The sequence below is a fragment of the Micromonospora sp. NPDC048986 genome, assembly GCF_040649335.1.
Classification (GTDB): Bacteria; Actinomycetota; Actinomycetes; order Mycobacteriales; family Micromonosporaceae; genus Micromonospora; species Micromonospora alfalfae.
This window is the reverse complement of record NZ_JBEZFJ010000004.1, coordinates 276,689-333,661: the sequence shown is the minus strand read 5'-3', so window position 1 is coordinate 333,661 and position 56,973 is coordinate 276,689. Positions and strand designations below refer to the sequence as shown.

Here is a 56,973-nt window from a genome sequence, read left to right as displayed (position 1 = left end):
GGGTACGGCAGCGCGTCGACGAAGTCGAGCGGGTCCGCCTCCGGCAGCCGGTCGGGCAGCAGGCGCAGCGAACCCGGGTCCACGAGTTGGCGCAGGCGTTCCGGCGCGCCGAGTCGGGCATGTTCCCCGCACTCCGGGCAGACGTCGAGGTTGCGGCGCAGCCGTTTGCGGTAGAGCAGGCTGGCGCAGCCGGCGCAGCGGGACCAGAGCTGCTCTTGGCGCGGCGCGGTGGCCGTCACGACCGCCGCCCGGCGTCCGGGGCGTCGAACCGGTAGAAGCACCGCGCCATGGCGTCGCGCGGCGAGCGCCAGGTCGACAGGTACGGCGACACGTACGGGCGTAGACGGTCACTGACCCGGATGAACTCGGGGTGGTCACGAGCCGCCTCCACCGCGCCCTCTGTCGGCTGCGCGGTTTCGAGCAGGTGCACATAGAGGTCGTGCAGTCGGTACAGCGAGCGGTGCCGGACACCGACCAGGCGCGGCAGCTCCGTCGCGTCCGACTCGGCGAAGATCTCGGCGACCCGCTCCTCGGCGGTCGGATCCACCTTCGCGACGATCAGCGATCGGTCCATATTGGGCCTCCCCCCACAGCGTCCGGCCGGCGACGGGTGGCCCCCGGACGCGCTGGACGACTGCCGACACGATGCGCCGATCCTCGTCACCGCGGCGTCACCGCGCCGGGTCGGCGAGCGACGAATGGTGGTGACGCTGCGTTGACGCAACCTGTGTATCAGCTATGTGCCCAACGCGCTCAACGCGCTAACGTTTATGCAGTTCAGAACCGATCTCGGGTTGACTGTCGACAATTGAAGGGTTGCGCTGACGTTGACGCAACGTGACCGTTATTGATAATCTTCAGCGTGGTCAGCCCAGCGGCCTCGGCGGGCGGGGCCGCGCCCGGCCACGCCGCGATCGGCGGGGTCGACAGTGGCGTCGAGGGCAACCGATCCGGAACACAGCAGACAGTCGGGACGAGCGTTCCGCAGGGGGTGCCGCCGTGGCCGCTGATCCGTCCGTGCCGACCGCCGGAGACCCGCCCGAGGAGGGCGTCTCGCTGCACCTGCTCGGAGGTTTCCGACTCCTGCGCGAGGCGGTGCCGGTGGTGGTGCCGCGCGGGCTGCAACGGGTGATCGCGCTGATCGGGCTCCGCCCCGGCGCCACCCGCAGCCAGCTCGCCGGGCTGCTCTGGCCCGACGCGTCGGAGGAACGGGCGCTGTCCTCCCTGCGTACCGCCCTGTGGCGGCTGCGACAGGACCCGTGCTGCCCGATGACAGTGGCCAGCGACACCGTCCGCCTCGGCCCGGCGGTTCGGCTCGACGTGGACGACCTCGTCGGCACCGCGGCCCGGGTCCGGGACGGCGACGACCCACGCACCGCGGCCGGGGCGCTCGCCGCCGGACGGCACGATCTCCTCCCCGGTTGGTACGACGACTGGGTGCTGCTGGACCGGGAACGCCTGCGCCAACTCCGCCTGCACATGCTGGAGCAGGTGGCCGGGCACCACCTGGCCGCGGGACGGCACGGCGAGGCCCTCGAAGCCGCGTTGGAGGCGATGGCCGCCGAGCCGTTACGGGAGACACCACACCGACTGGTGGTCCGCATCCACCTGGCCGAGGGCAACGCCTTCGAAGCCGTGCACGCGTTCTACGTCTACCGGGACCTGTTGCGCCGGGAGCTGCGGCTGGAGCCGAGCCCCGCGATGAGCGCCCTGCTCGACGACACCCTCGCCCCGATCCGCCAGGCCAGCCGCGAGGCCATCGCGGAGCGCACGTCACCCGCCGCCCGGCGTACGTGACGGCGGTGCCCGTCACCGCCCGGCCGGCGTACGTGACGGTGACGTGACAGGCACTGCGGCACGGTGGGCGCACAGAGCACGTGGCACCGGCCCCCGAGGGGTTGGGCAGGCCACCGGCGGAAGGGGTCCCATGAGTCGTCTACTGATCGTCAGCCGGATCATCCCGGGAGCGGAGGGGCGGGTCGCGCAGATATTCGCCGAGTCCGACGCCACCGAACTGCCCAGCCTGACCGGCGTCACGCACCGATCCCTGTACTGCCTGCACGACCTGTGCGTACACCTGCTGGAGACCTCGGACGACGTCGACCCGGACGCGCTCGCGGCGGCCCGCAACCACCCACTCTTCCGACAGGTCAACGAGCGGCTCTCCGCGCACACGTCGCCGTACCTGCCGACCTGGCGCTCCCCCCGGGACGCGATCGCCGGCTGCTTCTACCGGTGGGACGCGGCCGAGGCGCCCGCTGCGCGCCCGGCCGTCACCGAGGCGCCCGCCGCGCACCCGGCCGGCTGACATGTCCGCCGCGCCGCCGCACGTCCTGATCATCGGCGCGGGCACGGGCGGGCTGTGCCTGGCGCACGGCCTGCGCCGCGCCGGGATCAGCGTCGCCGTCTACGAACGGCACCGCGACCGCGCCGAAGGGCTGCTCGGCTACCGGGTCGGCATCGGCCCCACCGGTAGCCGGGCGCTGCGGGAGTGCCTGCCCCCGGAGCTGTTCGCCACCTTCCTGGCCACCTGCGCCCGGCCGCCGCACTACTTCAACGTCGTCACCCAGGGGCTCCGCCAGACCGCGTCGTTCGCGCTGCGGCCGAACGCCGACCCGGTACGCACCGAACACTCGGTGGCCCGGATGGTGCTGCGCCAGGTGCTGCTGACCGGCCTGGAGGACGTGGTGCACTTCGACAGGACCTTCACCCGGTACGAGCAGCGCGACGACGGCACTGTCACAGCGCATTTCGCCGACGGCACCAGCGCCACTGGCGACCTGCTGGTGGCTGCCGACGGCACCCACTCCGCCGTACGCCGCCAGTATCTGCCGCACGCCGTCACCCGCGACGCCGGGACGATCAACATCGCCACCCGGATCCCGCTGACCCCGCACACCCGCGGTCTCATTCCGGAGCGGGTCCAGCAGGGCATCTCACTGATCTTCGGCGTCGGCGGGATGATGGGCGTGCTGCACGTCATGGAGTTCAAGTGGGACGCCGAACGCAGGATCAAGCCCGGTGTCAGCGAGACCGACGCGGCAGTGCTCCGGGACTGGCCCGGCCTGGCCCACGACACCACCACCGACAACATCAACCTGATCATCTGGAGTGCGGCGAACCGGTTCCCGACCGACATCATGCAACGCCGCGGTGAGGACCTGGTGCAGGTCGCGCTGGACCTCACCGCGTACTGGCACCCACACCTACGGGAACTGCTCACCCACGCGGACCCGGCCAGCGCCCTACCGATCAAAGTGTCCACGTCCGAGCCGGTGCCGCCCTGGAAGAGCAGCACCGTCACCATGCTCGGCGACGCCATCCACACCATGACCCCCGGTCGGGGCGTGGGCGCGAACACCGCGCTGCGCGACGCCCGCCTGCTCTGCGCACAGCTCAGCCGCGCCACTGCCGGCGACAAGACGCTGCTCCAGGCGGTCGCCGACTACGAGGCCGTGATGGCGCCGTACGGCTTCGCCCGGGTCGCCGAATCGTTGAACCGCAGCGGCACCAGCGGCGACGACCGGATGTACCGGCCGGTGCTGGGTCGGCTCGCCCTGCTCGGCGCGCGCGGCTACTTCGGAGTGACCAGCCGGGTACCACGGCTCCGTCGCCGGTTCGTCGACGACTTCCACACCTATGAGGGCGACCGGGACTGAACCCGCATCGCCCGACCCGGGCTCGGCGTTCCGCGTCGGGCCCGGGTCGCATCATGTCCGGCGCGCTCATGTCCCGGCCGGGCCCGCCGAGGTCCGTTCCATGCCCGGCCTCGGTATCGTCGCGTCCGGGCCCTGCCGGGTCCCGGTCTTTCCGGTCCTCGTCTCGACGGGTCGGGTTCTGGTGCGATCGGGCGACGCTGTGTCACCCGACAGGCACCGGCTGACGTGGCCGGCCCGTCCGCAACGCTGTCGGCCGATCCTCTCTCTCGCCGGCAATACGCGTGTGCGAAGCTGCGGCGAGTTTTTCTCGTGACTTTTCCAACGAGCTGAGAGGGAGGTTCGCCGTGGCGTGGTCTTTCGGACACTCGCTGATACTGGTACTGGCACTGTTGCTGGGCCTGGCCGCCGGGTGGCTGCTGCGCGGCCGGCGGGGCGTACAGGGTAATTCGATTGTGGATGGTGACCCCGTCGCCGGCCTGGCCGTCATCGAATCGCCCACGCCGGCTGCCACCACCGACGAGGACCGGCCCGCGGCCGCCGTCGACCCGGCACCCACAGCCGTCGCCGACGAGCCGGTGCCGGTCGACACGGTCAGCGCGCCAGCCGCGGTGACCGGGCCGGACGGTCCCACGCCGGTGCCCGTGCCGGCGGACGCCCCGAGCACCGTCGACCCGGCGGACATGGCGCTGACCGAGGACCCGCCGCCGGTGCCGGTGACCGAGCAGTCCGACGCTGAGGAGCTGCGGCAGGAAGCGGCCCCCGAGCCGGTCATTGTCGACGAGCAGCCTGCCCCGGCGGCCGTGGTCGCTCCCCGCCAGCCCGCGGACGACCTCGCGAGCGCCGACGACGCGCCGGTCGCGGCCAGCACCGCCGACAGCACGCCGGCCGACACGACGCCGGCCTCCGTCGGCGCGGCCGACGATGCGGAGCCCAAGGCCACGACGGCCGACCCGGCAGCGGCACAGGCGATCGCCGACCCGTCGACCGCCGAGCCGGCGCAGGCCGACTCCGTGCACGCCGAGCCGGCGCAGGCCGACTCCGTGCACGCCGAGCCGGCGCAGGCCGACTCCGTGTACGCCGAGCCGGCGCAGGCCGAGTCCGCGGTCGACGCTGCCGAGGCCGAGCGGTCGGCGGTGGCCACGCCTCCGGTCCGGCCGGTCAGCACCGCGACCCCTCCGGTCCGATCAGCCGCCGACGCGACGATCAGCAGCGTCGACGCCGACCCGACGGGCCCGGCCGACGACTTCCGCCGGATTCAGGGAATCGGGCCGAAGATGGCGGCCGCGTTGCAGGAGGCCGGCGTGCGTACGTACGGCCAGCTCGGCGAGTTGGACGAGCCGGCGCTGCGCGACCTGATCCGGGCCGCCGGCCTGCGCGCCGCACCTGGGCTGGCCAGCTGGCCGCAGCAGGCGCGCGTGCTCGCCGGCGCCGGCGAGGAGATGGCGGCGGTGCTGCCGAACGGCAACCAGGCCTGACCGCCTGCGACCGAGCCCCCGGCTGCCGTCGTCACGACGGCGCGCCGGGGGCTCGGCCGTTGCTGTCGAGAATCCCCGACGCCACCCCGGTGATCGACTCGGCAGTCCGGAAACCGCGCCATCCATCCGACCCGGACACCCCGACTTGCAGGAACCCGAGTCGATCACGCCAGGCCGAGCGGCTGCGCCGCAGCGCTGACCCGTGAGTGGCGGGCAGCCTCAGGCGCGCAGCTCGGCCGCGAGGTCACCGATCGACGCCATCGCGTACCGCTGCATTGCTGGACCGAAGGTGATGCGTGTCGCGCCGTGGCGGCCCAGCTCGGCCACGGACTCCCGGTCCGGCCCGGCGGCCATGTTGATCGGCCCGGAGATGCCCTCCCGCAGCTGCGGGAGCACCTTCAGCGGCGCCAGGATCGGGTAGACGCAGTCGGCGCCGGCCGCCACGTATCGGCGGGCCCGTTCCACCGCGTCGGCCGGGTCACCCGTCCCGACCAGGAACGTGTCGACCCGGGCGTTGATGAAGAGCGCGTCGCCCGCCTCCGCGCGCACCTCAGCCAGCCAGTCCGCGTGCCGCTGCGGGTCCTTCAGGGTGGCGTGCCCCTCCGAGTCTTCCAGGTTGCAGCCGACCACGCCGGCCTCCACCAACCGCCCGACCAGCTCGCGCGGGGCGAGGCCGTAACCGCCCTCGACGTCCGCGGACACCGGGATGGAGACAGCGCGGACGATGCGCGCGACCGCCGCGAACATCTCGTCCGGCGGGGTCGCGCCGTCCTCGTAGCCGAGCGAGGCGGCGACACCCGCGCTCGGGGTCGCGAGCGCCGGGTAACCGGCGTCGGCCAGCACCCGGGCGCTGGCCGCGTCCCAGGGGCCCGGCAGGACGAGCGGGTCACCGGCGGGGCGGTCGTGGTGCAGGGCACGGAAGGTGGCGGCTGTCATCGTTGGTGTCTCCCGACGGGGCTGCGGAGGGGCGGGGTTCAGGCGGTGTATCCCCCGTTGGCGTCAAGCACGGCATCGGTGATGTGCGAGGCCGCGGGGTTGGCCAGGAACGCGAGGGCCGTGGCGGTCTCGGGTCGGGCCACGGCAGTTCGACGAGGAGCAGGTGATCCGCGCGGTCCGCGAGCGCGGTTATTTGATCTTGCGGGTGGACCGGACCACGATGCTCTCGTACTCCGGGTGCCTGACCACCCAGTCGGCGATGAACGGGCAGATCGGCACGACCGTCCGACCCTTGCTCCGCGCGTCGTCCAGCACGGCCCGCGCCAGCGTCGACCCCACGCCCTTGCCCTCGTACGCCGGATCCACCTCGGTGTGGGTGTAGGCGATGATCGAGCCGGTGAGCTGGTAGGTGACGAACCCGACCACCGCGCCGGCCTCGTCGCGCGCCTCGAAACGCTCCCGCGTCGGCGCGTCTGTCACTGTGAACTGCACCCGACCATCCAACCACCCGGCCGGCGGCGCTCGCCGCAAGGCCGGCAGGGGACGCGACCCACGCGCATTGTCTCGGCCGGAACGGGAAACGCAACGCCGCCGGGCACGCAGTGGGAGGAGACAGGCCACCATGACGAATCCATCGGCGGACGGCGGCTTCGCCGTCGTCGAGATGTTCACGTCCCAGGGCTGCAACAGTTGCCCTCCGGCCGAGGAGTTGCTGACCGAGATTGAGCGCGACGCACGGGCTCGGGGCCAGAACGTCTTCGCCCTCGGGTTCCACGTCGACTACTGGGACGACCTGGGCTGGCCCGACCAGTTCGCGGACGCGGCGTACACCGCGCGCCAGGAGGCGTACGCCCGCGCGTTCGGTACCAGAGGTCTCTACACCCCGCAGATGGTCGTCAACGGCACCGTCGAGTTCGTCGGTTCCGATCGCCGCCGGGCGGCCGCCGCGATCATGTCCGCCGTAGCCTCGGCCGCCGACACACCACTGGCGCTCTCCATCGGCAACCTGGGCAATGACCGGGTGATGGTGGATTACCGGACCGAACAGCCGCCGGAGCGCGCGGTGTTGCACGTCGCGGTCGTGGAACGGGACCTGACCAGCGACATCGCCCGGGGGGAGAACGCCGGGCGGACGCTGCGACAGGACAACGTCGTACGCGCCTTCAGGTCGGTGGGCCTGGACGCCGAGCGGGGGCAGGTGGAGTTGGCGACACCACCCGGTCTCGATCCGCGCAGCGCCAGTGTTGTCGGTTATGTCCAGGAGAACGGCGAACGGGCGATCGTCGGCGCCACCGCCATCGAACTGTCCACCGCGTAACCTCAGCGCATGCTCATGGTGCGCGGTGCGAGGGGGTTCGGTGGCTGACGCGGATGACGTACGCCGGGTGGCGCTGGCCCTGCCACACACTGTGGAGATCGCCAGTGCCGGCTTCGACTTCCGGGTGGCCGACAAGGGCTTCGTCTGGTCCTATCCGGAGCGGACGCCGGGCAAGCCTCGGGTGATCCGGCTCGACATCGCTGTGCTGTTCGTCGGCGACGAGGCCGAGAAGCAGGCTCTGCTGCTCGGGGAACCCGAGATCTTCTTCACCACGCCCGGCTACCAGGGCCTGCCCCTGGTGCTGGTGCGCCTGGCGGCGGTCGACCTGGACCGGTTGACCGAGCTGGTCACCGACGCGTGGCGGATGCGCGTGCCGGACGCGCTGTGGGGCGACAGCGAGGGCGAAGCGCTGGGCGACCGTGCGGGCGTCGGCAAATAGCGACATCAGCACGCAACGGGTTGGACACATTGACGGGGATCTCGGTACTCCATTACCGTGGCCGAGAGAGCGCTCTCTCACCTGACCTTCCCCCCAATTCAGACGCAAAGCGCTGGACCCGGCAAGGGCCGCACCCAGCGCGCGATGGAGGCACGATGAAACCTCCCGTCCCCCACCGCCGATGGGCCCTGGCCGCCGCCGCCGCGCTGGCCCTGGTCGTCGGCGGCCTCGCCATCCCCGTCACCCGCGCGGCCGAAGCCGCGTCCGTCGGCGCCGGCAGCTACACCACCACACCTGTCGGCCCACTCCCCAGCGGCTGCGGCGCGATGTCCAGCAACCCCCGGCAGTTTGCCACCGCCAACGCGCCCGCCGGGCCGATCCCCACCAACGACTGGTGGTCCTCACTGCTGTGGAAGCGCACCGACTGCACGTTCAGCGAGCCGCTGCACGCCCACCCGATCTCGTACGACACCTTCGGCGACGGCCTCGGGTTCTCCGCCAACTCCACGCCCGCCATCAGCGGCACCGCCACCGGTGTCGGTGAGTTCCACTACCCGTACGTGCAGGACATCCGGGTCGGTGTGGCCGGGCTCGCCGCTCCACTGGTGAAGGTCGACGGTTGGACCGACTGGACGGTCAGCCCGCACTGGAGCGACGGCACGCGCACCATGCGCGCGACCATCGGCCACGGTCTGCCCTTCGCGTACTTCCAGACCACCGGGGGCAACGCGCAGATCAGCACCGCCGGCACCCCCGACGTCTGGTCCAACAGCGGCGCCACCATCGGCTTCCGGGTCAACGGCCACGACTACGTCGGGTTCGCGCCCAGCGGCGCCAGCTGGAGCGTGGCGTCCGGGCGGATCTCGTCCACCCTTGCCGGCCGCGGTTACTTCTCCGTCGCCCTCCTGCCGCCCACGTCGAGCACCACCGAGCGCGCCAGCCTGGCCGCCACCTATGGCCAGTACGCGCACGCCCACGTGACCGGCACCCAGGTCTCGTACGCCTACAACCCGGCGACCAGCGGCCTGACCACCACCTACGCGTTCACCACCACCGCCCGGGAGGGCAGCGCCACGCAGACAGTGGTCAGCCTCTACCCGCACCAGTGGAAGTCGCTGAGCGGTTCCACAGCGATCACGCCGACCTACCCGTCGGCGCGGGGCCGGATGAAGGTGCTCACCGGCGTCAACCAGTTCCGCACCGCAATGAAGTTCCAGGGCATCCTGCCGGAGCTGCCGGCCGTCGGTGACGGCAGCGGTGGTGACCTGTCGACGCTCACCGGGCACCTGGCCGCCACCCGCGCCAACCCGATGGACCAACGCGGCAACGACACCTACTGGACCGGCAAGGGGCTCGGCCGGGCCGCGCGGATCGCGGAGATCGCCGACCAGGTGAACGACACCACGACGCGCGACAGCGCGCTGAACGCGATCCGCAGCACGCTCACCGACTGGTTCACCGCGTCCAGCGGCAAGACCAGCCGGGTCTTCTACTACGACAACAACTGGGGCACCCTGATCGGCTACCCGGCGTCGTACGGGTCCGACCAGGAGCTCAACGACCACCACTTCCACTACGGCTACTACATCGCCGCCGCCGCGACACTGGCGAAGTTCGACCCGGCCTGGGCGGCCACCAGCCGCTACGGCGGCATGGTCGACCTGCTGATCCGGGACGCCAACAACTACCGACGCGACGACACCCGCTTCCCGTACCTGCGGGACTTCGACATCTACGCCGGGCACGACTGGGCGTCCGGGCACGGCTCCTTCGGCTCCGGCAACAACCAGGAGTCCTCGTCGGAGGGGATGAACTTCGCGAGCGCTCTGATCCAGTGGGGGCAGACGACAGGCAACACGGCGGTCCGCGACGCGGGCGTCTTCCTCTACACCACGCAGGCCGCGGCGATCCAGGAGTACTGGTTCGACGTGAGCGACCAGAACTTCCCGAGCGCGTTCGGGCACTCCACTGTCGGCATGGTCTGGGGCGACGGCGGCGCGTACGCCACCTGGTTCAGCGGCGAACCGGAGATGATCCAGGGCATCAACCTGCTGCCGGTCACCGGCGGTCACCTCTACCTGGGCAACAGCCCGGCGTACGTGCGGACCAACTACGCCGAACTCGTCCGCAACAACGGCGGACAGCCGACTGTGTGGCAGGACATCCTCTGGCAGTTCCAGGCCCTCGGCGACCCCGACGCGGCGCTGGCGAACCTCCGTGCGAACCCGGGCTACACCCCGGAGGAGGGAGAGAGCCGGGCGCACACGTTCCACTGGATCCGCAACCTCGCCGCCCTCGGCAATGTCGACACGACGGTGACCGGCAACCATCCGTTGTCCGCTGTCTTCTCCCGCAACGGGACGCGGACCTACGTGGCGTCGAACCCGACGGCGACGCCGATCACTGTGACGTTCTCCAACGGCACCACGCTCGCCGTGGGCGCCGGCAAGACGGCCACCACCGGGGCGTACACCTGGAGTGGTGGCAACGCGGCCGGCGGTGTCCCCCCGACGACGCCGACCGATCCACCGCCGACGACCACCCCGCCGCCGACCACCCCGCCGCCGTCCACCGGCGGGCCAACGCGGTACCTGTTGCCCGGAGGTGGGTTGGGCGCCGCCGGTAGCGCGGCCACGACGACGGTCGCGGCGGCGAACGGGAACCACGACGGTACGCCCACCAACGCCCAGGTCTTCACGGCGACCGGCCTGAACCTCGCCTACGCCGGCGGGCAGACGGCGTTCGACCTGTTCGTGGACGCCGGGACGGCGGTCGGCAACGGCGTGCAGGTGCGGATCTCCTACGACCTCACCGGCAACGGCAGCTGGGAACGGGTGGAGACGCTGCGCTACTTCGCCACCGACCCGGTCACCGGCTACGAGCACTACACCCAGAACGCCGGCCTGTCCTCGTCCACCGGAACGTTGGGCGCGCTGAGCAACGGCACCGTCCGGGTGGAGGTCTGGTCGGCGATCGGCAACAACCCGACCACACTGGGCATCGGCAACCAGTCGGTGCTGCGGCTTCCGTACTCCTGATCGATCTGATCGTCGCGACACGACGTCGGCCGGTGTGCAGGACCAGGATCGGTCCCCCACACCGGCCGATGTGTGCCGGGTCAGTCAGTCGTGCTCAGGAGGCGGTGCAGGTGGGCGTGATGCCGGCCCCGCTGCCCGTGCCCTGGAAACCGAACTCGGTGACCTGGCCCGCGCCGAGGCGGCCGTTGTAGTCCACGTTGGCGAACCGCACACTGCCGGTCGAGCCACTGGCTGTCGCGCTCCAGGTGTTCGTGACACTCGCACCGCTCGCAAGGGTGACACCGACGTTCCACCCGCTCGTGCCGGCGGAGCCGGCGGTCACCTTCACGGTGGCCACGAACCCGCCGTTCCACGAGTTCAGTGACACCGACGCCGAGCAACCGGCCGTTCCCGGCGGCGGAGTGGTGGGCGGCGGGTCCGTCGGCGGGGGCGTCGTCGGCGGCGGGTCCGTGGGCGGCGGGGTGGTGGGGATGGCCGGGCCGGCGTTGAGGGCGTTCAGAACGCTCGTGTACGCGGCCTTCTTGTTGCCGTTGCAGTCGAACAGCAGCGCGTTGTCCGAACCACGCCACGAGTCGCAGTCGCGCACACCCCAGGTGGTGATGCCGGTGCAGCGGGAGACGTTCATGCAGGCGCGGGTGACGGCGCCGAAGATGTTGGCCTGGTTGCCGCCGGTCATCACGTCCAGCTCGGTGATCTGCACATCCACACCGAGGTCGGCGAACCGCTGCAGATTGGCCTGGTAGTCACCGGCCAACGAGGTGCCCAGGTGCGACTGGAAGCCCACGCAGTCGATCGGCACGCCACGGGACTTGAAGTCCCGCACCATGTTGTAGATCCCCGTCGACTTCGCGTTGACCCCGTCGGTGTTGTAGTCGTTGTAACACAACTTCGCACCCGGATCCGCCGCCCGCGCCGCCCGGAACGCCGCCTCGATCCAGTCGTTGCCGGTGCGCTGCAGGTTCGAGTCACGACGCCCACCACCACCACCGTCGGCGAACGCCTCGTTCACCACGTCCCAGGCATAGATCTTGCCCCGGAAGTGCGTCGCCACCTGGGTGACGTGGTTGATCATCGCGCTGCGCAGCGCGCTGCCCGACATGCCCTGCGCCCAACCTGGCTCCTGCTGGTGCCACAGCAACGCATGGCCCCGCACGCTCATGCCGTTGGCCTGCGCGTGACTGACCAACCGATCACCACCGGTGTAGCTGAACCGACCCTGCTGCGGCTCGGTGGCGTCCCACTTCATCTCGTTCTCAGCCACGACACTGTTGAACTCACGGTTCAGAATCGTCGTGTACGCGCTGGTGGACAGCTTGCCCGTCGCGACGGCCGCGCCGAAGTAACGGCCCTTCTCGGCCGCTGAGGCCCGGAGGGTCGTGCCGGCGCTGGCCGTGGAGGTCAGCGTCACCGTCATAGCGGCGGCGAGAGCGCCGGTGACTGCGATGGTCACCGCCGCTCGCAGGGCTCTTCTGTGATTCATGCGGATTCCTTCTCTGTGGTGGTGCAGCGATGGAGACGCACGCCCGAATCTGCTCCTGCGACAGGGAGACGTCAGCAACGGTCGCCGTCGCGGCAGCGGTGCGGGGAGTCCTGACCCGACGTCCGGCATGCCCTGGGCGGACGTCGCGGGTCGAGGTGCCACAGCAGGTTCGCCCGGTGAACCACTGGTGCGGCTATCCTCAAACATCGACTGTGAGCGATAACATGTCGTTCGTCAAGTCGTAACCAACCGGGTCAGGAAACGGGCCGCCCCGTCGCAGTGGTGGGGCACGTCGCCGTGCTGCCGGAGCCGCGCCGGGTGCGGCTCCGGCAGCAACCGTCACTGGAACGAGGCGTCGTCGACCAGGAGGCTGTCGGTGCCCTCGGCCGTCTCCACGTAGAAGGCGGCGTTGCTCAGCGTGCCGCTCCACGAAACGGTAGTGGTGCCGGTGAGCAGGGTCCAGCCGTTGACGTTCACTCCCACCGCCGGCGTCAGCTGGAGGTAGTTCGTCGTGCCGTTGGCTGTCAGCGACAGCGTCGCCTTCGCCGACGGGGTGCCGCTCTGCGCTCGTACCCAGACGTTCGTGGTGTAGCTCCTGCCGTTGGTGAGCTTGGCGGTCACGTCCTGACTGGGGCCGTTCCAGGCGCCGGTCCGGCCGGTGATCGACAACGATCCGCTGCCGCCGTGCGCGACAGTGGTGTTCCTGGCGAGGGTGCCGCTGCCGTGCACACCCCAGCCCGTCGTGCCGCTCTCCACGTCGCCGTTGGTGAGCAGGTTGGTGGCGCTGCCGCCGGTACCGCCGAACTGCCACCAGTTGATGTTGAACAGGTTGCCGCTGCCGCCGGCGAAGCGCAGGTAGAGATCACGGGTGCCGGTCGCTCCGCTGACCGCGCAGGTGGTGGTGCTCCAGGTCTGCCAGCCACCGGTGCCACCCACTGTGCAGGTGCCCACGGTCGGGCCGTTGGCACTGTCGAGGCGTACCTCGATCCGCCCGCCGCTGGTGGCCGACGCGACCCGGGCGCTGAACGAGGTCGCACCCGCCCCGAAGGCGACACCCTTGACCTTGATGTAGTCGCCGTTCTCGATCCAACCGACGTTCATCCCGCCCTCGCCGGACGCCTCGGTCTCGATCCCCGAGCCCCACGCGATCGTCTCGGCCTCCTGCCGCACGTACGGGTTCAGCGTGCCCACCTGCGGGGCACCGGTGTTCGTCATCGTGATCGTCGGGAACAGACCATTGCTGCCGTAACTGAACTTCTCCACGGCGACCGAGCGGGTGTAACCACCACCACCCGGCAACGCCCCGTTGTGATAGAAGAAATACGAACCGCCCTGGAAATCAATCACACCCGCGTGATTGGTGAAACTGGCGCCCTGCCGCGGCATGATCGTTCCCCGATACGTCCACGGCCCGGTCGGCCCGGTCGCGGTGGAGTACGCGATGAACTCCGAACAGCACTCCGCCGCGAACACGTTGTAGTACAACCCGTTGCGCTTGAACACCCACGGCCCCTCCTCATACAGCGTCGGCCGACTCGCATTGCCGTTACGGGTACCGAACCCCGCCGTCGTGAGTGGAATGCGTGTCGCGCTGCCGGAGAACGAGATCATGTCCGGATTCAACTTCACGTACCACAGACCCGGGTTACCCCAGTACAGATACGCCTGCCCGTCATCGTCGATGAACGCGTGCGGGTCGATTTCGTTATTGCCGACCAGTGGTCGACCGAGCGCGTCGCGGAACGGCCCGGTCGGGCTGTCCGCCACCCCGACGCCGATGACCATCTGCCCGTTGGAGCGCTGGCGCACCGGCACGTACCAGTAGAACTTGCCGTTACGCGCAACGACCTGCCCGGCCCACGCGTTGGCGTCCGCCCAGGCGAACGTCGCCAGGTTCATCGGCGAGCCGTGATCGGTCCAGTTCACCATGTCGGCGGACGAGTACACCCGCCACTCGCGCATTGTGAAATAGGTGGACCCGTCCTCGTCATGTCCGGTGTAGAGGTAGACCCGGCCGTTGTGCACCATCGGCGCCGGGTCGGCGGTGTAGATGTTCTGGACAATGGGGTTGTCGGCCCGGGCCGTACCCGGAATCAGTGCGAGCAGACAGGCCATGCTCGCCAGCCAGGCGATGACGCGCCTGGCCCGGCGGGTGGCCCGGGTTGTGGTTCGATCTGTCGCTTTCACTATTACTCCCACAGAGAGTGCGCCGTACGCGATGTCCGACTGGGCGAGCCACCGCTGTGCCGGCGGCCGCGCGAACGGGCTGTGCCTTCGCGCGCCGAGCAGCACGACCGGTGGCCGTGTTAGCGCTAACAGACTGTTCCTGAATGCCTCCTCCCCCATCTGACCTGGATTTTGTGAGGCGCGGGATGACCGTCGTAACCACATCGCAGCACCGATGTATCGACGTTGACATCGAAGATTTACGATGCACGGTACTGAGCGGCCGAACGGGCGTCAACGGACGGAGAGTCATCGGCATCCGTCACCCACGGTCACGCTCCGGTGATCGCAGGTCCGGTGGATGCCCGTCTCGGGCCATGATCGCCACCGGGGCCCGACGCCCCGAGCCAGGTCGCGCCGGGAATGGGTCGGCGAGGCGCCTCGGGGGTTGCGGGCGTGTTAACGACGAACTATGTTAGCGATCACATCGATGTGCCGCGATAAGCGCAGGGGTGGGCACCCGGCGTCCACGGCGACCCACGTTCCACCCACCCACACCGCACCCGTCGCCGGCCCCGTGCCGCCGACGATCCCCCGCCATCGATGGCGGCCCCGACGTACCCGGCCACCTGGAGGTTCCCCATGCCACCCCTGCCCCTCAGCCGCCGTCACCTGCTTCAGGCCGCCGGAGCCACAGCGGTGGTCTCCGCGACCGGCGTCGCCGTCTCCCCCGGGAACGCGTCCGCGGCCGTCGTGCCCCCGGTCCGCTCCGACATCGGCGTCTCGGCGTACGCGTTCGACCCGGGTCAGGTACGACTCACCGCCGGCCGTTGGATGGACAACCAGACACGGACGCTGAACTATCTGCGGTTCGTCGACGTCGACCGGATGCTCTACAACTTCCGCGCCAACCACCGGCTGTCCACCAACGGCGCCGCCACCAACGGGGGCTGGGACGCGCCGAACTTCCCGTTCCGGACCCACATGCAGGGCCACTTCCTGAGCGCCTGGGCGTACGCGTACGCGGTGCTCGGCGACACCACCTGCCGGGACAAGGCGAACTACATGGTCGCCGAACTGGCCAAGTGCCAGGCGAACAACGGTGCCGCCGGGTTCGGCGCGGGTTACCTCTCCGGTTTCCCGGAGTCCGACTTCACCGCGCTCGAGGCTCGGACGCTGTCCAACGGCAACGTGCCCTACTACTGCATCCACAAGACCCTCGCCGGCCTGCTCGACGTCTGGCGCTACATCGGCAACACGCAGGCCCGCACCGTGCTGCTGTCCCTCGCCGGCTGGGTCGACACCCGGACATCCCGGCTGAGTTCCAGCCAGATGCAGTCGATGCTGGGCACCGAGTTCGGGGGCATGAACGACGTGCTCGCCGACATCTACCAGCAGACCGGCGACAGCCGTTGGCTCGCCACCGCACAGCGGTTCGACCACAACTCCGTGTTCAACCCCCTGGCCTCCGGCCAGGACCAGCTCAACGGGCTGCACGCCAACACGCAGGTGCCCAAGTGGATCGGCGCCGCCCGGGAATACAAGGCCACCGGGACCACCCGTTACCGGGACATCGCCAGCAACGCGTGGCGAATCACCGTCGGCGCGCACACGTACGCCATCGGCGGCAACAGCCAGGCCGAGCACTTCCGGTCGCCGAACGCGATCGCCGGCTACCTCAGCAACGACACCTGCGAGCAGTGCAACACGTTCAACATGCTCAAGCTGACCCGGGAGTTGTGGCTGCTCGACCCGAACCGGGCGGACTACTTCGACTTCTACGAGCGCGCGCTGATCAACCACCTGATCGGCGGGCAGAACCCGGCCGACAGCCACGGTCACATCACCTACTTCACCCCGCTGCGGCCGGGCGGACGTCGCGGTGTCGGCCCGGCGTGGGGTGGCGGCACCTGGAGCACCGACTACAACTCGTTCTGGTGCTGCCAGGGCACCGGCCTGGAGATCAACACGAGGTTGATGGACTCCATCTACTTCTACAACGGCACCACACTGAGCGTGAACCTGTTCACGCCGTCGGTGCTGAACTGGACGCAGCGCGGCATCACTGTCACCCAGACCACCAGCTTCCCGGTCAGTGACACCACCACGCTGACCCTGTCCGGCTCGATGAGCGGGTCGTGGAGCATCCGGGTCCGGATCCCGTCCTGGACCAGCGGCGCGACGATCGCCGTCAACGGCACTGTGGAGAACGTCACCACCACACCGGGCAGTTACGCCACCGTCACGCGCACCTGGGCCGCGGGCGACACCATCACCGTGCGGCTGCCGATGCAGGTCGCCGTCAAGGCCGCCAACGACAACGCCAACGTCGGCGCGGTCACGTACGGCCCGGCGGTGCTGGCCGGCAACTACGGCAACACGGCCCTGAGCACCCTGCCCACCCTCACCGTCTCCTCGATCACCCGGACCAGCACCAGCTCGCTCGCGTTCACCGCCAGCGCCAACGGGTCCACCGTGAACCTCGCCCCGTTCTACGACGCCCACGGCTACAACTACACGGTCTACTGGAACACCAGCGGCAGCGGCGGCCCCACCGGCAGCTACCGCCTGGTCAACGTCGGCACCGGGCTGGTCCTCGGTGTCCAGAACATGTCCACCGCCGACGGTGGTCTGGCCGTGCAGTGGGGCGACAGCGGCACCGCGGACCACAACTGGGTGGTCATCACCGACGGCAACGCGGTCCGGTTCCGCAACGTCAACAGCGGCAAGGTCCTGGGCGTGGAGAACATGTCCACCGCCGACAACGCCCGGGTCCTGCAATGGGCCGACAACGGCACCGCCGATCACCGGTGGATCCTGGTGGACAACGGCGACGGCACCTACAAGATCCGCAACGTCAACAGCAACAAGCTGCTCGGGATCCTGAACGCGTCGACCGCCTGGGGAGCGCAGGCAGTGCAGGATCCGGACAACGGCAGCGCGGACAACCGGTGGAGGCTGGTCCGCAACGCCTGACCTCCGCCCCGCTCGACGGGCTCACCGGCGCGGTCACCCGAAGGCCGCGCCGGTGACGCCGGGCGGGCGCCCGCCAGCGGTCGTACAGTGGGGAGGGTCCTGGCCCCAGCGAACGTGGCGGACGTGTCGGCTCGTGCCGCTTCCGCCCGGAAGGAGCACAGTGAACCGCCCCCTCCGCACCACGCTCGGCGGCGCGTTGACCGCCGTCATGCTGGCCACCGTCGGCGTCGCGCCGGCACAGGCGCACCCGGCAGGGCCGCCGCCGGCCGTCCTCGCCCTCCCCGACGGGTTCCAGCCCGAGGGCATCGCCACGGCCGGCCGGTACGCCTACTTCGGCTCCCGCGCCACCGGTGCCATCCAGCGCGTCGACCTGGTCACCGGCCGGGGCACGACGATCGGCGCGGCCACCGGCACGCCGTCGCTCGGCCTCAAGGTCGACCCACGTGGCCGGCTCTTCGTCTCCGGGGGCACGGCCGGCGACGCGCGCGTGCTCGACACCCGCACCGGCGACGTGTTGGCCCGCTACCAGTTCGCCACCGCCCCGACGTTCGTCAACGACGTCGTGCTGACCCGAGACGCGGCGTACTTCACCGACTCGAACCGGCCGGTGCTCTACCGGCTGCCGCTCGGTCGCGGTGGGGCGCTGCCGCCCGCCGACGCCTTCACCACGATCACGCTGACCGGCGCGTACGAGCAGGTCGGCACGGGGGTGAACCTCAACGGCATCGCCACCACACCGGACGGCCGGGCGCTGATCGTCGTCCAGTCCACCACCGGCGCCCTGTACCGGGTCGACCCGGCGACCGGGGCGAGCACCGTCGTGGACGTGCCGGGCCACACCTTCACCAACGGCGACGGACTGCTCCTGCTCGGCCGCACCCTCTACGTCGTGCAGAACCGCCTCAACCAGATCGCTGTGGTCCGGCTGAACCATGCCGGCACCGCCGGAGCGCTCACCAGCACCATCACCGATCCGAACTTCGACGTACCCACCACAGTGGCCAGGGCGCTGGGCCGGCTCTACCTGCCCAACGCCCGATTCACCACACCGCCGACCCCCACCACGCCCTACACGGCCGTCGCGGTCCGCGCCCACTGAGCGACCCGAGGGGGTACGCGCCGCGCGCGGGTGCCCCCTCGGCCCACCCCTGTGGATCTCGATCGCCGATTCGGCCGCCGGTAGGATCACTGGCACCTCGGCGACGACTGTCGCCTCGTGCACCCCGGAGTTCGTGTGGCCGCCCGTCAGTACCGTTTCCTGCGCCGAACCCTGGCCGTGGGCTGCCTCCTCGCCGCCGCCGCACTGCCGGCCAACCGGCCGGACGCATCGCGTGCCGCGCCCACCGACGCCGCGCAGCCCACTGTTCTACGGATGCTCCAGCTGAACCTCTGCAACAGTGGCCGCGCCGGCTGCTACACCGGCCGAGCGATGGCCAGGGCCGCCGAGGTGATCACCGTCGAGGCACCCGATCTGGTCACCCTGAACGAAATCTGCGCCGGTGACGTGTCCGACCTGCGCGGCGTCTTTCAAACCGTGCACCCCGGGCGGACCGTCGTGGCCGCGTTCCAGGCCGCCGGCGACCGACCGAGCGGCGACGACACCCGCTGTCGCAACGGCCAACGGTTCGGCATCGGGCTGCTGGCCCACGTGCGGACGTCGGCCGCCCCGCCCACCGTGTACGCCGGGACCCACCCGACGCAGGACCTCGCGGACCCCGAGGAACGAGCCTGGCTCTGCGTCGACGTCGACGGCGACCTGCTCGCCTGCACCACGCACCTGTCGGCCACCGGCTACCGCGTGGCGCTCACCCAGTGCGACCACCTGCTCGACACCATCCTGCCGACGATCAGCCGCAACGCCGGGTACCAGCCCACCGTGCTCGGTGGCGACCTGAACCTGCGCGCCGGCCACGACCCCGACGTGCGGTCCTGCACCCCGCCGGGCCATCAGCGGGTCGACGACGGCCGACTGCAACACGTCACGGCGACCACCGACATCACCCTCTGCTGTCGCAGCCTGGTGCCCATGCACGGGGCGACCGACCACCCCGGGCTGCTGGTCACCCTCGCGATCGACGGCAGCCGGCGGCCGACCTGATCCGCCTCCTCGGCGGGCGCCGATGGCGGGCCGGCCGCACCGCGTCAGCGCGGCGGCGTGTCCCGGCGGGACGGGAACGGAGTGCCGGGCTGGCCGAGGGTGGAGCGGGCACGCAACCCCACCGGGTCGGGGGCAGCGGTGGGCGTCGCAGCCGCCGGCTCCGGCAGCCGCCGCCCGTCCAGGTACGCGGTGGCGGCCCGGTCGTCGTCGGTCGGAGCGGCCAGCAGCGCGTAGAGCAGACCGACGACCCCGAAGATCACCGCCAGCACGATCGGCACGAGCAGGGTGCTCACCCCGGCGCCGGTCACCTCACCAGCTCGTTCGTGACGGTGCACCGACAGGGCGCTCATGCCGGTGAAGTGCATCCCGTTGACGGCGATGCCCATCACCAGCGCGGAGGCGAAGATCGCCAACCCCCGCCGGACGGTCATCGCGAGCCACAGCGCGACGGTGGACGCCACCACGGCGATGACCACCGACAGCACGACCCGGACCGTGTCATAGCCGAGGCTGCCGTTGAGGCGCATGGCGGCCATCCCGGTGTAGTGCATGGAGGCCACGCCCGCGCCGGTGAAGATACCGCCGGCGATCAGGCGTACCGGATTCAGCCGGCCGGTGCCCACGATGGCCAGGCCGATACCGACCGCCCCCACGGCGATGGCCGTGCTGGCCGCGGTCAGCGGCACGTCGTAGCGGATCCGGGTGTTCTCCACGGCGAAGCCGAGCATGGCCATGAAGTGCATCGCCCAGATGGCGGTGCCACCCAGCGCCCAGGCCGACAGCAGACCCCACCACGCCCGCTGGCCGTTCGTCCGAGCCGTGCGGATGCGCCCGGCGCACACCAGACCGAGGATCGAGCCGAGCACGGACAGCGCGTAGCTCAGCGAGGGCGTGATCCACCCATACTCAAAGTGATTGATCTCCGCCACGGCGGCTTTCTCCCCATTCGTTACCGACGCGTCAACAAGACGCCTCGGCAATGATCAGGGGTGCTGTGATCAGGCGCAACAGTGCCCCCGGGGCTGTTCGAGGGGTGCCGTCGCGGTAACCGTCCGCTGCGTCGATTCACCGACGAAAAATGACTGAGCGTGATTGTCACGCTGACGTGTGGTACGCGAGAACGCCTCGATTGACTGCCGCTATAGCCTGTCGAGCCGTCGACCGCAGCTCCGTTGTGGCGCCGCCAGAGTCGGCAATCTGACCGAGCAGGTCGACCACCTGTCGGGCCCACCGGACGAAGTCACCGGCGGGCATTTCGCCATCGATCTCGTGACCGCTGCCGAGCACCTTCGCCAGCGCCTCGCCCCGGGCCCACCGGTAGACAGGCCAGGCGAAACCCAGATCCGGCTCCCGGGTCGCCGTCAGCCCCCGCGCCGCCTCGTCGGCCTCGATCTCCCCCCACAGCTTCAGCGTCTCGTCCACCGCGTCGGCAACCGGACCGCGCGGCAGCGACGCCCGCTCGTCGACATCGCGGCGCGCCTCGAACACCACCACTGACACCGCGGCGGCCAACTCGGCCGGGGACAACCCGTTCCACACCCCCCGGCGCAGACACTCGGCGACCAGCAGATCCGCCTCGGTCCAGATCCGGCCCAGCATCCGACCGGCGTCGGTGACCGCGCCGTCGCGGGCGAGGTAGCCACGCTCGGTCAGCAGCGCCACGATCCGGTCGAACGTTCGCGCGAGGGACCCCGTACGACCACTGACGCGCTCGCGCAGCTCCTCGGTGTCGCGCTCCAGCCGCCGACGCCGCTCCGCCCAGCGGGCGTGCTCCTCCCGCTCCGGGCAGGCGTGGCAGGGGTGGTGACGCAGCTCGGTGCGGAGCTGGGCGACCTGGTGGTCCTCGCCGCTCACCTGCCGGGAACGGCCCCCGCGTCGGCCACCGTGCCGATCCAGGCCGGTGCCGCTGACCTCGGCGGCGAGATCCCGCCGGGCGCCCGGGGACCGGTGGTTGAAGTGCTTGGGCACCCGGATCCGGGCCAACACCTCGGCCGGAGTGGTGAAGTCACCCGGGCTGACCCGCCCGGCCCAACGGTCCTGGGTGAGCACCAGCGGCCGGGGCTCACCGAACCCACCGGTCGCCGGGTCCAGCACCACGGCCAGCCCGGCCCGCCGGCCCGACGGCACCCGGATCACGTCACCGACCCGCAGCCGCTCCAACGAGGCCACCGCGGCGGCCTTACGCTGGGTCTGCCCCTGCCTGGCGATCGCCTTCTCCCGGTCGGCGATCGCCACCCGCAGCGCGAAGTACTCGTCGAAGTCGCCGTGATGGCAGGCGGCCTCCGCGCCGTACGCCTCGATGGTCTCGGTGTTGCGCTGCACCTGCCGGGCCAGGCCGACCACCGACCGGTCCGCCTGGAACTGGGCGAACGAGGACTCCAGCAGGGCCCGGGCGGGCTCCGCGCCGACAGTGCCGACCAGGTTCACCGCCATGTTGTACGACGGACGGAAGCTGGAGCGCAGCGGGTAGGTGCGGGTGGACGCCAGCCCGGCCACGTGCCGTGGGTCGGTCTCCGGGGACCACACCACGACGGCGTGCCCCTCCACATCGATGCCCCGGCGGCCGGCGCGCCCGGTGAGCTGCGTGTACTCCCCCGGGGTCAGGTCGACGTGCGCCTCACCGTTGTACTTGACCAGCCGTTCCAGCACCACGCAGCGGGCCGGCATGTTGATGCCCAACGCCAACGTCTCGGTGGCGAAGACCGCTTTGACCAGGCCGCGGACGAACAACTCCTCGACGACCTCCTTGAACACCGGCAGCATGCCGGCGTGGTGGGCGGCCAGGCCGCGTTCCAGGCCATCCAGCCACTCCCAGTAGCCCAGGACCGACAGGTCCTCGCCGGGAATGGCGGTGACCCGCGACTCGACGACCCTGCGGATCTCGGCCCGCTCCTCGGCCGAGGTGAGCCGCAGCCCGGCGGCGAGACACTGCTGCACGGCGGCGGCGCAGCCGGCCCGGCTGAAGATGAACAGGATCGCCGGCAGCAGACCCTCCCGGTCCAGTCGGTCGACGATGTCCGGGCGCAACGGGCCACGCCAGCGCGGGCCGCGCCGGCCGGCACCCGGCCCCGCGCTGCGCCCCTCACCCAACTCCAGCCGCCGCGTGGTCTCCCGGGTGTAGCGCAGCAACTCCGGGTGCACGTCGTGCTTGCGGGCGGCGTCGGCGTCGTGGAACAGGTCGAACATCCGCTTGCCGACAAGCATGTGCTGCCACAACGGCACCGGCCGGTGCTCGCTGACCACCACTGCGGTCTCGCCGCGCACGGTGACCAGCCAGTCGGCGAACTCCTCGGCGTTGGAGACGGTCGCCGACAACGAGATCAGGGTGACCGAGGCGGGCAGGTGGATGATCACCTCTTCCCAGACCCCGCCGCGGAACCGGTCGGCCAGGTAGTGCACCTCGTCCATCACCACGTAGGCCAGGCCCTGGAGGGTGCTGGAGCCCGCGTAGAGCATGTTGCGCAGCACCTCGGTGGTCATCACCACCACCGGCGCGTCGCCGTTGATCGCGTTGTCGCCGGTCAGCAGGCCGACCTGCTCGGCACCGTACCGGGCGACCAGGTCGTGGTACTTCTGGTTGGACAGCGCCTTGATCGGCGTGGTGTAGAAGCACTTGCGCCGCGCCGGTGGGGTCGTCGCGTCGACGGCGGGCACCGGATCGTCGGGCCGACCCCGCAACGCCAGGTGGACGGCGAACTCCCCGACCACCGTCTTGCCGGCGCCGGTGGGAGCGCAGACCAGCACACCGCTGCCCCGCTCCAGCGACTGGCACGCCTCCCGCTGGAAGTCGTCGAGGTCGAACCCCAACTCGAGGGCGAACTCGTCCAGCGCCGGAAACTGTGCGGCTTGTGCGGCCTTGCGGCGCGCCGCTGCGTACCGCTCGGCGGGGCTCGACATGGCACCAAGATTAGTGCGTGCCGAGTCATGTCACCCCACAAGGCCGTCCGGAGGGGCGGTCGGGGGCGGTCGGTAGGGTGCACGGCGTGCCGGACCATGCCGAACCGCCCCAGACCAGTCCGCCGGGCACCGCCGAGGCGCCCGCCGCCCGCCGGGCGTCCCGACGCCCTGTCAAGGCGGTGCTCTTCGACTTCCACGGCACCCTGGCCCAGGTGGAGGACCCCCAGCGGTGGGTGCTGCAGGCCGCGGCGGCGTGCGGCGTCACGCTGGACCGGGTCCGCGCCACCTCGCTGGCCGACCGACTGCTGACCGCCGGCCGCGCCGGTGGGCCACTGCCGGCACGGGTGCCGCCCCGACTCGCCGAGCTGTGGGCCGACCGGGACCTCTACCAACACGCCCACCGGGGCGCGTACACCGGGCTGGCCGAGACCGTCGACGCCGGCATCGACGGCTTCGCCGACGCGCTCTACGAACGGCTGTTGACCACCGACGGCTGGCTGCCGTACGCCGACACCGCGCCCACGCTGACCGCGCTGCGCGACGCCGGGGTGCCGGTGGCGGTGGTCAGCAACATCGGCTTCGACCTGCGGCCACACTTCGACGCCTGGGGGCTGACCGACCTGGTCGGCGCGTTCGTGCTCTCGTACGAGGTGGGGCGCTGCAAACCCGACCCGGCGATCTTCTGGCGTGCCTGCGGCATGCTCGGCGTCGACCCGGAGCAGACACTGATGGTCGGCGACACCCCGGCGGACGCGGGCGCGGTGGCCGCGGGCTGCTCGGTACTGGTGCTACCGGCAGCCGAGCCGGGCCGGGAGAACGGGCTGGGCGCGGCGCTCGACCTCGCACTGCCGTCCTGAGCGGGCCTGCTGTGCCGTCAGTCGGGAATACGGATCACCGGTAGCTCCACGCAGCGCCACCCCGGATACCACAGTTCCGAGCGGCGCACACCGCCGCTCGGTGTCCCCCCAACCGCGGCAGGGGCCGCCTGCGACACACCCGGTCCCTCTCGCCACCAGCCGCCTCACAGGGCTCGCCTTTCGGCAGGTGGACACCGCCGGACGGTAGCCGGAGCGGACCGCCTACCGTCGTGCCCGTGACCGAGATCCTGCTGCCCACGCCATCGCCGGCCGACACGCCACCGGCCCGGCGCGGCGGCGTCGCCGCCGTGGGACTGGTGCTCGGCGGTGCCCTGTCGGTGCAGTTCGGGTCCGCCGTGGCCGCGTTGCTCTTCCCGCGCACCGGGGTGGCCGGCGCGGTGACCCTGCGGCTGACCATCTCCGCGGTGCTGCTGCTCGTCGTGTGCCGGCCCCGACTGCGCGGACACGACCGGTCGGCCTGGCTCGCGGCCGGCGCGTTCGGGCTGGCGCTGGCCGGCATGAACTCGCTGTTCTACCAGGCCATCGAACGCATCCCGCTGGGGCCGGCGGTGACGCTCGAGGTGCTCGGCCCGTTGGCGCTGTCGGTGTTCTCCGCCCGCCGGCTGGCCAGTTGGGGCTGGGCGGGTCTCGCACTGGCCGGGGTGGCGCTGCTCGGGCAGGGCGGCTTCGACCGGCTGAACCCGGTCGGGGTGGCCTTCGCCTTCGGCGCGGGCGCCATGTGGGCCGCGTACATAGTGCTGAGCGCCCGGGTCGGCGGCCGCTTCCCCGGCGCGGACGGGCTGGCCCTGGCACTGGCCGTCGCCGCGCTGGCCACCCTGCCGCTGGGCATCGTCGACGGCGGCGCCGCGCTGCTCGACCCGCAGGTGCTGGCGCTCGGCGCCGCCCTCGCGGTGCTCGCCTCCGGGCTGCCCTACACCCTGGAACTGCTGGCGCTACGGCGGATGCCCACCGCCACCTTCGCGGTGCTGATGAGCCTCGGCCCGGCCGTCGCCACGCTCGCCGGGTGGCTGGTGCTGCGGCAGGCGCTGACAGTGCTGGAATGCGCCGCCATCGTGCTGGTCATCGCCGCCAGCATCGGCGCGGTACGGGTCAACGCAGCAGCCGCACGGCGCCCGGAACCGCGCTGATCGTCACCGGCAGCCGCAGGGAGCGTTCCCCGTCGGCGTACGAGGTGATGCCCTCGGCTGCCAACTCCACTGTGCGGGCCCGGAAACTGCGCACCAGCGGGTGGCTGACGTGGGTGCCCTGGTAGATGCGGGGCTTCACCCGGACCAGGGTCCGCCGGTTGACCCGACCCGCCACGACCACGTCGAGCAGTCCGTCGGTCGGGTCCGCGTCGGGGCAGATCCGCATCCCACCGCCGTACGTGGGGCAGTTGCCCACCGCCACGAGCACCGCGTCCAGCTCGTGTGGCACCCCGTCGAGGCGCAGCGTGTAACGGCGTGGCCGCAGCCGGGCCAGCTCGACCAGGATCGCCAGGTCGTATCGGCGCGGGCCGCGGGGCCAGCGCATCCGGTTGGCCCGCTCGTTGACGATCGCGTCGAACCCGGCCGCGAGGACCGCGCCGTACCAGCGCTCGACACCGTCGACCCCGACCATCCGGGCCAGGTCGACAGGTTGGCTGCGCCCGTCACGCACCGCCTCGGCGATCACCGCCGCCGCGGCGACGGGGTCGGCCGGGAAGCCGGTGTCCAGGGCGAAGTCGTTGCCGGTGCCGGCCGGGATCGGGCCGAACGGCACGGCGGTCCCGGCGACCGCCTGCAACGCCCGGTGCACGGTGCCGTCCCCACCGACCGCCACCAACGCGCCAGCGCCGTCGGCGACGGCGGCCCGACACACCGCCTCCGCCTCGGCGGGGCTGGACGCCGGCAGCAACCGGACCGGCCGCCCGGCGGCGGCCAAGCCGTCCAGCAGCCGGGGCAGCAACGCCCGGTGCCGTCCACGACCGGCGCTCGGGTTGGCGAGCACGGCGACCGGGCCGGGCAGGTGATCGTCTGCGGTCACGGGCAGCACCGTACCGGTCGTACACCCGTCGTTCGCCAGGGGCAGCCGCCGTCACCAACAGTTCCGCCGCCGACGCGGGAGGTGACGCGACGACGCCGCCCCCGAAACACGGGGACGGCGTCGGTGGACCGGTCGGCGCGGAGCCGTCAGGTCATGTCGTCGTAGCGGCGTTCGATCGGCGCCGGTTTGGCGATCGGCTCGGGTTCGCCGATCGGCGCTGCCGAGTCGACCCGCTGCCCGGCCACTACCGGGTCCGCGTCGAACTCCAACGGCGACACCTCGTCGTCGTCGATGCCGGCATAAATCTCCTTGCCCCGCCCACGCCGCTTGTCGTTGAGGAAGGCGATGCCCACCGCGCCGAAGTAGAGCGCCGACAGGCAGATGGCCAGGGCCGTCATCCCGAACGGGTCCGGGGTTGGGGTGACCACTGCGGAGAAGGCGAAGAACACGAAGATCGCCACGCGCCACCAGCTGAGCAGCCGCTTCGCGCTGGCGATGCCCACGAAGTTGAGCATCAGCACGACGAGCGGGAACTCGAAGGCCACGCCGAACAACAGGATCAGGTTGGTGACGAAGGAGATGTACTTGGTGATCTCCAAGGTCGTGCTGATCTCGCTGTCCGAGATGCTGAGTAGGAACTCCAGGCCCTTGGACGTGACGAAGTACGCCAGTACCGCACCGGCCGCGAACAGCGGCGCGGCGAGCGCGGTGAAGAAGTACGCGTAGCGCCGCTCGTGCCGGTGCAGGCCAGGCGCGATGAACGCCCAGAGCTGGTACAGCCAGATCGGCGCGGCCACAATCAACCCGACCCAGAGCGCGACCTTCAGGTTGAGCAGGAACAGGTCGGCCGGGCCGAGCTGCACGAACTCGCACTTGCCGTCGACATATCGGGCCTGCGGCAGGTCACAGTAGGGCTGCTGGAGCAGGTGCAGCACCGGCTCGGCCAACCAGAAACCGAAGCCGAACCCGATGAGGATCGCCACGGACGCGCGGAACAGACGGTTGCGCAGCTCGCGGACGTGCTCGATGAGCGTCATCGAGCCGTCGGCGGCCCGTTCGAAGGTGCTCGTGCCGCGTTTACGCAGTGCGAAGGCCACGGGAGTGGGGCCCTTCGGTCAGTTGTCGCGGACGCGGTGCACCGGGTCGACGACCGGCTGCTGCGGCGGGGCCTGCTGGTACGGGGCCTGCTGCGGCTGGCCGGCGTACGGCGCCTGCTGCCCGGCGTGCGGCGGCAGCGGCTGGTAGCCGGCCTGCGCGTCAGCCTTCTCGGCGAGGTCGCGGTCGTCGTCCTGCAGGCTCTTGGTCTCGGCCTTGATGATCCGCAGCGACCGACCCAGCGACCGGGCCGCGTCGGGGAGCCGCTTCGCACCGAAGAGCAGGATCAGCACAACCACGAGAACAGCGATGTGCCACGGCTTGAGGGCACCCATGAGAAGCTCCAGTCGCTCTGTGTCCGGGGGGTGGTACGCAGCCCATCGTACGTGCGGATCGGCTGCCCGCCACCCACTGGGTGGTGGTGGTCCGGGCGGGAGGGTGAAGTCTTGACCAACCCGCGATGATCCGTCAACCACCGCCGGGTGCGTACTCGATCAGCCGCGCTTGGCCTTGATGACCGCGAGTCGCTGGGATGCGGTGTCGAGCCGACGTTGGACGTCCTCGGCACGCTGTTGCAGCGCCTCGGCGGTTTCCCGCAGCGCCTCGGCCTCGACGGCCCGCCGCTGCAACGCCACCGCGGCGCGGCGCAGTCGGGGCAGCCGGGCCAGCAGCGGGCGCACTGCCAACGCGAGCGCCACGAGGGGTAGCAGCACCACCGCGAGCACGATCCAGATCAGCACGGCGGTCAGCCTACTGGGTGCGGCCGGCCACCGCCCTGTCACCCGACGGCGCGCGCTCCGCGTCGTCCTCGGGCGGCCGGGGCACGGCCGCGGGCGTGGGCACTGCGTACGCGTCCAGTGCGGCGGCCGCCGTCCCCCGCACCTGCTCGGCCAACGCGACCGGGGCGACCACACTCACCTCCGGGCCGAGGCCGAGCACGAACCGGCGGGCCCACCCCAGGTCGGTGACCCGCAGGGAGACGAGCCACTGGTCGCCGTCGCCGGCCTCCACCCGCTCGCACGGGTAGTACTCGGTGATCCACCGCTCGCCCCGGCCGATGCGCAAGGTGATCAACGGCAGGTCGGCCGAGGGGCGGAACACGCCCTCGGTGAGGTCGTGCGGGACTGCCTGCGGCGGCACAGTGGCCGGCTCGTCCAACTCGGTGACCGCGTCGATCCGGTCGGCGCGGAACAGCCGGACGGCCTCCGCACGCCGACACCACGCCTCCACGTACGCCCGGCCGCCGACCATCAGCATCCGCAGCGGGTCGACGACGCGCTCGGTGGTCTCGTCCCGGGCCGCCGTGTAGTAGGTGATCCGCAGTGCCTTGCCGCCCTCCACCGCGGCGCGCAGCGCCTCGACCCGCCCGGTGTCCCCTGGCAACCGGACCGCCACCGGCGCGCCCACCAGGTCGCCCGCAGCCTCGATCTTGGCGAGGGCCCGTTCGACGGCCTCCCGGTTGGCCACCCCGGGCGTCTCGGCCAGCATCCGCAGCGCCACCACCAGTGCGAGGGCCTCGTCTGGGGTCAGCCGCAACGGTCGGTCGATGCCGGCGTCGTAGGTGATGGTCACCCGGTCACCGTCGAACGCCATGTCGATCAGGTCACCGGGGCCGTACCCGGGCAGCCCGCACACCCAGAGCAGCTCCAGGTCCTCCCGGAGCTGGCGTTCGGTGACGCCCAGGTCACCGGCCGCCTCGGCGATCTCGATGCCGGGCCGGGCCAGCAGGTAGGGCACCAGGTTGAGCAGTCGGGCCAGCCGGTCGGCGGACGCGCGGGAACCGTTGCGGGCGGCCGGGCGGGTCACCTGGCGCCTCCGCTGACGGCCAGCTCGTCGTGGCGCACGGCGATCTCCTTGAGTCGTTGGATGACCGCCTCGCGGACCTCCGGTGGGTCGAGGACCCGCACGTCCGGGCCGTAGCCGACGAGATGGCCGGCCAGCCCGTCCGGGTCGGCGTACGGCAGCACCAGCCGGTCGCCGTCCGGCCCGGCGGTCACCTGCACCGCCCAACGGCGCAGCCCGGCGGCCCGCCCCGGCGCGGCCAGCACCGTGGCCCGACCGGTGCGTTCCACCGGACCGGACCAGCGGGCCACGTGGCTGATCAGGTCGACGTTTGCCGGCGGCTCGTAGGCGCCGGGAGAGCCGGTCACCCGGACCGCGCCGACGACCCGGGACAACCGGAAGCAGCGGGTCGCCTCCCGGTCCTGGTCGTGGCCGACCACATACCACCGACCGCGCCAGCAGACCACGCCCCACGGTTGCAGCCGCCTCCGGGTGGGCGCGTCGCGGTCGGGCACCCGGTAGTCGAACCCCACCTCGCGGCGGTCCCGGGCGGCGGCGGTCAGCGGCGCGAACGCCGGGTCGACAGTGACCATCGGCTCCAGGCCGAGGGTCGCCTGCGGGTCCACGTCCACACCGGCGGCACGCAGCTTGGCCAGCCCCGACGACGCGGCGGCGGCCAACCCGGCGTGCTGCCACAGCCGGGCGGCGATGCCGACCGCGGCGGCTTCGTCCGGTTCGAGGAGGATGTCGGGCAGCGCGTATTCGCGGTGGGCGATCCGGTAGCCGGGCTCGGCGTCGAAGGCGCTCGCCGTGCCCGTCTCCAATGGCACACCCAGCTCGCGCAGCTCAGCCTTGTCCCGTTCGAACTTGCGCTGGAACGCCTCGTGGTCGCGCGCGTCGTCCGGATCGTGCTCGTAACCGGGCACTGTCGCGGCAATCTGCGCGGCGGTCAGGAACCGTCGCGTGGACAGAAGGCAGATCACCAGGTTGACCAGGCGTTCGGTGCGGGTCCGCGACACGCGGTAGACGCTAGCAGCCGACCCGCCCAGACCGTGCACCCACGCGGGCGTGCCGCACACTTGTTCGGATCGGGCCTCCCCCCGGCGCGTCGCCGTCCACGGTCATAGGGTGATCCTCATGCCGCAAGCGGACGCCAGGCCCGAGAGCGAGAGCGTCGGCACCGTCGTCGTCGCCGGCACCGCCAACCTCGCGATCGCGATCGCCAAACTGATCGCCGGGCTGATCTCCGGATCAGCCGCGATGCTCTCCGAGGCGGCGCACTCGGTCGCCGACACCACCACCGAGGTGCTGCTCTTCCAGGCGCTGCGCCGCGGCGCCCGTCCGGCCGACCAGCGACACCCCTTCGGGTACGGCAAGGAAAGCTACGTCTGGGCGTTCTTCGCCGCGATGTTCACGTTCGTCGCCGGCGCCGGTTTCGCTGTCACCCACGGCGTCACCACGATCCTGGTGCACGAGCACAGCGGCGACTACCTCATCTCGTACATCGTGCTCGGGGTGTCGTTCGTCATCGAGTCGATCTCACTGGGCCGGGCGGTGCGGCAGGTCCGCCGCGAGTCGCGGCGCTGGCAGACCACGCCTCGGCGGTTTCTGCGGCTGACCGCCGACACCACAGTCAAGGCGGTCTTCCTGGAGGACAGCGCGGCCCTGATCGGTCTGGTGCTGGCCGGGCTCGGCGTCGGCCTGTCGCACGCCACCGGCGACGAGGTGTGGGACGGCGTCGCGTCGATCCTGATCGGGCTCCTGCTGCTGACCGTCGCCGGGATCCTCGCCGGCAACAACCTGTCGCTGCTGGTCGGCCGGGCCGTCCCGGAGCGGCTGCGCCGCGAGATCGAGCAGGAGCTGGCCGGGCTGCCCGAGGTGGAGCGCATCGACACCCTGTTGACCATGCAGCTCGGCCCGCAGGACATCCTCGTCGCCGCGAAGGTCGACTTCCGCGACGAGGCCACCGGCGCGCAGATCGAGGCCACCGCCGACGAGGCCGAACGGCGGCTCACGAACCGATACCCGGAGATCCGCTTCGTCTTCCTCGACCCGACCCGTTCGATGCCGGGCGCCACCGGCACCGCCCGGCACACCCAGGCCGGGCCGAGCCCGGACGCCGGCGGCCCCGAGCCGGCCTGACCCACACCCGGGCGCGGGCCGCCGGGCCTGCGCGGCTAGCGTGCCCGTCATGGTGCGATGGCGTACGGGGACGGTGGCGACGCTGCGACGGCAGTGGACCGGGGCGGTGGAGCTGGACGTCGACCTGCCCGACGGCACGCGGATGCGGGCGCTGGCCTACCCGGAGCTGGTCGGCACGCCCGAGCCCGGTGACCGGGTGCTGCTCAACGCCGGTGCGCTGCTGATGGGATTGGGCACCGGCGGGTACGCCTTGGTGGTCGCACTGCCGGACCGGCTGCCGCCGGACCCACCGGACGTGGCCGACACCCGCGACGCCGGGCACCTGGTCAAGGCCCGCTACACGCCGTTGCAGCCGATCCTGCTCGGCGTCGACGAGGAGGCGTCCCCGCACCGCGACGTGCTGGCCGACGCGGACGACCTGGGCGGCCTGCCGGTGGTCACCGCCGACCTGCACTCGGCGCTCCCGGCGATCCTGGCCGGCATCCGGGCCGACGCCCCGCAGGCGCGGGTGGCGTACCTGCTCACCGACGGCGGGGCGCTGCCCGCCTGGTTCTCCCGCACCCTCGCCGGGCTACGGGCCGAACTGGCCGGCACGGTCACCGTCGGGCAGGCGTTCGGCGGCGACCTGGAGGCCACCACCCTGCACGGAGGCCTGCTCGCGGCCCGGTACGTGCTCCACGCGGACGTGGCGATCGTGGCTCAGGGACCGGGCAACCTGGGCACCGGAACCCGGTGGGGCTTCTCCGGCGTCGCCGTCGGCGAGGCGGTCAACGCGATAGCCACGCTGGGCGGGAAGCCGGTCGGCTCGTTGCGCATCTCCGACGCCGATCCCCGCCCCCGACACCGGGGCGTGTCGCACCACAGCCTCACCGCGTACGGCCGGGTGGCGCTCGCCCCGGCGGAGCTGGTGGTGCCCGAGGACCTTGCGCCGTCCCTCGCGGCCGAGGTGCACACGGCGCTGGCGCCCCTGGCGGCCCGACACCGGATCGTCCGGGTGCTCACCGACGGTCTGGACGCCGCGCTGCGGGCCAGCACCGTACCCCTGTCCACAATGGGCCGTGGCCTCGACGCCGACCACGTGTACTTCCTGGCGGCAGCCGCCGCCGGCCGCCACGCCGCAACCCTCCTCCCCTAACCAACCCCCACCCCCACCCCCCCACCCCCGGTTGATCATGAAGTTATTGCCCGCCGCCTCGGCGTGTCACGGCAATAACTTCATGATCAACGCGCGCTGGGGTGGGGTGGGGCGCTGGGGGGTGGGGCAGGAAGGGTGGGTTAGGCCAGGAAGATCAGGGCTAGCCAGCCGCCGACGATGAGCACCAGGGCCAGGGCCAGCACCCACGTCGGCACTGTGTAGTCACCGCGCCGGTTACGGTCGATCTCGGCGCGGATCTTCTCCCGCCGGCGTTCGACCCAGTTCTGCCGCTCGGTGCCGCGCTCGGAGCGGTCGGAAGGTCCAGAAGTCGTCATGGCGCGCTCAGCTTAACCGCTCGGTGCGCCGGGCTGACCGGCCCCGTCGGCGCAGCGCACCGACGGGGCCGGCAACCGGTCACATGCTGGCGATCAGCCGCTCCACCCGCTCGTCGTACGCTCGGAACGGATCCTTGCAGAGCACTGTGCGCTGCGCCTGGTCGTTGAGCTTCAGGTGCACCCAGTCGACGGTGAAGTCCCGGCGCTTCTCCTGGGCGTGCCGGATGAACTCGCCCCGCAGCCGGGCCCGGGTGGTCTGCGGCGGCGTCTCCTTGGCCTCGAAGATCTCCGGGTCGGTGGCCACCCGGTCGACGTCGCCGCGGCGCTCCAGGAGGCCGTAGAGGCCCCGGCCACGGCGCACGTCGTGATAGGCCAGGTCCATCTGCGCCACCCGCGGGTGCGACAGCGGCAGGTCGTGCTTGCGCTGGTAGCGCTCGATCAGCCGCAGCTTGCTAACCCAGTCGATCTCCCGGGAGACCGGCTCCAGGTCGCCGCTCTCCACCGCGTTGAGCACCCGGCCCCACAGCTCGACGACCCGCTTGGCGGCCTGGTCGCCGCCGCGTCGCTCGACGAACTCGGTGGCCTTGGCGAGGTACTCCTGCTGGATGTCCAGGGCGCTGACCTCCTTGCCGTTGGCCAACCGCACCTTGCGCCGGCCGGTGATGTCGTGCGACACCTCCCGGATGGCCCGGATCGGGTTCTCCAGGGACAGGTCGCGCATCACCACCCCGGCCTCGATCATCCGCAGCACGATGTCGGCGGTGCCGACCTTGAGCAGCGTGGTGACCTCGTTCATGTTGGAGTCGCCGACGATCACGTGCAGCCGCCGGTAGCGCTCGGCGTCAGCGTGCGGCTCGTCGCGGGTGTTGATGATCGGGCGGCTGCGGGTGGTCGCCGAGGAGACGCCCTCCCAGATGTGCTCGGCTCGCTGCGACAGGCAGTAGACAGCGCCGCGCGGTGTTTGCAGGACCTTGCCGGCCCCGCAGATCAACTGCCGGGTGACCAGGAACGGAATGAGCACGTCGGCGAGCCGGCCGAACTCGCCGTGCCGCGAGACCAGGTAGTTCTCGTGGCAGCCGTACGAGTTGCCGGCCGAATCGGTGTTGTTCTTGAACAGGTAGATCTCACCCGCGATGCCCTCGTCGTGCAGTCGCTTCTCCGCGTCGACGAGCAGCCCTTCCAGGATCCGCTCGCCGGCCCGGTCGTGGGCGACGAGATCGGTCACCGAGTCGCACTCCGGCGTCGCGTACTCCGGATGCGACCCGACGTCCAGGTAGAGCCGGGCCCCATTGCGCAGGAAGACATTGCTCGACCGGCCCCAGGACACCACGCGACGGAACAGATACCGCGCGACCTCGTCCGGGGACAGCCGCCGCTGCCCGCGATAGGTGCAGGTGACGCCGTACTCGGTCTCGAGGCCGAAGATTCGCCGCTCCATGGTGTGACATTAGCCGCCCGGGGGCCCGGTTCGTCACTGTCAGACCACAGGTCGTGCCCCGAGCGCTGTCACATACCGGTTGAGTGCGACATTCCGTCCGGACCGAGGCTCGCCACGAACCGCCGGCAGCTGTCGTACTGCGGAAGCAGGCCCCGCTCGCGGGCCTGCGCCAGAGTCGGCGCCGCGTCGTCGCGGGCGGACAGCAGTGGAACGTCGGCGGGCCACTCGATGCCCAACTCCTCGTCCAGCGGATGCACGGCGTGCTCGCCGGTCGGGTTGTAGGTGGCCGAGCAGAGATAGCTCAACGTCGCGTCGTCGGTCAACGCGCAGAACCCGTGCCCCAGCCCCTCGCTGAGGTAGACCGCCCGACGGTCGGTGTCGTCCAGTCGGACGCCCTCCCAACGACCGAAGGTCGGCGAGCCCACCCGCAGGTCCACGATCACGTCGAGGACCGCGCCCCGCACACAGGTGACGTACTTGGCCTGCCCGGGCGGCACGTCGGCGAAGTGAACACCGCGCACCACGCCACGCGCGGAGACCGACAGGTTGGCCTGGGCCAGCCGCAGCGGATGCCCCACCACCTCGGCGAGCTTGTCGAAGCGGTACCACTCCATGAACATGCCGCGCGGGTCACCGTGCTGCTGGGGGGTGATCTCCCAGGCGCCCTCGATGCTCAGCTCCCGGATCTTCACCAGGAACCTCCCTCGTCGCCGGCCTGGTCGTTGAGCAGACCGAGCAGGTAGTTGCCGTAACCGCTCTTGGTCAGCGGCTCGGCGAGCGCGCGCAGCTGCGCGTCGTCGATCAGGCCAGCCCGCCAGGCGACCTCCTCGACGCAACCGATCTTGAGACCCTGCCGCTCCTCGACCACCCGGACGAACTCGGCGGCCTGCATCATCGAGGTGAACGTCCCGGTGTCCAGCCAGGCGGTGCCCCGATCCAGCACCGTCACCGCCAGCTCCCCGGTCTCCCGGTACACCTCGTTGACCGCCGTGATCTCCAGCTCGCCGCGGGCGCTCGGGGTGAGCTTGCGGGCGATGTCCACCACCCGGTTGTCATAGAAGTAGAGGCCGGGCACCGCGTAGCGGGACTTCGGGCGGGCCGGCTTCTCCTCGATCGAGAGCACCCGACCATCGGCGTCGAAGTCGACCACGCCGTACTCCTGCGGGTTAGCCACCTGATAGGCGAAGACCCGCCCACCGACCGGGTCACAGTGGTCGGCGAGCTGCCGACCCAGACCCACACCGTGGAAGATGTTGTCGCCGAGGACCAACGCCACCGACTCGGTGCCGATGAAGTCCGCGCCGAGGATGAACGCCTGCGCGATGCCCTCCGGGCGCTCCTGGCTGACGTACTCCAGCCGCAGCCCGAACTGGCTGCCGTCGCCCAGCAGCCGACGGAACTGGTCCTGGTCCTCCGGAGTCGTGATCACCAGGATCTCCCGGACCCCGGACATCACCAGGGTGGACAGCGGGTAATAGATCATCGGCTTGTCGAAGACCGGCATCAGCTGCTTCGAGACCGCCCGGGTGATCGGCCAGAGCCGGGACCCGGTGCCGCCGGCAAGTAGGATTCCGCGCATCGGGGAAGCCTAGCCGCACCCGGACACGTTGCGCGGGGGTCGGATACCAGGGGGCGCGCCGCCCGTCGCGTATACTTCCGGACCCGTGAGGATCCTCGTCACCGGCGGAGCCGGATTCATCGGGTCGGAGTACGTTCGCCTGCTGCTGGGCAAGCCCCTCGGCAGTGCGGACAGTGTGCCGCCGCTCGAGCCGGCCGTCGTGACCGTGCTGGACAAGCTGACCTACTCGGGCAACCTGGCCAACCTCGAACCGGTCCGCGACGACCCGCGGCTGCGGTTCGTGCAGGGCGACATCTGCGACCCGGTGGTGGTCGACGCCACGGTGGCCGAGCACGACGTGATCGTGCACTTCGCCGCCGAGTCGCACGTCGACCGTTCGATCGCCGGCGCCGCGCCGTTCGTCACCACGAACGTGCTGGGCACCCAGACGCTGCTCGACGCGGCGCTGCGCCACGGCACCAGCCGGTTCGTGCACGTCTCCACCGACGAGGTCTACGGCTCGATCGACGAGGGCTCCTGGACCGAGACCTGGCCACTCGCGCCCAACTCGCCGTACTCGGCCTCCAAGGCCGGCTCCGACCTGCTCGCGCTGTCGTACCACCGCACCCACGGCATGGACGTGGTCGTCACCCGCTGCTCCAACAACTACGGCCCGTACCAGTTCCCCGAGAAGGTCATCCCGCTGTTCGTCAGCAACCTGCTCGACGGTGGCACCGTCCCCCTCTATGGCGACGGCGGCAACATCCGTGACTGGCTGCACGTGCACGACCACTGCCGGGGCATCGCCCTCGTCCAGCAGAAGGGCCGCGCCGGTGAGGTCTACAACATCGGCGGCGGCACCGAGTTGACCAACAAGGAACTCACCGGCCTGCTCCTGGACGCCTGCGGCGCCGGGTGGGACCGGGTCGTGCCGGTCACCGACCGCAAGGGCCACGACCGCCGGTACTCCCTCGACATCACCAAGATCAGCGAAGAGCTCGGCTACCACCCCAGCATCACCCTCGACCAGGGCCTCGCTGACACCGTCCGCTGGTACCGGGACAACCGCAACTGGTGGGAACCCCTCAAGTCCGCGCCGACCGCATGACCCGACTCCTCGTCACCGGCGCGGGCGGGATGCTCGGCCGGGACCTGGTCACCGTGCTGGGCGCACGGCCCGACCTCAAGGTGACCGCCGCCACCCGCGCCGACCTGGACGTCACCGACAGCGCGGCGGTCCACGCCGCCGTCGCCGGGCACGACCTCGTGATCAACGCGGCCGCGTGGACAAACGTCGACGCCGCCGAGGCCGACGAGGCGGCGGCGACCGCCGTCAACGGCCACGCAGTGGCCAACCTGGCCGCGGCGTGCGCCACCGACGGAACCCGGCTCATCCAGGTCTCCACCGACTACGTCCTGGCCGGCAACGCGGACACCCCGTACCCGGAGGACGCGCCCACCGCGCCGGTCAACGCCTACGGCCGCGGCAAGCTGGTCGGCGAAGAGGCCGTCGCGCGGTTGCTGCCTGACACCGGGTACGTCGTGCGCACCGCCTGGCTCTACGGCGCGCACGGCCCGAACTTCGTGGCCACCATGCTCCGACTCGCCACCCAGCGCGAACACCTCGACGTGGTCGACGACCAACACGGCCAACCCACCTGGTCGTACGCGCTCGCCGAGCGGCTCGTCGCGCTCGCCGACGCGGCGCTGGCCGGTCACGCCACGCCCGGCGTCTACCACGGCACCTGCGCCGGGCAGACGACCTGGTACGGGTTGGCCCGCGCCGCGTTTTCGCTGGCCGGACTGGATCCGGACCGGATCCGACCCACCACCAGCGACCGGTATCCGCGTCCCGCCCCACGGCCTGCGTACAGTGTGCTAGGGCACAGCCGCTGGGCAGCCGTGGGTCTGCCTCCGCTTCCAGACTGGCACAGCGCCCTGGTTGACGCGTTCCACTCCCCCGCTCCACCCGCCCCGTGGAAGGTCGCATGAAGCTCACCCTCGTCACCGGTCTGACCGGCCTGCTGCTCCTCGGCACCATCGTCGAGCTGTTGCGCCGCCGTCAGCTGCGCGAGAAGTACGGCATGCTCTGGCTCGCCGTACTGATCATCGTGATTCCGCTGTCCCTTTTCCCCCGGCTGCTCGACAACGTCGCCGAACTCCTCGGCGTCGCCTCCGGTGTCAGCCTGGTGCTCTTCCTCGGCATCGTCTTCCTGCTGCTGGTGTGCGTACACCTCAGCTGGGAGGTCAGCGCCCTGGAAGAAGAGACCCGCACCCTGGCCGAAGATTTCGCCCTGCTCCGCGCTCAGATCGACGCGGACCGGGCAGCCCGAGACGAACTGGTGTCGACCGATGGTTAACGGCAAGCGCACACTGATCATCATCCCGGCTCTCAACGAGTCGGGCTCGATCGCCGACGTCGTCGGCGAGGTCCGTGGCGAACTGCCCGGCGTCGACGTGCTCGTCGTCGACGACGGCTCCACCGATCGCACCGCTGCCGTCGCCGCCGCCGCCGGCGCCCTGGTCGCCAAACTGCCGTACAACCTCGGCGTCGGTGGGGCCATGCGCCTCGGCTACCGCTACGCCCGCGACAACGGCTACGACGTCGCCATCCAGATCGACGCCGACGGCCAGCACGACCCCCGGTACGTGCCGAAGCTCGTCGACCTGCTCGATGACAACGACCTCGTCATCGGCGCCCGCTTCGCCGGTGAGGGCGACTACAACGTCCGCGGCCCCCGCCGCTGGGCGATGGTGATGCTCTCCGCCGTGCTGTCCCGCGTCGCCCGCACCAAGCTCACCGACACCACCTCCGGCTTCCGGGCCGCCAACCGGCGGGTCATCGAGATGTTCGCCGGCTGGTACCCGGCCGAGTACCTCGGCGACACCGTGGAGACCCTCGTGCACACCGCGCGCCGCGGCTACCGCATCCGCCAGGTGCCGGTCGCCATGCGCAAGCGGATGGCGGGCACACCCAGCCACTCCCCCGCCAAGGCGATGGTCTACCTCGGCCGCGCGTTCGCCGTTCTCACGCTGGCGCTCATCCGCCGGTGATCCGACGGCTACTGAGCCTGGTCCCGCCCGGCACCGTCGCTGTCGGTGCCGGGCTGGCCCTTCTCGGGCTCGCCTCCTACGTTCACCTCGCCGTCGCCGGCCACAGCCTCAGCCAGGCCGACTACTCGTCCCTGTCGGTGCTCTGGTCGATCGTGTTCACCCTCGGCATCGGCGTGTTCATGCCGATCGAGCAGGAGGTCGCCCGGGTCGTCGCCGCCCGACACAGCCAGGGGCTGCCCCCCGGGCCGGTACTGGCCCGCGGCGTCACCGTCGCCGCCGTGATGCTCGCGGTGCTGGTGTTGGCCGTCACCATCGGTCGTCAGCCGCTCGCCGACAAGCTCTTCGCCGGTGACGGCAACCTGGTCACAGTGCTGATCGGCGCACTCGCCGCGATGGCCGTCGCCTACGCCACCCGCGGTGTCCTCTCCGGCCTGCAACTGTTCCCCTGGTACGGCGCCCAACTCGGGATCGACGGCGGCCTGCGGATCATCATGGTCGCCCTGCTCGGGTTGGCCGGAGTGACGTCGCCCGTCTGGTACGGGCTCGTGCTCGTCGCCGCCCCGCTGGTCAGTGTCCTGCTCACAGTGCCACCGGTGCTGCGCGCCATCGGCGGAGGCCCGCCGGTGGCCTGGGCGACCCTGCTGCGTGGCCTCGGCCTGCTCACCGCCTCCAGCCTGCTCTCCCAGGTGGTGGTGAACATCGGCGTGATCAACGTGCAGCTGCTCGCGCCCTCCGACGCGGCAGCCGCCGGCGCACTGCTCTCCGCCCTCGTGCTGGTCCGCATCCCCCTGTTCGTCTTCGGCTCCCTACAGGCGTCACTGCTGCCCGGCCTGGCCACCACCGCCACCACCGGCGACCAGGCCGGCTTCCACAGCCTGCTGCGCCGGGCGCTCGGCATCGTCACCGCACTCGGCCTCACCGGCGCCCTCGGCGCCGTGCTGCTCGGCCCATGGTTGGTCGGCGCCCTCTTCGACGCACCCGGCGTTCTCGGCCACGGCGACTTTGCCTGGTTGGCTGCCGCCACGCTCGCCTACCTGTGGGCGATGGTGCTCGGCCAGGCCCTGCTCGCCCTCGACCGGCACCGCGCCCAGGCCCTCGCCTGGACCGCCGGCGTCGCCGCCCTGATCGCCGTGACGCTGATCCCGGCTACGGTCACCCTGCGCGTCGAGCTGGCGTACACCATCGGCTCCGTCATAGTGGCCGCCACCATGGCGATGCTGCTGCGCGGTGGCTTCCGCCGACCCACCACCCCCACCCGGCCGCTCGCCGAGGCCGTCGCCCCTGCCGCATCCGGAGGCATCCGATGACCCGACCCCGGGTGAGCGCCGTCATGCTCGCCTACGGCCCGGAGCCCTATCTCGTCGACGCCGCCCAGGCGGTGCTGGCCAGCACCGACGTCGAGATCGACCTCATCGTCGTCGACAACGGCTGCACCGGGGACGGCATCGACATCGTCAAGGGCCTCCCCGGGGTACGGGTGATCCGACCGGAGGAGAACACCGGTTACTCCGGCGGCTGCCGGGTCGGCGCGGCGGAAGCCACCGGTGACTGGCTCGCGTTCGTCAACTCCGATGCCGTCGTCGCACCCGATGCCCTGGCCAAGACCACCGCCGTAGCCGCCGAAGCGGGCATAGGCGCGGCCATGGCGTCCATCCGGTTGGCCGACACCCCCGAGCTGATCAACACCAGCGGTAACCCGCTGCACTTCACCGGCCTCTCCTGGGCCGGTGGCAACGGCGAACCGGCCAGCAACCACGCCGAGCGGCGGGCCGTACCCTCCCTCAGCGGCTGCTGCTTCGTGATCAGCCGGAAGCTCTGGCGCGAACTCGACGGCTTCGCCGCCGAATACTTCGCGTACCACGAGGACACCGAGCTCAGCCTGCGACTGTGGCAGCGCGGACTTCGGCTGGAGTACGTGCCGGACGCCGTCGTGCGTCACCACTACGAGTTCTCCCGCAACGCCCTGAAGCTCTACCTGGTCGAGCGGAACCGACTGGTCACCCTGCTCACCGCCTACGAGGCGCGGACACTCCTGGTGCTCGCCCCGGCGCTGCTGCTCACCGAGGCCGCAATGCTCACCGCCGCGGTCGTCGGCGGCTGGTCCCGGCAGAAGCTGCAGGGCTGGGGCTGGTTGTGGCGCAACCGAGACTGGGTTCGCGGCCGTCGACGGCAGCTACAGGCTGAGCGCCGGGTGCCAGACGGGGTCATCGCGAAGCTGATGACCGGTCGGGTCACGCCCTCCGGTGTGCCGACCACACCCGGCCTGGGCGCGTTCAACGCCGTCGCCGGCGGTTACTGGGCCCTGGCCCGGCCCCTGCTGCGCCGAGGATGACCGCTGGTGCCGGCCCCTGTTCGGGGCCGGCACCAGCGGGCGAAACCTTAGCGCTCGCCGCCCTCCGCGGGCCGGTCCTCCAGGTCCGCGGAACCGGCCGAGGAGGTCGGCTTGTGCCCCTCAGTGGTCGGCACGACCGGCTCGGCGGGACCGCCCGCCGCATCCGCCGCCTGCCCCTCGGCTGGCGCATCTCCGTCCAGCAGAGCCGTCAGCGCGGCACCGGTGATCCGCCGGAACGTCCGTCCGATCCGCTGACGGTCCAGGACCGCCACCTCGAGCTGGTTCGCGGCGATCGTCCGGGCGGCACCGCCCTCACCACCGACGGTGCTCAACGCCTGCACCGCCACCCTGACCGCCTCGGCCAGGGACATGTCCGCCCGATGCTGCGACTTCAACACACCGGTGATCGCCTCGGCCTGACCACCCATGGCCATCCGCCCCGGCTCGTCGTTCACCGAACCGTCATAGGTCAGCCGGTACAGTTCGTCGGCCTCCGGGGTGGCGCCGACCTCCGCCACGCAGATCTCCACCTCGAACGGCTTCGACTGCTCGGTGAAGATGGCACCCAGGGTCTGCGCGAACGCGTTGGCCAGGGCCCGGCCAGTGACGTCACGCCGGTCGTAGCTGAGCCCGTTCAGGTCGGCCATCCGGACTCCGGCACGGCGCAGGTTCTCGAACTCGTTGTACCGGCCGACGGCGGCGAACCCGATCCGGTCGTAGATCTCGCTGACCTTGTGCAGGGCGCTGGAGAGGTTCTCCGCGACGAAGAGGACCCCGCCGGAGTAGCTGAGGACCACCGCGCTGCGACCCCGAGCGATGCCCTTGCGGGCCAACTCGGAGCGGTCGCGCATGATCTGTTCGGGAGAGGCGTAGAACTGCATGGCCACGTCGGCGGTTCTCCTTACGGCGCTGTGCTGACGACTGCTGACTGGTGAGGTGCGGGTCTCAACCGCCCGGGTTCTCCATCCGGCCGGCAACCACACCCTCGGCGATAGCCGCCGTCTCGGTGTCGGTCAGCCGGCGGGTGCCCTCGGCGGTCGCGGTCATCACCACGGGATAGATCCGGCGGGTCAGATCCGGCCCACCGGTCGCGGTGTCGTCGTCGGCGGCGTCGTACAGCGCCTCGACCGCCAGCCGCGTCGCGTCGTCGACGGACAACCCGGCCCGGAACCGCTTCTTCAACGCTGACTTCGCGAACAGCGACCCGGACCCGATCGCGTCGTAGCCGGTCTCCTCGTAGGGGCCACCGGTCACGTCGAAGCTGAAGATCCGACCGGCGCGCGCCGGGTCGGCGGCGGCCAGGTCGAACCCGGCGAAGAGCGGCACCACTGCCAACCCCTGCATGGCCGCCCCCAGGTTGCCCCGGATCATCGAGGCCAACCGGTTGGCCTTACCGTCCAACGAGAGCATCGCGCCCTCGATCTTCTCGTAGTGCTCCAGCTCCACCTGGAACAGTCGCATCAGCTCGATGCCGATACCGGCGGTGCCCGCGATGCCGACCAGCGAGTAGGCGTCGGCGGGGTGCACCTTCTCGATGTCGCGCTGGGCGATCAGGTTGCCCATGGTGGCCCGTCGGTCGCCCGCCATCACCACACCCTCGGCGGCCGCGATGGCCACGATGGTGGTCGCGTGCGGCGCCAGGTCGGCGGCCATGCCCGGTGGCAGCGGTCGCCGACCGGGCAACATCTCGGGGGCCACCCGACTCAGAAACGTGGTGAAGGAGGACGTCCCCGCGTTGGTGAACACATCTGGTAGACGCCCGGATGGATCAAAGCCCGCTGCCACGTGGTTCCTCTCAGGTACGTGATCGCCCTGGCCAGCCTCATGGGACTGTCACGGAACTGGCCAAGACCACCGTTGCAGTTGAAGCAGAGTATCCCGCGCACCCATCCGGTGCGATGATCGTGGTCCAGATGTTGCGGGTCGGCGCCGCCACGGATCGCGCAGACCCCGCCCTGCTCGGCCAGGAGCTCCTGAAACTCCTTCTCGCCCACGCCGTACCGCCGCCGCAGGTGGTACTCGCGGTTGCCACCGTAGAGCCGCTGTTTGGTCTCGTGAGTACGGCCGTTGTTGTGGCACGGCTTGCAGTATGTGCCGTAGCCGGTGCTGTCCGAACGGTTACGGGGGAACTCGGCCGATGGCTCGGCCGTCCCGCAGCCCACGCAGAAGCGGTGTCCTTCCGGGACCTCCCGCGCTACCCGGACCTCCCGTCCGTGCTTCTCCTCTACCCGCTTCGCGTAGCTGGCCTTCGACCGTCCGTTGAAGCATGGCTTGCAGTAGCTACCGCGACCGCTTGGTCGTTTACTGCTGGAGCAGAAGTCGGCCAGCGGCTTCCACTCGGCGCAGTCGCGGCACCGCCGTTGATCTTCCCCGGGGAGGGTCATGTGCGAATTGGCCTTTTTGTCTACTGACCCCCCTTTTGTACGTATCCCCTCACGAATTCCTCGGCGTTCTCTTCGAGCACGGAGTCGATCTCGTCGAGGAGGTCGTCGACGTCCTCGGTGATCTCGGCGTGCCGCTCGGCCACCTCGGGGTTGGCCTCCGTGGTGACGTCCTCGATCTCCTCGCCCTGACGGGACTTGCCGGACTGCGACTGACCGCCGCTGTCATGAGTGGCCATGGCTGTCTCCTCCACGATCGTCTGGGATGAAATCTACCCCGCGCAGGCGACAGAAAGCCCTCACGTCCGCCGTGTTCGGGTGCGGGGGCGTTCGATTGCGGCGAAGCGGTCAGCTCCGAGGTGCCGACGCGTCGGCCGGGGCCGAGGCCGGCACCGGCACCGGCACCCGCTCCGGCTCACGCTGCTCCTCCCCCGACGCCGGCGCCGGTGGTGCCCCGCGCCGCAGGCGGGGCGTCCAGTCCTTGAACCGCAGCGCCTGCTTCTCCACCAGATGCCAGGACAGGAACGCCAGGAAGACGGTGCAGACCATGACCACAGCGAAGTAGCCGACGAAGCCCCAGGCAGCCGCCCCCAGCCAGGCCAGCATCTGCTGCACGACGAAGGAGTAGATGTAGATGCCGTACGAGTAGTCGTTCTTCTGGCCCACGCGGTGCAGCAGCCGCGGCAACCGGACCGCGAGGTAGAGGATGGCGTATTCGTAGGCGAGCAACGCCGGGCCGAACAGGTGGCCCTCCAGGGTCTGCCAGCCGGCCACGACGATGGCGAGCACGCCGAGGACGTCGCTGATGGGCAGCTTGTCGCTGTACAGATCCGCAACGGCCCCCACCAGGAACATGAAGCCGAACCGCAAAAACCAGATCTTGCTGAGCGCGCCGAGCAGCGGCAGCGTACCGACGGAGCCGCTGGTGAAGTACGTCGATCCGCCGAAGCGCAGCGCCTCGTACTGGTTCCAGAGCAGCAGACCGAAGACGAGAACGGCGGCCGCGAGCACCAGCCAGCGGGCACGACGCAGCACCGCCACCACGGCCAGCGAAGCCACGATCAGGTAGCAGAAGATCTCGTAACTGAGCGTCCAGAGTGAGCCGTCGAGGACGCTCTTACGCACCAGGTCGCCGTACGGCGTGTCCCGGAAGACGTCCATGATCCCCTGCTGGCGGTAGCCACCCCACCAGTTCGCCTGCAGGAAGTTGATGACCCCGGCCGGGTGCCGCCACAGACCGTCCAGATTGCCGCGATCGGCGTACCAGACGATCGGGGCCACCACGAAGCCGATGAACAGCAGACACACCCAGAGGCCCGGCCAGATCCGCAGGGCGCGGTGCCAGAGGTAGCGGGGCAGGCTGGCCCGCCGGGCGCTCCGGGTGATGAGGAAGCCGGAGATGCCGAAGAAGCCGGCCACCCCCAGACCGGCCACGTCGACGACCTCGGTCAACGGTCGGGCGTACCCGATCACAGCGGTGTGCGCGAGGACGACCGCCACGGCGAAGCAGAGCCGCAGAAAGCCGAAACTGTTGGCACGCCCGGCGTACGCGTTCGACAGCGGTACAGCGGTCATCGCACGCAGGCCAACCTGCCGGGCTGAGGGGAGCATCGCATCACCGTGTGGGTCGACGGATCGGGGGACGGCCTAGCATGCCACACGGTGATTGCCGGTGGAGGCACCGGATCTCAGCCCCCGGTCAGTGTCTCCAGCAGGTCCTTGGCGCTGGCGCAGCGGTCGAACAGCGCCCCGACGTGCGCGCGGGTGCCCCGCTCCGGCTCCATCATCGGGACCCTGACCAACGACTCCCGGCCCACGTCGAAGATCACTGAGTCCCAGCTCGCGGCGACCACTTCGGAGGCGTACTGGGCGAGACAGCGGCCGCGGAAGTAGGCCCTGGTGTCCTCCGGCGGCTCGGTCATCGCGCTGCGGGTCTCGTCGTCGGTGAGCAGCGTCTTCATCGCCCCCCGGCTGACCAGGCGGTGGTAGAGGCCCTTCTCCGGCCGGACGTCGGAGTATTGCAGGTCGACGAGCTGGAGCTTGTGCGAGCCCCAGCCGAGCTTCTCCCGCTCCCGGTAGCCCTCCAGCAGCCGCAGCTTGGCCACCCAGTCCAGCTCGTCGGCGCAGAGCATCGGATCCCGGCCGAGCCGGTCCAGGACGCTCTCCCAGCGGTCGAGCACGTCGATGGTCTGCTCGTCGGCGTCGGTGCCGTACCGGTCGTCGACAAAGGACCGGACCCGCTCCAGGTACGCCCATTGCAGGTCGAGGGCAGTGAGCCGACGACCGTCGCGCAGTCGCATCCGGTGCGTCAGAGAGGGGTCGTGGCTGACGGCGCGCAGCTCGCTGACCGGGTCGGCGATGCCGAGGTCGGCGCCGAGGGCCTTCTCCTCGATCATGGTGAGGATCAGCGCGGTGGTGCCGACCTTGAGGTAGGTGGAGATCTCGGAGAGGTTGGCGTCGCCGATGATGACGTGCAGCCGGCGGTACTTGTCGGCGTCGGCGTGCGGCTCGTCCCGGGTGTTGATGATCGGCCGCTTGAGGGTGGTCTCCAGCCCCACCTCGACCTCGAAGAAGTCGGCGCGCTGGGAGACCTGGAAGCCGCTCTGGCCGCCGTCCTGGCCGATGCCGACCCGGCCGGCGCCGCAGACGATCTGCCGGGTGACGAAGAACGGAGTCAGGTACGCCACGATGTCGGCGAACGGCGTCTGCCGGCGCATCAGGTAGTTCTCGTGGGCGCCGTAGCTGGCGCCCTTGTTGTCGGTGTTGTTCTTGTAGAGGTGGATCGGCTGGGTGCCCGGGATGGTGGCGGCCCGGCGGGACGCCTCGGCCATCACCCGCTCGCCGGCCTTGTCCCAGCGCACGATGTCCCTGGGAGTGGTGACCTCGGGGGTGGAGTATTCGGGGTGAGCGTGGTCCACGTAGAGCCGTGCGCCGTTGGTGAGTATCACGTTGGCCAGGCCGAGGTCTTCGTCCGCGAGAGCCTCGGCGGGGTCGTACGCGGCGCCGGAGTAGGTGAAGCCGCGAGCGTCGCGCAGCGGTGACTCTTCCTCGTAGTCCCACCGGGCCCGGCCGCCCCGGTTGAGTTCCGGGCGTGCCCCATAGGCGTTGACCACCTGCGATGAGGTGACCATCGGGTTGGCTCCGGCCTGCCCGGGCACGGAGATGCCGTATTCGACCTCGGTGCCCATGATCCGTCTTACGCTCATCGACCTACCCGCTTCGCTCGCCCGACCCGGTCCCCCGTCAGGTCGAGCGTAGTCCGCCCTGAGCACCTGCACTCTGCAGGTGAGTGCCGGCGGGCCGGAACAGTTCGCTGGATTCGGTGTCGGAATGCTCAGCGGGCGACGTCGGCTCGTCGGTAACCGCGGGGCGGGTGGTCCAGACGAGCCACCCGAACAGCACCAGACCGAGGCTGGCGCTCAGCAGCGGAATCACCGAGCCGACCACCGGATGCCAGTCGCCGGCTAGGGGGTTGAGGCTGCTCAGCCCGATGTTGGCGGGCAGGCCGTTCTGCCAGCGGACCATCGTGTACGCCAGGCAGAAGAGCTGGATCGGCAGCAGGAGCAGCACGGCGAGCCGGGTGAACGAGCGGGCCCGGGCGATCTCGAAGCCGCGTTGTTCGGCGATCCACGCGGCGTAGAGCAGGACACCGACCAGCATGGGCAGCATGTATCGGCCCTGGGTGACGAAGCCGCTCTCGTTGACCAGGGCGATCTGCATCAGGGAGGGGACGGCCACGCCGCCGCCGAGCAGCACGAGCAGCCGCCACCGGTCGAGCGTGCTGCCCCAGACGACCCCGATGAGCAGCAGCGCTCCGGCGACGAGCTGCCAGATCAGGTACGGCGGGGCGGGCATCCGGGTGTCCAGCCAGGAGGTGACCCCGACGATCTGGTCGAGGTATCCCCGCCACCGGTCGGCCTCGCGCAGAGCGGCCTGCCCGTAGGTGAGCCGGTCGGCGGAGTAGTTGCCGAGGTCGGAGGTCTGTTGGCGGACGGACCAGGCGAGCACGGCGAGGGTCGACAGGACGATGCCGCCTGCCCAGAGCTGCGCGGCCCGGTCCCGCAGCAGGCCGAGGAGGTTGCTGCGGCGCAACGGGAAGGCGAACGCGACGAAGGCGGTCGCCAGCCAGAGCGGGCCGGTCTGGCGCAGCACCGCGAGGAGCAGCGCGCTGATTCCGACGAGGACGAGGAGGCCGCGCCGTGGGCCGGGTGGGCCGAGCAGCAGGGGGATGACAGCGCTGAAGAAGGCGATGCCGGCGGCGATCTCCAGGCCGTTCGGGTTGACCGCGCTGGCCATGTGCACGGCCATCGGGGTGGTGACGACGAGCAGGGCGCCCATCATGAGGCCGCGGCGGGAGCGGTTGCGGATCACGACGTACGCGCTGGCGAGCAGCGCGGCGCAGCACAGGGCGCTGATCATGCGGGCGAGCAGGACGCCGGACCAGCCGGGCCAGAGCACCGTGGGCGCGCCGACGAGGGCGTAGTAGGCGGGGAAGTAACGACCGGCGCCGGTGCCGGCGCGGGTCGGTGTGTCGTCGCTGCCGGGGGGCTGGGCGCAGGCGGCCGAGACTTCCTTCTTGAACTGCCAGCACTGCTCGCGGACGAGACCGCCGGGGACCGTCTGGAAGGCGCCGGTGCCCTTCTTCGCATCGGCGGGAGGGGGCGCGATCTGCCCGGCGGCGACACCGGCCGCCCGGACGATGTGCTCGCGCTCGTCCGGGGTGCCGTCGTAGGGGGCGGCCATCGACCAGGCGAAGATGATCAGGAAGAATGCGGCGAAGGCGAGGGCCCAGTGCCGTCGGCTTGTACTCATTGTGGCTGCCGGGCTTCCGTCGGTGGCCGGCGGCGTCACTCTTCCGGGATCAGGCACGTCAACCTCGCGGCTCGCGCGGGCAGGCCCCGCTGGGTGGATGGACAGACGATAGACTCCCTCGTCGTCCTCACCGCTCCGGGTCCCCCCTTGGAGAACTCTTTGCTGTCACCTGTTGCCGATTCCGTCCGCCACCTGTCCCGACACAGTGCTGTGCGGTTCCTGGTCGTCGGAGGTCTGAGCGTTGCCGTGGACACGGGATCACTCTTCGTGTACCACGGAGTTCTCCGGATTGTCCTGCCGGTTGCGGCCGGCATGTCGTTCCTGACCTCGTTCTGGGTCAACTTCGGGCTGAACCGGGCGTGGTCGTTCGGCTCGTCCGCCCAGATGGTGCCGCAGGTGGGGCGCTACTTCGCGCTGGTCCTCGCCAACCTGACCGCCAACGTGGTCCTGGTGTCCGCGTTGACCTGGGCGGGCACGCCGTACCTGCTGGCGAAGCTGCTGGTGACGGCGTCGCTGTCGGCGGCGAACTACGTGGTGTCGAAGCGGTGGATCTTCGCTGCCTGACCGACGCTCTGACATACCCGAAGCGAGGGTGCCCACCGGATGGTGGGCACCCTCGCTGTTGGGGTCAGAGGTACTGGCCGGTGTTGCTGGCGGTCTCGATGGACCGGCCGGCCTCGGCGCCCTTGCCGCCGGAGACGAGCGTGCGGATGTAGACGATCCGCTCGCCCTTCTTGCCGGAGATGCGCGCCCAGTCGTCGGGGTTGGTGGTGTTGGGGAGATCTTCGTTCTCGCGGAACTCGTCGACGCAGGCGTCGAGCAGGTGCTGAAGGCGCAGCCCCTTGCGACCCGAGGTGAGGAACTCCTTGATGGCCATCTTCTTGCTCCGGTCGACGATGTTCTGGATCATCGCGCCGGAGTTGAAGTCCTTGAAGTAGAGGACTTCCTTGTCACCGTTGGCGTAGGTGACCTCGAGGAACCGGTTCTCCTCGGTTTCCGAGTACATCCGCAGCACCACGGCGTCGATCATCGCCGCGACTGTCGCCTGCGGGTCGGTGCCGTGTTCGGCCAGGTCGTCCGGGTGCAGGGGCAGCCCGGAGAGGATGTACTTGGAGAAGATGTCCTTGGCCGCCTCGGCGTCCGGACGCTCGATCTTGATTTTCACGTCGAGGCGACCGGGGCGCAGGATCGCCGGGTCGATCATGTCTTCCCGGTTGGAGGCGCCGATGACGATGACGTTCTCCAGCCCCTCCACGCCGTCGATCTCGCTGAGCAGCTGCGGGACGATGGTGTTCTCCACGTCGGAGGAGACACCGGAGCCGCGGGTCCGGAAGATCGAGTCCATCTCGTCGAAGAACACGATCACCGGCGTGCCCTCGCCGGCCTTCTCCCGCGCGCGCTGGAAGATCAGCCGGATGTGCCGCTCGGTCTCACCGACGTACTTGTTGAGCAGCTCCGGGCCCTTGATGTTGAGGAAGAAGCTGGTGTGCTTCTCCTTGCCCTGCCGCTCGGCGATCTTCTTGGCCAGCGAGTTGGCCACCGCCTTGGCGATGAGCGTCTTGCCACAGCCGGGTGGGCCGTAGAGCAGGATGCCCTTCGGTGGGCGGAGCTGGTGCTCGCGGAACAGGTCCGCGTGCAGGAAGGGCAACTCCACCGCGTCGCGGATCTGCTCGATCTGCGACTGGAGGCCACCGATGTCGCCGTAGTCGACGTCGGGCACCTCCTCCAGGACCAGCTCCTCGACCTCGCTCTTCGGAATCCGCTCGTACGCGTACGCCGAGCGGGGCTCGATCATGAGCGAGTCGCCGGCCCGGATCGCCGAGCCGATGAGCGTCTCGGCGAGGTGCACGATGCGCTCCTCGTCGGAGTGGGAGACCACCAGCGCCCGGTCGCCCGGCCCGCCGTTCGGCCCCTCCAGGATCTCCTTGAGCATCACCACTTCGCCAACCCGCTCGTAACCGAACGCGTCGACGATGTTGAGCGCGTCGTTGAGCAGGACCTCCTGGCCGCGCCGCAGGTCACCCACGTCGAGCGAGGGCGAGACCGCGACCCGCAGTTTGCGGCCACCGGTGAAGACGTCCACCGTGCCGTCCTCGTGCTTGGCCAGGAAGACCCCGTAACCGCTCGGCGGTTGCGCGAGCCGGTCGATCTCCTCCTTGAGCGTCACGATCTGCGTGCGAGCTTCCTTGAGGGTGCTCACCAGCCGGTCGTTGTTCTCGGTCAGCCGCGCCAACTGTGCCTGGGTGGCCGCCAGCCGCTCTTCGAGCTGCCGGACGTGTCGGGGGCTTTCGGTCAACTTGCGCCGCACCAGGGCGAGTTCCTCTTGCAGGAACGCGACCTGCGTGGAGAGATCGTGGGCTTCCTTCTCCCACCGTGCGGCGCGCGAGTCCGCGTCGTCGCTACGTGCTGCCACGTCCCACCTCCCCGGGGGGCTTGAACGTTCTGCCCTAACACTAGCCGCTATGAGGCCGATTCGGTCCCACGCAACACCCTCGTCACCGAACCTTGATCGCCAAGGGTGGCCTGACGGGCCGTTACCGGCGTTCGGGTACCGTCGGAGCGTGGCACGGGAGAACATGGGGGGTGCACAGGTGGCCGAGGTCGCGACCGACGAATTGCAGGTCTGGGTCGACCAGGACCTCTGCACGGGCGACGGGCTGTGCGTGCAGTACGCGCCGGAGGTTTTCGAGTTCGACATCGACGGCCTGGCCTACGTCAAGGGCGTCGACGGTGAGCTGCGGATGGCACCGGGCAGTCGGGTCGACGTCCCCGCGCACCTGCGACTCGAGGTGATCGACTCCGCGAAGGAGTGCCCGGGCGACTGCATCCACGTGGTGCGCGGCGACGGCGTCGAGGTCGCCGGCCCGGACGCCGAGGAAGACTGACCCACCGGCCGGGCCACGACGGCCCGGCCGGGCCCAGTTCGGGGTACGCCTCAGAGCATCGGACGGCCGACCACCGAGGCGACCAACCGCGCGAACTCCTCCAACCGGGCGATCTGCCCGGCCCCGCCGTCGTCGAGGGTCTTGCCGAAGCGCAACGCGTCGTGCCGGGGCGTGCCGGCCATCTCCTCGCTCGGCGGCGCCTCGTCCAACGAGGTGAGCAGCAGGTAGACGTCGATGCTGTCGACCCGGATCTCGCCGCTCTCGGCACGGTTGAGCCGCCGCCGGCAGCCCACCTCGGTGACTGTGGAGACCGGCACCACCCGCAGCGACGAGGTCATCGAGCCCGGCGGGCCCTCCTCCGGCGGGACGTCCTCGCCGTGCCAGAGGATCAGCCGGCTGCCGTCGCAGACCACGACCTCCTGCCACACCCCGTTGACCTCGTTGACGAAGCGCTCCAGGGTGAAGCCGAGCACCGACGCGCCGCGCAGCACGCCGCCGAGCGCCTCCAGGGCGACGTCCGGGTCGCGCAGGTAGGCCCGCGCCGCCGACTCCAGATCCTGGTAGGGCGACCAGTCGGGAAAGACCGCGGGGAGGTCTCCACCGCCGTAGCCCGGTCGGCTCATGCCAGCGTCTCCCAGTGCTCGGCGCTGCCGACACCCAGCTCGATGGTCACGGCCTGTCCATCTCCCCCGCACCGTTGGGTCGCGCGTCCGCGGCCTGCGCGGCGGCGGCCTGTCGGGCCGCCTCCGCCGCGCGCAGGTCCTGGCGGCGCTGCGCGTACGCCTCGGTGCCCTTGCTGGGTTTGCGCCGCCGCGGCGGCGCGGTGACCCCCGGGGCCAGCTTGCGCGCGGACACCAGGAAGGCGGTGTGCGCGATCATCCGGTGGTCCGGACGGACGGCGAGGCCCTCGGCGTGCCAGTCGCGCACCAGGGACTCCCAGGCCCGCGGCTCGGTCCAGCCGCCGCGCTCGCGCAGCGCCTCCACGAGTTCGGAGAGCTGCGGTGTGGTGGCGACGTAGCCGATGAACACCCCGCCGGGCACGAGTGCCCGCTCGACCATGTCGAGGGTCTCCCAGGGGGTCAACATGTCCAGGATGATCCGGTCGAAGCCGGTCTCGCGGCACTGCGCGACGTCGCCGACGTGCAGGTTCCACGAGGGGTGCGGCCCGTTGAAGAACGCCTCGACATTGCGCTTGGCGATCTGGGCGAAGTCGTCACGCAGCTCGAACGAGTGCAGCTCACCCTCGGTGCCGACGGCGCGCAGCAGGGAGCAGCTCAGCGCTCCGGAGCCGGCGCCGGCCTCGAGGACCTTCGCGCCGGGGAAGATGTCGCCCATCGCCACGATCTGCGCCGAGTCCTTGGGGTAGATCACCTGGGCGCCGCGCGGCATGGACAGCACGTAGTCCGACAGGAGCGGCCGCAGGGCCAGGAACGCGGTGCCGCCGCCGGAGGTGCTCACCACGCTGCCGTCGGGGAGCCCGATCAGCGCGTCGTGCGCCAGGATGCCGCGGTGGGTGTGGAACTCCTTGCCGGGCTCCAGCGTCACTGTGTGCATCCGCCCCTTGGGGTCGGTCAGCTGGACCCGGTCGCCGGGCCGGAACGGCCCGCGGTGCACGGGTGTCAGCGCCGGGTTGGCGGGGTCGGCGGCGACGGTGGAGGGAGTTGCGGTCACGGTGTCATCTTCCGGTTGGGTTCGAGGAGCTGTGCCAGGTCCGCGATGTGCAGAATGCCGACGACATCTTCGCCTGAGGTCACCACGTACTGTGCGCCCGGGTGGGTCTGTACGGCCTCCATCACCCGCTCGCCGTCCCACCCGACCGACAACGTGGGAAGGGTGCCCAGCGACCGGGCGACGGCGTCCACCGCCAGCCACGGTCGGCGCTCGAGCGGCACCGCTTCGGCGGCGGCCGGGTCGACCAGCGCCACCGGTCGACCGGTGGAGTCGGTGACCAGCAGCGCGGCGGCGGGCTGCCCGCTCTCGTCGCGTCGGCGCTGGGCCTCGGCCAGTGGCGTACCGGTGGCCGCCGGCCAGACCGGACGGGCCAGCCGGGCCAGGTCGATCAGCGGGAACCGGCGGCTGACCCGGGCGGCCCGGATCGACTGCCCGGCGCCACGCCAGAGGGTGACGGCGACCAGCAGCATCAGCGGCAGCGCCAGCGGCGCCAGCCGCCGCTCGACGGTGAGCAGCAGGACCAGGGCCGCGGTGCCGACGGCGACGACCCGGCCGGCCCACCCGGCGACCTCGGTGCCGAGGTGCCGGTCGCGGGTGAGACCCCACACGGCGGCGCGCAGCGCCCGGCCGCCGTCGAGCGGCAGCCCGGGCAGGCTGTTGAACACCGCCACGATGACGTTGCTGACCGCGAGCTGGAAGGCGAGCTGGTGCGCCACGGTCCCCTCGGGCAGGGCGAGCGTGGCGGCGACCGCCAGGACGCCGAGCACCGCGGAGACCGCCGGGCCGGCCAGCGAGACCAGCAGGTCGACGCGGGGCGACGGGGCGTCCCGGTCCATCTCGGTGTAACCGCCGAGCAGCTCAAGGGTGATCCCGCGCACACCGATGCCGTACCGCCGGGCGGTGAGGGCGTGGCCCAGCTCGTGCAGCAGCACCGAGCCGAGCAGCGACACCACGAACCCGAAGCCGATCAGGTAGCCGCTGAGCTGCGGCAGGTCCAGTTGTCGGCGGGCGAACTCGCCGTAGAGCACCGCGATGAGCAGCGCGAGCAGGACCATGGAGCCGTTGAGGTGCAGCGGCACCCCGAACACCCTGCCGACGTTCAGGCCGAGGCGTCGGTCCGGTCGGCGTGGCGGCCTGGTTGTCTGCTCCATCGCCACGATGCTACGGACCGTCGCTGGGTGGGGCGGGCGGCGGTCGGTGTCACACCGGTGCCCTAACCTTTGCCGACATGACGGCGGATTCGGTCACCACCTCCCAGCCCTCCCCCGCGGCGCAGGCGCCGCCGACGGTGCGGGCCTCGCTGTCCCCGTCGCGGGCGGCGGATTTCAAGACCTGCCCGCTGCTCTACCGGTTCCGCAGCATCGACCGGCTGCCCGAGCGCACCACCATCGAGCAGGCCCGGGGCACGTTGGTGCACGCGGTGCTGGAGCGCCTGTTCGACCTGCCAGCCACCGGCCGCACACCGGAGGCGGCCGGTGACCTGGTGGCCCCCCAGTGGGACCGGCTGGTCACCGAGCAGCCGGAGCTGGCCGGGATCTTCGACGGCGCGGAGCCGGCCGGCCCGGTGGAGTTCCTCCGCTCCGCCGCCGGGCTGTTGCAGGGTTACTTCGCGGTGGAGGATCCGACCCGGCTGGAGCCGGCCGAACGCGAGAGCCTGATCTCCGCGGTCGTCGACGAGGAGTTGCTGATCCGGGGCTACCTCGACCGGCTCGACGTCGCGCCCGACGGCGCGCTGCGCGTGGTCGACTACAAGACCGGGGGCGCCCCGCGGGAGGCGTTCGAGGCGCGGGCGCTGTTCCAGCTGAAGTTCTACGCCCTGGTGCTGTGGCGCACCCGGGGGGTGGTGCCCCGGGTGCTGCGGCTGCTCTACCTGCGCGACGCCGAGGTGTTGGATTACACCCCCGACGCCGACGAGCTGGTCCGCTTCGAGCGCACGGTGGTGGCGCTGTGGCGGGCCATCGAGCAGGCCACCGCCCGGCAGGATTTCCGGCCCCGGCCGAGCCGGCTCTGCGACTGGTGCAGCCACCAGGCGCTCTGTCCCAGCTTCGGCGGCACCCCGCCGCCGTTCCCGGTCGCCGCGGCGAACGCCGACCCGCTGCGTGACTCCCGGGCCACCCCGGTGGCGCCGGGCGCCGACGAGTGACGGCTTCCTGAGCGACGCGTACCTTGCGGCCGTTCGGGCCACCGGGACCGCCTGCCGCACGCCGCCGGCGCCGACCCGACCGCGGCGGCGCCGCCGCGGTCGGGACAGCGTGACCGGCCGGCCTCTACGGTGATCCGCGACGTACCGGCTCCGGTGCGCGAGGATGACCGGTGCGCGCCACGACGTCGGCGGGACGGGAGACGAGATGAGCGATCAGGCGCCCTCGGCGCGGCCGGTGCGGATCCTGCTCGCCGACGACCAGCCGCTGCTGCGGACCGGGTTCCGGATGGTGCTGGGCGCCGAGAGCGACCTGGACGTGGTGGCGGAGGCCGGTGACGGCGTGGAGGCGGTGGAGTTGTCCCGCCGGCTGCTGCCCGACGTCGTCCTGATGGACATCCGGATGCCCCGGATGGACGGGGTGGCGGCGACCCGGGCCATCGTCGACGCCCGGCTGCCGGTAAGGGTGCTGGTGCTCACCACCTTCGACCTGGACGAGTACGTGGTGGGCGCGTTGCGGGCCGGCGCCAGCGGGTTCCTGGCCAAGGACGTGCCGGCCGAGGATCTGATCGCGGCCATCCGCACTGTCGCCGGCGGGGACGCGGTGGTGACACCGCGGATCCTGCGGCGACTGCTGGACCGCTTCGCCGAACTGCTGCCCGATCCGGCGGCGACGCCGTCGGCGACGCTCAACGCGCTCACCGACCGGGAGCGCGAGGTGCTCGTGCAGGTCGCCCGGGGGCTGTCCAACGCCGAGATCGCGACGGTCCTGTCAGTGAGCGAGACCACCATCAAGACGCACGTCGGGCATGTGCTGACCAAGCTGCGGCTGCGCGACCGGGTGCAGGCGGTGGTGCTGGCGTACGAGTCGGGGCTGGTCCGCCCCCGGGCGTAGTTCCGCCGGCCTGGGTACCTCACCCGGCGTACTCGAAGATCCCTCCGTGGGGGGACGGCTGCCGTTGCCGTCGTCACCTACCGTGACCGGAGATGGCGTAGTTCGGTTGACCCTCCTGTGGCGTCAGGTGCAAGTGTCGGTGCTGCCGCCCGCCGCCGAGGTGAAAAACGGTCGACCGGCCGTCGACTCAGGGGCAACCCTGATCCGACATGGGGGTGCACCCGCAGCGGGAAATCCGCACCAGGTCCCCCCAGGGTCGGACGGGGCGGGCGGATGCAGCACCGATGATTGAACAGTCGCGCCGGACCATCGGGGGGCGGCGTGCATTTTCGGACAGACGGAAGAGGTAGATGACGTGACCGCGACGGTAGGCCAGCAGGCGCAGGCCGCGGCCCGGGCGAACGACGTGTGGAAGGTGTACGGCAGCGGCGAGGCTCAGGTCATCGCGCTGCGGGGGGTCAGCGCGGAGTTCGAACGTGGCCGCTTCACCGCGATCATGGGCCCGTCGGGTTCCGGTAAGTCCACGCTGATGCACTGCCTGGCCGGTCTGGACTCGGTGACCCGGGGGACGGTGTCGATCGGTGAGACGACGGTCACGGGGCTGGGCGACGCGGGGCTGACGAAGCTGCGCCGCGACAAGGTGGGCTTCATCTTCCAGCAGTTCAACCTGCTGCCGACGCTGACCGCCAAGGAGAACATCCTGCTGCCGCTGTCGATCGCCGGGCGCAAGCCGGACCCGGCCTGGTACGACACGGTGATCGAGACGGTGGGTCTGAAGGACCGGCTGGACCACCGGCCGGCACAGCTCTCCGGTGGGCAGCAGCAGCGGGTGGCGTGCGCCCGGGCGCTGGTCTCCCGCCCCGAGGTGATCTTCGCGGACGAGCCGACCGGCAACCTGGACTCGCGCTCCGGCGCGGAGGTGCTCAACTTCCTGCGTAACTCGGTTCGGGAGCA

At 70.9% G+C, this 56,973-nt stretch carries 54 protein-coding genes (2 of these 54 only partly in view); 25 read left to right on the top strand and 29 right to left on the bottom strand.

Features of this window, described 5'->3' with window-relative positions; all coding sequences use genetic code 11:
• Together AB0B94_RS11865 and AB0B94_RS11860 are read right to left on the bottom strand one after the other, a co-directional pair.
• On the bottom strand, positions 1–239 hold the beginning of the coding sequence (locus AB0B94_RS11865) for an acetyl-CoA carboxylase carboxyltransferase subunit alpha (protein WP_357272930.1). Its footprint begins 1,510 nt before the window's first position; the window shows 239 of its 1,749 coding nt (coding positions 1–239); its start codon is at positions 237–239; its stop codon lies beyond the left edge, outside the window.
• On the bottom strand, positions 236–574 hold the full coding sequence (locus tag AB0B94_RS11860) for a TcmI family type II polyketide cyclase (RefSeq protein WP_357272916.1): 339 nt from the start codon (positions 572–574) through the stop codon (positions 236–238). Before AB0B94_RS11860 ends, AB0B94_RS11865 begins: the two co-directional genes overlap by 4 nt.
• Before the next feature lie 425 nt (positions 575–999).
• On the opposite strand from AB0B94_RS11860, the gene AB0B94_RS11855 reads away from it, so the two are divergent.
• The 4 genes from AB0B94_RS11855 (at position 1,000) to AB0B94_RS11840 (ending at position 5,134) form a co-directional block, all read left to right on the top strand.
• Positions 1,000–1,797 carry a BTAD domain-containing putative transcriptional regulator gene (locus AB0B94_RS11855; RefSeq protein ID WP_357272909.1) on the top strand — a complete coding sequence of 266 codons (798 nt, stop codon included), beginning with the start codon at positions 1,000–1,002 and terminating at the stop codon, positions 1,795–1,797.
• Positions 1,798–1,927: 130 nt separating this feature from the next.
• Positions 1,928–2,308, top strand: a complete 381-nt coding sequence (locus AB0B94_RS11850) for a TcmI family type II polyketide cyclase (RefSeq protein ID WP_357272897.1) — start codon at positions 1,928–1,930, stop codon at positions 2,306–2,308.
• 1 nt (position 2,309) lies between these two features.
• Complete coding sequence (locus AB0B94_RS11845; protein ID WP_357272890.1) at positions 2,310–3,659, top strand: NAD(P)/FAD-dependent oxidoreductase; 1,350 nt, start codon at positions 2,310–2,312, stop codon at positions 3,657–3,659.
• A gap of 344 nt (positions 3,660–4,003) precedes the next feature.
• Positions 4,004–5,134, top strand: a complete 1,131-nt coding sequence (locus tag AB0B94_RS11840) for a hypothetical protein (RefSeq protein WP_357272884.1) — start codon at positions 4,004–4,006, stop codon at positions 5,132–5,134.
• Between the two features lie 219 nt (positions 5,135–5,353).
• Here the strand turns inward: AB0B94_RS11840 and AB0B94_RS11835 are convergent, their stop codons facing one another.
• Together AB0B94_RS11835 and AB0B94_RS11830 are read right to left on the bottom strand one after the other, a co-directional pair.
• Positions 5,354–6,070 (bottom strand): isocitrate lyase/phosphoenolpyruvate mutase family protein, encoded by a 717-nt coding sequence (locus AB0B94_RS11835; protein ID WP_357272876.1) that lies wholly within the window; start codon positions 6,068–6,070, stop codon positions 5,354–5,356.
• Between the two features lie 189 nt (positions 6,071–6,259).
• Positions 6,260–6,562, bottom strand: a complete 303-nt coding sequence (locus AB0B94_RS11830; protein ID WP_357272866.1) for a GNAT family N-acetyltransferase — start codon at positions 6,560–6,562, stop codon at positions 6,260–6,262.
• Between the two features lie 130 nt (positions 6,563–6,692).
• On the opposite strand from AB0B94_RS11830, the gene AB0B94_RS11825 reads away from it, so the two are divergent.
• The 3 genes from AB0B94_RS11825 (at position 6,693) to AB0B94_RS11815 (ending at position 10,865) form a co-directional block, all read left to right on the top strand.
• Positions 6,693–7,388 (top strand): DUF1223 domain-containing protein, encoded by a 696-nt coding sequence (locus AB0B94_RS11825; RefSeq protein WP_357272849.1) that lies wholly within the window; start codon positions 6,693–6,695, stop codon positions 7,386–7,388.
• Between the two features lie 40 nt (positions 7,389–7,428).
• Positions 7,429–7,827 carry an MmcQ/YjbR family DNA-binding protein gene (locus AB0B94_RS11820; protein ID WP_357272841.1) on the top strand — a complete coding sequence of 133 codons (399 nt, stop codon included), beginning with the start codon at positions 7,429–7,431 and terminating at the stop codon, positions 7,825–7,827.
• A 155-nt stretch (positions 7,828–7,982) separates the two neighbouring features.
• Positions 7,983–10,865, top strand: coding sequence for a glycosyl hydrolase (locus AB0B94_RS11815; protein WP_357272828.1), 2,883 nt, complete (start codon positions 7,983–7,985; stop codon positions 10,863–10,865).
• 94 nt (positions 10,866–10,959) lie between these two features.
• On the opposite strand, the gene AB0B94_RS11810 is transcribed toward AB0B94_RS11815, so the two are convergent.
• Together AB0B94_RS11810 and AB0B94_RS11805 are read right to left on the bottom strand one after the other, a co-directional pair.
• Entirely contained in the window at positions 10,960–12,345 is a 1,386-nt protein-coding gene (locus AB0B94_RS11810) for an endo-1,4-beta-xylanase (protein ID WP_357272817.1), read from the bottom strand.
• A 339-nt stretch (positions 12,346–12,684) separates the two neighbouring features.
• On the bottom strand, positions 12,685–14,460 hold the full coding sequence (locus tag AB0B94_RS11805; RefSeq protein ID WP_357273881.1) for a family 43 glycosylhydrolase: 1,776 nt from the start codon (positions 14,458–14,460) through the stop codon (positions 12,685–12,687).
• A gap of 693 nt (positions 14,461–15,153) precedes the next feature.
• Between AB0B94_RS11805 and AB0B94_RS11800 the strand changes: the two genes are divergently transcribed.
• From AB0B94_RS11800 to AB0B94_RS11790, 3 genes are all read left to right on the top strand, one after another.
• Complete coding sequence (locus AB0B94_RS11800; protein WP_357272805.1) at positions 15,154–17,487, top strand: beta-L-arabinofuranosidase domain-containing protein; 2,334 nt, start codon at positions 15,154–15,156, stop codon at positions 17,485–17,487.
• Between the two features lie 160 nt (positions 17,488–17,647).
• Entirely contained in the window at positions 17,648–18,586 is a 939-nt protein-coding gene (locus tag AB0B94_RS11795) for a superoxide dismutase (protein WP_357272793.1), read from the top strand.
• A 135-nt stretch (positions 18,587–18,721) separates the two neighbouring features.
• On the top strand, positions 18,722–19,585 hold the full coding sequence (locus tag AB0B94_RS11790) for an endonuclease/exonuclease/phosphatase family protein (RefSeq protein WP_357272787.1): 864 nt from the start codon (positions 18,722–18,724) through the stop codon (positions 19,583–19,585).
• 44 nt (positions 19,586–19,629) lie between these two features.
• Here AB0B94_RS11790 and AB0B94_RS11785 read toward each other — a convergent pair whose 3' ends face one another.
• Both AB0B94_RS11785 and AB0B94_RS11780 read right to left on the bottom strand, forming a co-directional pair.
• Complete coding sequence (locus AB0B94_RS11785) at positions 19,630–20,514, bottom strand: MHYT domain-containing protein (RefSeq protein WP_357272780.1); 885 nt, start codon at positions 20,512–20,514, stop codon at positions 19,630–19,632.
• 166 nt (positions 20,515–20,680) lie between these two features.
• A complete protein-coding gene (locus AB0B94_RS11780; protein ID WP_357272771.1) occupies positions 20,681–23,482 on the bottom strand; it encodes a DEAD/DEAH box helicase in 2,802 nt (933 codons plus the stop codon).
• A gap of 86 nt (positions 23,483–23,568) precedes the next feature.
• On the opposite strand from AB0B94_RS11780, the gene AB0B94_RS11775 reads away from it, so the two are divergent.
• Together AB0B94_RS11775 and AB0B94_RS11770 are read left to right on the top strand one after the other, a co-directional pair.
• Positions 23,569–24,339, top strand: a complete 771-nt coding sequence (locus AB0B94_RS11775) for an HAD family hydrolase (RefSeq protein ID WP_357272762.1) — start codon at positions 23,569–23,571, stop codon at positions 24,337–24,339.
• Positions 24,340–24,569: 230 nt separating this feature from the next.
• A complete protein-coding gene (locus tag AB0B94_RS11770) occupies positions 24,570–25,487 on the top strand; it encodes an EamA family transporter (protein ID WP_357272753.1) in 918 nt (305 codons plus the stop codon).
• Here the strand turns inward: AB0B94_RS11770 and AB0B94_RS11765 are convergent.
• The 6 genes from AB0B94_RS11765 to AB0B94_RS11740 form a co-directional block, all read right to left on the bottom strand.
• Complete coding sequence (locus AB0B94_RS11765) at positions 25,450–26,373, bottom strand: diacylglycerol kinase (protein ID WP_357272746.1); 924 nt, start codon at positions 26,371–26,373, stop codon at positions 25,450–25,452. The two genes, AB0B94_RS11770 and AB0B94_RS11765, sit on opposite strands and share 38 nt — an antisense overlap.
• Positions 26,374–26,510: 137 nt before the next feature.
• A complete protein-coding gene (tatC, locus tag AB0B94_RS11760; RefSeq protein WP_357272738.1) occupies positions 26,511–27,461 on the bottom strand; it encodes a twin-arginine translocase subunit TatC in 951 nt (316 codons plus the stop codon).
• A gap of 18 nt (positions 27,462–27,479) precedes the next feature.
• Positions 27,480–27,794: a Sec-independent protein translocase subunit TatA gene (tatA, locus tag AB0B94_RS11755; protein WP_124855346.1), complete on the bottom strand. Its 315-nt coding sequence runs from the start codon at positions 27,792–27,794 to the stop codon at positions 27,480–27,482.
• Positions 27,795–27,953: 159 nt separating this feature from the next.
• Positions 27,954–28,199 carry a hypothetical protein gene (locus AB0B94_RS11750; protein ID WP_357272719.1) on the bottom strand — a complete coding sequence of 82 codons (246 nt, stop codon included), beginning with the start codon at positions 28,197–28,199 and terminating at the stop codon, positions 27,954–27,956.
• A gap of 10 nt (positions 28,200–28,209) precedes the next feature.
• A complete protein-coding gene (locus tag AB0B94_RS11745; protein WP_357272711.1) occupies positions 28,210–29,265 on the bottom strand; it encodes a YafY family protein in 1,056 nt (351 codons plus the stop codon).
• On the bottom strand, positions 29,262–30,260 hold the full coding sequence (locus AB0B94_RS11740) for a WYL domain-containing protein (protein ID WP_357272704.1): 999 nt from the start codon (positions 30,258–30,260) through the stop codon (positions 29,262–29,264). Before AB0B94_RS11740 ends, AB0B94_RS11745 begins: the two co-directional genes overlap by 4 nt.
• A 118-nt stretch (positions 30,261–30,378) precedes the next feature.
• Here AB0B94_RS11740 and AB0B94_RS11735 point away from each other — a divergent pair, with 118 nt between their 5' ends.
• Positions 30,379–31,383 carry a cation diffusion facilitator family transporter gene (locus AB0B94_RS11735; RefSeq protein ID WP_357272693.1) on the top strand — a complete coding sequence of 335 codons (1,005 nt, stop codon included), beginning with the start codon at positions 30,379–30,381 and terminating at the stop codon, positions 31,381–31,383.
• 49 nt (positions 31,384–31,432) lie between these two features.
• Positions 31,433–32,518 (top strand): DUF3866 family protein, encoded by a 1,086-nt coding sequence (locus AB0B94_RS11730; RefSeq protein ID WP_357272674.1) that lies wholly within the window; start codon positions 31,433–31,435, stop codon positions 32,516–32,518.
• A gap of 140 nt (positions 32,519–32,658) precedes the next feature.
• On the opposite strand, the gene AB0B94_RS11725 is transcribed toward AB0B94_RS11730, so the two are convergent.
• The 4 genes from AB0B94_RS11725 to rfbA form a co-directional block, all read right to left on the bottom strand.
• Entirely contained in the window at positions 32,659–32,853 is a 195-nt protein-coding gene (locus AB0B94_RS11725; RefSeq protein WP_238672306.1) for a hypothetical protein, read from the bottom strand.
• 79 nt (positions 32,854–32,932) lie between these two features.
• Positions 32,933–34,291, bottom strand: coding sequence for a Pup--protein ligase (gene pafA, locus AB0B94_RS11720; protein WP_210781723.1), 1,359 nt, complete (start codon positions 34,289–34,291; stop codon positions 32,933–32,935).
• 68 nt (positions 34,292–34,359) lie between these two features.
• Positions 34,360–34,983 (bottom strand): dTDP-4-dehydrorhamnose 3,5-epimerase, encoded by a 624-nt coding sequence (gene rfbC / locus AB0B94_RS11715; RefSeq protein WP_357272657.1) that lies wholly within the window; start codon positions 34,981–34,983, stop codon positions 34,360–34,362.
• Complete coding sequence (gene rfbA, locus AB0B94_RS11710) at positions 34,980–35,870, bottom strand: glucose-1-phosphate thymidylyltransferase RfbA (RefSeq protein ID WP_357272647.1); 891 nt, start codon at positions 35,868–35,870, stop codon at positions 34,980–34,982. Before rfbA ends, rfbC begins: the two co-directional genes overlap by 4 nt.
• An 85-nt stretch (positions 35,871–35,955) precedes the next feature.
• Between rfbA and rfbB the strand changes: the two genes are divergently transcribed.
• From rfbB to AB0B94_RS11680, 6 genes are read left to right on the top strand one after another with little or no spacing between them, the layout of a single operon-like run.
• Entirely contained in the window at positions 35,956–36,957 is a 1,002-nt protein-coding gene (gene rfbB / locus AB0B94_RS11705; RefSeq protein ID WP_357272634.1) for a dTDP-glucose 4,6-dehydratase, read from the top strand.
• Entirely contained in the window at positions 36,954–37,841 is an 888-nt protein-coding gene (gene rfbD, locus AB0B94_RS11700) for a dTDP-4-dehydrorhamnose reductase (protein ID WP_357272624.1), read from the top strand. Before rfbB ends, rfbD begins: the two co-directional genes overlap by 4 nt.
• On the top strand, positions 37,838–38,209 hold the full coding sequence (locus AB0B94_RS11695) for a DUF2304 domain-containing protein (protein WP_139584287.1): 372 nt from the start codon (positions 37,838–37,840) through the stop codon (positions 38,207–38,209). Before rfbD ends, AB0B94_RS11695 begins: the two co-directional genes overlap by 4 nt.
• The gene (locus AB0B94_RS11690; RefSeq protein WP_357272610.1) at positions 38,202–38,903 is read left to right on the top strand and encodes a glycosyltransferase family 2 protein; all 702 of its coding nucleotides are present in this window, start codon (positions 38,202–38,204) and stop codon (positions 38,901–38,903) included. The genes AB0B94_RS11695 and AB0B94_RS11690 overlap by 8 nt, the downstream gene beginning before the upstream one ends.
• Complete coding sequence (locus tag AB0B94_RS11685; protein WP_357272599.1) at positions 38,900–40,210, top strand: polysaccharide biosynthesis protein; 1,311 nt, start codon at positions 38,900–38,902, stop codon at positions 40,208–40,210. The genes AB0B94_RS11690 and AB0B94_RS11685 overlap by 4 nt, the downstream gene beginning before the upstream one ends.
• Positions 40,207–41,235 (top strand): glycosyltransferase family 2 protein, encoded by a 1,029-nt coding sequence (locus tag AB0B94_RS11680; RefSeq protein WP_357272591.1) that lies wholly within the window; start codon positions 40,207–40,209, stop codon positions 41,233–41,235. The genes AB0B94_RS11685 and AB0B94_RS11680 overlap by 4 nt, the downstream gene beginning before the upstream one ends.
• 47 nt (positions 41,236–41,282) lie before the next feature.
• On the opposite strand, the gene prcA is transcribed toward AB0B94_RS11680, so the two are convergent.
• The 7 genes from prcA to AB0B94_RS11645 all read right to left on the bottom strand — a co-directional run bounded on the left by prcA (position 41,283) and on the right by AB0B94_RS11645 (position 48,428).
• On the bottom strand, positions 41,283–42,122 hold the full coding sequence (gene prcA, locus AB0B94_RS11675; protein ID WP_238672314.1) for a proteasome subunit alpha: 840 nt from the start codon (positions 42,120–42,122) through the stop codon (positions 41,283–41,285).
• A gap of 58 nt (positions 42,123–42,180) precedes the next feature.
• Positions 42,181–43,020, bottom strand: a complete 840-nt coding sequence (gene prcB, locus AB0B94_RS11670; protein ID WP_210781714.1) for a proteasome subunit beta — start codon at positions 43,018–43,020, stop codon at positions 42,181–42,183.
• Positions 42,939–43,619 (bottom strand): endonuclease VII domain-containing protein, encoded by a 681-nt coding sequence (locus AB0B94_RS11665; protein ID WP_357272568.1) that lies wholly within the window; start codon positions 43,617–43,619, stop codon positions 42,939–42,941. The genes prcB and AB0B94_RS11665 overlap by 82 nt, the downstream gene beginning before the upstream one ends.
• 20 nt (positions 43,620–43,639) lie before the next feature.
• Positions 43,640–43,855 carry a ubiquitin-like protein Pup gene (locus AB0B94_RS11660; protein ID WP_030332902.1) on the bottom strand — a complete coding sequence of 72 codons (216 nt, stop codon included), beginning with the start codon at positions 43,853–43,855 and terminating at the stop codon, positions 43,640–43,642.
• Positions 43,856–43,964: 109 nt separating this feature from the next.
• Positions 43,965–45,191 carry an acyltransferase gene (locus AB0B94_RS11655; RefSeq protein WP_357272554.1) on the bottom strand — a complete coding sequence of 409 codons (1,227 nt, stop codon included), beginning with the start codon at positions 45,189–45,191 and terminating at the stop codon, positions 43,965–43,967.
• A gap of 113 nt (positions 45,192–45,304) precedes the next feature.
• Positions 45,305–46,822 (bottom strand): depupylase/deamidase Dop, encoded by a 1,518-nt coding sequence (dop, locus tag AB0B94_RS11650; RefSeq protein ID WP_357272547.1) that lies wholly within the window; start codon positions 46,820–46,822, stop codon positions 45,305–45,307.
• A 37-nt stretch (positions 46,823–46,859) separates the two neighbouring features.
• On the bottom strand, positions 46,860–48,428 hold the full coding sequence (locus AB0B94_RS11645; protein WP_357272536.1) for a DUF2142 domain-containing protein: 1,569 nt from the start codon (positions 48,426–48,428) through the stop codon (positions 46,860–46,862).
• On the opposite strand from AB0B94_RS11645, the gene AB0B94_RS11640 reads away from it, so the two are divergent.
• The gene (locus AB0B94_RS11640) at positions 48,318–48,992 is read left to right on the top strand and encodes a GtrA family protein (protein WP_357272527.1); all 675 of its coding nucleotides are present in this window, start codon (positions 48,318–48,320) and stop codon (positions 48,990–48,992) included. The two genes, AB0B94_RS11645 and AB0B94_RS11640, sit on opposite strands and share 111 nt — an antisense overlap.
• A 64-nt stretch (positions 48,993–49,056) precedes the next feature.
• Here the strand turns inward: AB0B94_RS11640 and arc are convergent, their stop codons facing one another.
• A complete protein-coding gene (gene arc, locus AB0B94_RS11635; RefSeq protein ID WP_030332887.1) occupies positions 49,057–50,841 on the bottom strand; it encodes a proteasome ATPase in 1,785 nt (594 codons plus the stop codon).
• Between the two features lie 178 nt (positions 50,842–51,019).
• Between arc and AB0B94_RS11630 the strand changes: the two genes are divergently transcribed.
• The gene (locus tag AB0B94_RS11630; RefSeq protein ID WP_091408893.1) at positions 51,020–51,313 is read left to right on the top strand and encodes a ferredoxin; all 294 of its coding nucleotides are present in this window, start codon (positions 51,020–51,022) and stop codon (positions 51,311–51,313) included.
• A 50-nt stretch (positions 51,314–51,363) separates the two neighbouring features.
• On the opposite strand, the gene AB0B94_RS11625 is transcribed toward AB0B94_RS11630, so the two are convergent.
• Genes AB0B94_RS11625 through AB0B94_RS11615 form a run of 3 tightly spaced genes read right to left on the bottom strand, consistent with a single transcriptional unit; the run spans position 51,364 to position 54,135 of the window.
• Entirely contained in the window at positions 51,364–51,936 is a 573-nt protein-coding gene (locus tag AB0B94_RS11625; protein ID WP_091408625.1) for a hypothetical protein, read from the bottom strand.
• Positions 51,937–51,982: 46 nt separating this feature from the next.
• Positions 51,983–52,936: a tRNA (adenine-N1)-methyltransferase gene (locus AB0B94_RS11620; protein ID WP_357273872.1), complete on the bottom strand. Its 954-nt coding sequence runs from the start codon at positions 52,934–52,936 to the stop codon at positions 51,983–51,985.
• Positions 52,937–52,980: 44 nt separating this feature from the next.
• Complete coding sequence (locus tag AB0B94_RS11615) at positions 52,981–54,135, bottom strand: site-2 protease family protein (protein WP_357272502.1); 1,155 nt, start codon at positions 54,133–54,135, stop codon at positions 52,981–52,983.
• A gap of 77 nt (positions 54,136–54,212) precedes the next feature.
• Here AB0B94_RS11615 and AB0B94_RS11610 point away from each other — a divergent pair, with 77 nt between their 5' ends.
• From AB0B94_RS11610 to AB0B94_RS11600, 3 genes are all read left to right on the top strand, one after another.
• Positions 54,213–55,127 carry a PD-(D/E)XK nuclease family protein gene (locus AB0B94_RS11610; protein WP_357272493.1) on the top strand — a complete coding sequence of 305 codons (915 nt, stop codon included), beginning with the start codon at positions 54,213–54,215 and terminating at the stop codon, positions 55,125–55,127.
• 205 nt (positions 55,128–55,332) lie between these two features.
• On the top strand, positions 55,333–56,019 hold the full coding sequence (locus tag AB0B94_RS11605; protein ID WP_357272477.1) for a response regulator transcription factor: 687 nt from the start codon (positions 55,333–55,335) through the stop codon (positions 56,017–56,019).
• A 355-nt stretch (positions 56,020–56,374) separates the two neighbouring features.
• A protein-coding gene (locus tag AB0B94_RS11600; protein ID WP_030332873.1) for an ABC transporter ATP-binding protein crosses the window boundary here: on the top strand, positions 56,375–56,973 show its 5' portion. It continues 169 nt past the right edge of the window; the window shows 599 of its 768 coding nt (coding positions 1–599); the start codon lies at positions 56,375–56,377; its stop codon lies beyond the right edge, outside the window.

What these genes read in the sequence shown, in the direction of transcription:
- AB0B94_RS11860 (WP_357272916.1), bottom strand. Translation starts at nt 574, where the DNA reads ATGGACCGATCGCTGATCGTCGCGAAGGTGGATCCGACCGCCGAGGAG.
- AB0B94_RS11850 (WP_357272897.1), top strand. Translation starts at nt 1,928, where the DNA reads ATGAGTCGTCTACTGATCGTCAGCCGGATCATCCCGGGAGCGGAGGGG.
- AB0B94_RS11845 (WP_357272890.1), top strand. Translation starts at nt 2,310, where the DNA reads ATGTCCGCCGCGCCGCCGCACGTCCTGATCATCGGCGCGGGCACGGGC.
- AB0B94_RS11835 (WP_357272876.1), bottom strand. Translation starts at nt 6,070, where the DNA reads ATGACAGCCGCCACCTTCCGTGCCCTGCACCACGACCGCCCCGCCGGT.
- AB0B94_RS11825 (WP_357272849.1), top strand. Translation starts at nt 6,693, where the DNA reads ATGACGAATCCATCGGCGGACGGCGGCTTCGCCGTCGTCGAGATGTTC.
- AB0B94_RS11815 (WP_357272828.1), top strand. Translation starts at nt 7,983, where the DNA reads ATGAAACCTCCCGTCCCCCACCGCCGATGGGCCCTGGCCGCCGCCGCC.
- AB0B94_RS11810 (WP_357272817.1), bottom strand. Translation starts at nt 12,345, where the DNA reads ATGAATCACAGAAGAGCCCTGCGAGCGGCGGTGACCATCGCAGTCACC.
- AB0B94_RS11805 (WP_357273881.1), bottom strand. Translation starts at nt 14,460, where the DNA reads ATGGCCTGTCTGCTCGCACTGATTCCGGGTACGGCCCGGGCCGACAAC.
- AB0B94_RS11800 (WP_357272805.1), top strand. Translation starts at nt 15,154, where the DNA reads ATGCCACCCCTGCCCCTCAGCCGCCGTCACCTGCTTCAGGCCGCCGGA.
- AB0B94_RS11780 (WP_357272771.1), bottom strand. Translation starts at nt 23,482, where the DNA reads ATGTCGAGCCCCGCCGAGCGGTACGCAGCGGCGCGCCGCAAGGCCGCA.
- tatA (WP_124855346.1), bottom strand. Translation starts at nt 27,794, where the DNA reads ATGGGTGCCCTCAAGCCGTGGCACATCGCTGTTCTCGTGGTTGTGCTG.
- AB0B94_RS11735 (WP_357272693.1), top strand. Translation starts at nt 30,379, where the DNA reads ATGCCGCAAGCGGACGCCAGGCCCGAGAGCGAGAGCGTCGGCACCGTC.
- AB0B94_RS11730 (WP_357272674.1), top strand. Translation starts at nt 31,433, where the DNA reads ATGGTGCGATGGCGTACGGGGACGGTGGCGACGCTGCGACGGCAGTGG.
- AB0B94_RS11725 (WP_238672306.1), bottom strand. Translation starts at nt 32,853, where the DNA reads ATGACGACTTCTGGACCTTCCGACCGCTCCGAGCGCGGCACCGAGCGG.
- pafA (WP_210781723.1), bottom strand. Translation starts at nt 34,291, where the DNA reads ATGGAGCGGCGAATCTTCGGCCTCGAGACCGAGTACGGCGTCACCTGC.
- rfbA (WP_357272647.1), bottom strand. Translation starts at nt 35,870, where the DNA reads ATGCGCGGAATCCTACTTGCCGGCGGCACCGGGTCCCGGCTCTGGCCG.
- rfbD (WP_357272624.1), top strand. Translation starts at nt 36,954, where the DNA reads ATGACCCGACTCCTCGTCACCGGCGCGGGCGGGATGCTCGGCCGGGAC.
- AB0B94_RS11695 (WP_139584287.1), top strand. Translation starts at nt 37,838, where the DNA reads ATGAAGCTCACCCTCGTCACCGGTCTGACCGGCCTGCTGCTCCTCGGC.
- AB0B94_RS11690 (WP_357272610.1), top strand. Translation starts at nt 38,202, where the DNA reads ATGGTTAACGGCAAGCGCACACTGATCATCATCCCGGCTCTCAACGAG.
- AB0B94_RS11680 (WP_357272591.1), top strand. Translation starts at nt 40,207, where the DNA reads ATGACCCGACCCCGGGTGAGCGCCGTCATGCTCGCCTACGGCCCGGAG.
- AB0B94_RS11665 (WP_357272568.1), bottom strand. Translation starts at nt 43,619, where the DNA reads ATGACCCTCCCCGGGGAAGATCAACGGCGGTGCCGCGACTGCGCCGAG.
- AB0B94_RS11660 (WP_030332902.1), bottom strand. Translation starts at nt 43,855, where the DNA reads ATGGCCACTCATGACAGCGGCGGTCAGTCGCAGTCCGGCAAGTCCCGT.
- AB0B94_RS11655 (WP_357272554.1), bottom strand. Translation starts at nt 45,191, where the DNA reads ATGACCGCTGTACCGCTGTCGAACGCGTACGCCGGGCGTGCCAACAGT.
- dop (WP_357272547.1), bottom strand. Translation starts at nt 46,822, where the DNA reads ATGAGCGTAAGACGGATCATGGGCACCGAGGTCGAATACGGCATCTCC.
- AB0B94_RS11645 (WP_357272536.1), bottom strand. Translation starts at nt 48,428, where the DNA reads ATGAGTACAAGCCGACGGCACTGGGCCCTCGCCTTCGCCGCATTCTTC.
- AB0B94_RS11625 (WP_091408625.1), bottom strand. Translation starts at nt 51,936, where the DNA reads ATGAGCCGACCGGGCTACGGCGGTGGAGACCTCCCCGCGGTCTTTCCC.
- AB0B94_RS11615 (WP_357272502.1), bottom strand. Translation starts at nt 54,135, where the DNA reads ATGGAGCAGACAACCAGGCCGCCACGCCGACCGGACCGACGCCTCGGC.
- AB0B94_RS11610 (WP_357272493.1), top strand. Translation starts at nt 54,213, where the DNA reads ATGACGGCGGATTCGGTCACCACCTCCCAGCCCTCCCCCGCGGCGCAG.
- AB0B94_RS11605 (WP_357272477.1), top strand. Translation starts at nt 55,333, where the DNA reads ATGAGCGATCAGGCGCCCTCGGCGCGGCCGGTGCGGATCCTGCTCGCC.